The sequence below is a fragment of the Halomonas sp. KG2 genome, assembly GCA_030440445.1.
GTDB lineage: Bacteria > Pseudomonadota > Gammaproteobacteria > Pseudomonadales > Halomonadaceae > Vreelandella.
Genome location: CP098528.1, coordinates 1,781,945 through 1,838,313, shown reverse-complemented (window position 1 = coordinate 1,838,313; position 56,369 = coordinate 1,781,945). Strand labels below are relative to the sequence as shown.

Here is a 56,369-nt window from a genome sequence, read left to right as displayed (position 1 = left end):
TTTCAAATCGAGTATGGAAGATAAAAACCATATAGTCGCCATCTGGCGCACCCGGCATAGATCGATAGTGAGAGGCTTGTACTTGTCGGCGTGATTCTACCGGCCCAAACTCATTACGTGCTAACTCAATAATGCGTCTAAGCATGCTAGGCGATAGCGGCGTTTTTAGTAGCGGCGATGAGCTCTCCCAGGCTTGTTCAACCTCACCATTATCAATTGACTCTAACCAAGCGAGCGCCGCTGATTCAGCCGTATTAGCAAACGCCTGAGCATAGGTGACTAGGCTAAGCAGGATCGCAGCGAGAAGGAAAGCAGGTGATTTGGGCATGGCAGACTCTGTGACGGCTTGGTGGCTTTTACCTGTTAAGTGATTATCGGACAATGACTGAATTTCTTTAGCACCGAACCACATAACAGCAAAACGAAGGGGGAAAATCCTTCTGGATTCTCCCCCAGTCACTACTGCGTCGACCGTCAGTTAGCCGCCTAACGACAGTACTTAATAACCCACGTAATAGCCTAATACCAGCGCTGCCCAGCACATAACGTAAACCAGCACTAACAAAGGAGTAATAACACGCAGCCACTGTGCATAAGAGACCCTACCTAGCGCCAGCATGGCAAGGGTGCCACCAGACGTTGGAACAATCAGGTTAGTCAAACCATCTCCCACCTGGAAGGACGTGATCATTAATTGACGGCTCATGCCAATTAAGTCTGCTAAGGGGATCAAAATCGGCATGGTAACCAGTGCTTGGCCCGATCCGCCCGGAATAAACAGGTTGATCACGCCTTGAATCACACTTGAAGCAACAGCCGCCACGGCGGTAGGCATATCACCCACCAGAGAGCTAAGCGAGTTAACAATCGTATCGATAATCTGGGCATCTTTAAGGATGACCTGAATAGAGGCTGCAACGCCAATCACTAAGGCACCAGCGGTTACCGATGAGGCGCCTTCCATCATCTGTCTTACCAGTGCATTAGCACCCAGGCCGTTAGCGAGTCCAATAACAATCGCCATCAGCAAGAACATGGCGGCAATCTCATTGATGTACCAACCGCGGGTAAACACACCGATTAGCATGATAATCAGACCAGCAATAAAAATAGCTAATGTAATGATGTTCTGGCGGGTCAACGTATAGTCTTCGAGACGCTTGGTTAGTTCGGCCGGGTTGTCATCGTGGTAGTCCATTTTGACAACGTAACGACAGATAAAAAGCGTCAAGGTAGCCAGACACGCAACCACCATCAACGTGCGTAACCACCAGCCTGAAAACGTAGGTAATTCACCAATACCCTGCGCAACGCCAACGGTGTATGGATTGATCGGCGACAAAGCGAAGCCAATGCCGATACCACCCACGGCCATCACAACACCGACTAAACGAGAGCAGCCAATGGCAGAAGCTATCAGTACACCAATGGGTACGAGCGCAATATTATTTTCGAAACCAACCGCAACGCCAAAGAAGCCATAGATAAAGGTACCAGCAGCAATAATTAGGTTGCGGCTTTTAATGCTATTTTCAGCACCGACGCGATGAACGGCGACACCAATGGCGTTTTCCAGCGCACCTGTCTTCTGCAGAATATGAAATAGGCCGCCAGCAATAAACACGATAAACAGATATTGCGACGCATTAATCAGACCTTGCGGTATGGCGACGAAAATCTTGAAAAAATGCAGATTCGCAACATCTGACAAGTACATGAAAGATTCAGGAATAACTGTCGTACGACCATCGACAGTCTGACGTTCAAACTCGCCTGCGGGCACAATAAACGTCATTAGGTAGGCGGCGACCAAAATGAAGAAAATCAACACCATCGGGTCCGGTATTTGTTTGTACCACTTACCTGATGCAGGGGCTTTTGTGTCTGAGACTTGCTGTTGTTGGCTCATAATCAACCCTTATGATTTTTGTGGCTTTATGTTGAGCTAGTTGGACAAACGTCGCGATACAAGACTGCCAGCTATTGCTGTTGGGCGAGTCGCTGGCAGGTGTTTAAGAGAACCTCAATGGCAACGCCGAGATCCTCAGGCTTGATAGCTTCGCTGGGGTGGTGGCTAATACCGCCGCGACAACGCACAAACAGCATGCCGATGTCACACAGGTCGGCCATGGCTAACCCATCATGGCCAGCACCACTGAACAATACCCGTGGCTCAATTCGCGCATCCTTGAGCGCACTGCGCATGGTGTCGATAAGGTGCGGAGCACATTGAACCGCAGGTTGTTCATAGGTGTGACGATGCTCCACGCCAAGATTCAAGGCCTTAAGAGACGCGTCAATTTGGCTTAACAGCTGAGTTCTTGCTTGGCGGCGAAGTGCATCATCCGGCGAGCGCAATTCAATGCTCAAGGTGGTGGTCTGAGGGATAACATTGACGCCGTTAGGTGCGTTCTCAATCTTACCCACGACACCGACGAGTTCATCGGTGCTTTTGCATAACGTATCGACCAGTTGAATAACATGGGCAGCCCCCACCAGTGCATCTTGGCGCATGTGCATAGGCACAGTTCCGGCGTGACCTGCCATGCCCTTGATCGTTATCTCGTGGCGCTCGATCCCAGTAATTGCACTTACCACCCCTACCGGTACATCAGCCTGTTCAAGCTGAGGCCCCTGCTCGATATGCGTTTCGATAAAAGCAATCACGTCTTCCGGTAGATAGCGATCTGCATCGATTCGTTGAGTGTCACAACCAAAGTCAGCCAGCGCCTGCCCAAGCGTTATGTCCTGACTATCGCGGGCTTTAAGCATCTCTGGTTTAAAGGTGCCTGCCAGCACTTTAGAGCCAAGCAAAGTAGAACTGAAGCGTGTCCCCTCTTCGTCGCTAAACGCCACCACATCAATGTGAAAGGGCATTTCGATCGCGTTTTCATACAAGTAGCTAACCAAGGCAAGCGGCAAAATAACGCCCATCATGCCATCGTACTTGCCTCCATTAGGAACTGTGTCCTGATGCGAGCCGAGCAACAGCGTACGGGCATCGGTTTGTGGACTGGCATAACGGCCGATCAGATTCGCGGCGTTATCCATGCGCACAGACATACCCAGGCTTTTCATCCACGTTGCAAGTTCATCGAGCACAGCGCGGTGTTCGGGGGTGGCGCAGCGGCGGGTAACGCCATCGCGTTCAACATTGTCGGTTTCACTGAACTTAGCGGCATCTTCGAGCCACTTCCACGCCTGTTCTCCGGCCTGGGTTAAAGAAAACGTCATGGTTGCCTCAAAAGGTGGTTGTTTGGCTAGCTGCTCAGCACGGCTATTTATCATGATAAATAGCCTATGAGAGCGTCAAACATGCTGTCAAACCCTTAAAGAGATGGACGAGCAAGCATTCCAACTGGGCAAACAAAAAACTCAGTTAGAATAAAAGGTTAAAATGTTAGAGGTTCTCGACTTTAAGACTTATGTCTAAATCACGTGGTAATGATTAATAACGATGCGGATTGTCAGCGGTGGGCAGACGAGCAAGAAATGACTGAAAATCACCATCCTGCTCGATACGTAAATGGAGTTCGCTCAGTGCCGTAATCGCGTTGGGGGCATAATCGATACGCAAGTCGTAGGGCAAGCCGCCTGGGGCGCGTACTTTTAGAGCCGCTGAGAGCGTGCCACGATGATCCCCGCCCTGCTGCTGAGCAGCACTCAGTGCGGCTATCAAAGCGCTGGCCATGTCTTTACGCCGACGAGTGTCAAGATAGGCCGCCTCCATGGCGGGAATAACCTCTCGACTGGCCAGCATATTGCCTGCAATCAACAGACCATCGCTGATGCGCATCTCAGCAACCGGGACGTTTTCATCGCCTGTCCAGCCTGCGGCAACACCGTGCCGATCCATTAATGCCACCTGTCGCCACGCAGCGCCTTTGTCCTGCTGTTGCAGGCTGCTGATAATATCCGCCACCTTTTCGCCGTTGGCTAAGCGATACAGCCCTTGCTCTGCACTGAATACATTGGTGCTAAAGCCCTGGGTAATAGCGGCACCAATACCCGGTAGCAAATGGGGAACAAAACCGCCCAGTGCGGGGCCGCCCGTGGCACATGCGATACCGAAAGTGTCAGATTGTTTATCCAGTGCGATCAAACTGTAGGTCATGGTGGGTTACTCAATTAGCAAATTTAAGAAGCCTAAAATTTATCATTATAAATTATTCTCGCTTCTCTTCTAGCGGCTTAACGCAGCTCTACATGAGGCGACATTTGCTAGACATCACGCCACTTCAAGGGGATGATTCTCACTAAAACAGCCTCTTTCAATGTTAGCTGAGACAACCATGAAGCAAGCACGCCAACCTGCTAAACCTAAGCGTACCGACGTAATCAGTGAGGCGATAAAGGAATACATTGCGCAACATCAATTAAAGCCCGGCGATCGACTTCCGCAGGAACAAGAACTGATCCAGGCGCTAGATGCATCCAAAGGCACGGTACGTGAAGCTCTCAAGGGGCTTGAAGCCCAGGGGCTGGTTCAAACGCGAACAGGCCCAGGTGGCGGTGCCTTTATCAGCGAAGTCAGTGATGATCGAGCGATGACCTTGTTGGGTAACTATTTTTTCTTTCACTCACCCACCATTCACGACATCTATGAAGCGCGTAAAGCGCTCTGGCCAGCCCTGGTAAAGAGTCTTGAAGGTGTGCTCGACACGGATGCCTTTGATCGACTGGCGTCAGTAATGACCTTTTATGACCACCCGCCAGCATCGCTAGAAGAAGAGCGCGAGCAGCGATTGAAGGAGTTAGAGTTTCATTTAGTCCTGATTGATTATTGCCCTAACCCTCTGTTGGCTTTGATGTGCCGATTTCCAGTGCGTTTGCTGATGAATATGACCGTCTGTCAGCGAATCTACGCACAGCCCAACCCTGAGTTACGCCGCCAAGGCTATGATTATCAACGTCAATTATTAGAGGCGTTGCGCAAAGGAGACATTGAGCGCGGCTGCAAGATTGTCAGCGAACATATGCAGATGGCACAAACACTTATGGAAGCCAGAGAAGCAATGCTGGAAAAAACCTTCTTTAAAGCTGGCAATGACGGCGAGATCGATAGCAATCGTGACTATCTAGCGCTAACAGGGTACACGCAAGCTAAGCAATTAGCTGAGCAAAATGGCGGCAGCAACCCAATAAAATAAATACAATTTACCTACGACATCTCCCGCTTTATGAAAAAAAGCGGGTCTGACCTTGCCCTCGCTTCTAAAACCTTGCGCGCTCGTTTACTATGCGCCACCCCAATATTTTAGCGCCCACCATTAGGCTACTATGTCCGCCAATCTGTCCGCCAACGCACTCTATACCGACCTATCTGGTTACTACGATTTGATGTGCGTCGATATCGACTACCAAGCGCAAAGCAACGCCATTCGTCGACTCCATCAGATTTTCGGCAACGGCGGGCATACGCACCTTGATTTAGCCTGTGGCACGGGCCCTCATGTCCGCCATTTTATTGATTTTGGTTATCTCAGCAGTGGTCTTGATATTAACCAACCCATGCTGGATATCGCCGCCAAGCGTTGCCCAGAAGCGCTTTTTTCGCAGCAAGATATGAGTGCATTCGAAGCCAGCGAACCCCTCGATTTGATCACCTGCTTTTTGTACTCGATCCACTACAACGATGGGATTGAAAAGCTAAAAGGGTGTATTTCCAGCGCCCATCGCGCATTAACACAGGGCGGCGTTTTCTATTTTAACGTGGTGGATAAAAACAAAATCAATAACGACTTATGCGTTAAACACAGTGCCAGACAAGATGACAATGTCTTCACGTTCCGCTCGGGTTGGCACTACGGCGGGCACGGCGAAAAGCAATCGCTTAGGCTGAGTATTGAAAAAACCAACGCAGGCGCCACGCAAGTCTGGAACGACGAACATCCGATGGTAGCGGTCAGCTTTACGGAATTAACCGCCCTACTGACGCCTTATTTTGAGGTGCATGTATTTGAGCACAACTACCAGACCATTACCCCTTGGGATAACCTTTCAGGCAATGCGATTTTCGTCTGCGTGAAGCATTAGCATCGGTAAAGCAGAGAGGCTGACAAGGTTGCCCCTCTTGCTTTTACCTCACAGCAGATAGCGCGCAGAAACCCAGGGGTTAAGGTGTTGCGTCTGAATCGTTCGAGCCAGGCCGTAGCTGGCGTTGAATACCGAGTAAGAAATTACGCAGCATTTGATCTTTACACTCACGGTAATTTTTATGGCTTGGCTTACGGAAAAAGGCGCTGAGTTCATGGTGGCTCAGCGGTAAGCCCACCTGTTCAAACACTGCCAAGATATCGTCTGCTTTTAAATTCAGTGCAATGCGCAGCTTCTGGAACACCATATTATTGTTGAGTTGTGCTTCAGGCACCGGCTGCGGGCCTTCACGCTTGCCACGTTTAAAGCTGATAAAGCCATTCAGAAACGCCGCCAACTCTCTATTTTTCATCGTGACAAAAGCATCATCTTCGTCTTTTTTCAGCCAAGCCGTCACCTGCGCTTGACTCACACTGACGTCAGCCAGTGAGAAGATATCCACGATGGTGCCGTCTTTTAAATCAAAGGTGTAGCGGATGCGGCGAAAAATATCATTATTCGTCAAAATAGGCTTCCTAGTGGGTCGTTAGCGTTTCAAGCAGCTGATCGATTTCCGCTTTCAGCTCGTCATCTTCAATGCCATCGGCGCTGGCTTTGGCATGTTGCAATCTTTCGATGGCGTCATCCGTTTGACCTAACTGTACTTGCAACGTCGCCATGGAAAAACCGATAGAGGCCATATGGTCTTTCGAGTTCTTAGCAATGGCTTTCTCAAGCGCCTTTTGGTAAATCGGCAGTGCATCCTCTAACTCTTCGGTAAAGTCAGCCAAGGTTTCCCACTGCTCTGGGTGATCTTTATCGGTGTTTTCGTTGTCGGTGCAAATCGCCTGCAACTCGGCATAGAGCGGCTCAAATGCTTATCTGTCATCTTTAGCCGCGGCTTTCATTAGCCGTTCAGCTAGTTCATAAACCGCTTTATATATTTTGGTGTTAATCATTACCAACCACCTTCCTTTCATTAAAACAAACAACAAAATCAACCAACAAGCCGACTTATCTAGATATTTTCGATAAAAACTTTAAAAGTCAGCCCGACAGATAAAAGTCACGATAGCGGTATTCCACCATAATCACGCTATTATAGCCTTTGATAGCGCATCATCGGGTGATCATTTTACAGCTTTCGATATCAGCAAGGTGGCTTTTCACTTCCTTGTGACGTTTTCCGAGAGGTACACCCCCCTAGTTGCTATCTACTGCGGATCTTCACTCGACAACAGCTCTTTCAACCCAGGATTTCGCCAATGAACTTTCTGATACAGAAAGGCTTTAGTCTTGAGAAAGCAGGACCTGTCGCGAGGCTTTACGAGGAAGCGTTCGGCGCTAAATTTACTAGCGCAATACCTGACAAGGCACAACGCATCAAGTTGCTCTCCCACTGTTTTGTCCCTGAGTTCTCTTTTACTGCCATCTGTGAAGATGAGGTCATTGGGCTAGCAGGGTTTCAGCAGCCGAATGGTTCGCTAACGGGCGGCATCGGTATGAAACAGCTGATAGACGAACTTGGCTTAACAAAAGGGCTTTGGGCATGCTTGGTGTTCAGCCTGTTCGAGCGCCAGCCAAAATCTCAAGAACTGGTCATGGATGGGATTGCTGTCGATAGCCGGTTCCGAGGGCAAGGCATAGGCTCCAGACTCCTGGATAGCATTATTGCACACGCGATGGATAACGGTTTCAAGACGGTTCGCTTAGACGTAATCGATAGCAACCCAAGAGCAAAAAAACTGTACGAATCCAAGGGGTTTGTGGCCGCAAAACACGACGACTTTCCCTACTTGAAATGGCTAGTCGGCTTTAGCGGGTCAACCACCATGGTGTTAAAAATCGCAGATTTAGCCTAGCCAGCGATTTACGATACCCTTCGGCTGCATTCGGCTAGCTACCTTCGGATGTGGGCTGGGCGTCCGCCTTGGGGAATCTATCCAGCCAGTTGGCTAGGCAGTCGAGCACACCGTCGGCGAAAATAGCGTCACCAAGAAACCAGATTTTGGACAGCTTCAGCCAAGCATCCATGCCTTGATGGTCAGGTTTCACCTGATCTGACTTCATCAGGCTATGGTCAGCGTCGTCGACGCGGCGAACTTCGAAGAACGGCGTGGCTGAACGCTCAAGCAGTTGACGATAGGTAGTCGCGCTGGAAATCGGATCGACATAGGCATCATGCGAGCCAAAGAGCGCCAACATAGGCACGTTGATAGCCTGCAGGTCGCTACGCACATCGGCTTGCCAGTTGCGTTTCGCGAAGCCCCAGAAAGCTTCACTCATTGGCTTAACGTCTACCTCACCTTCGATATGCTCCAAATAGGTTGCATAAGGTGCATTGCGCTGTATTAATGCGTTGACCTGGTCAGCGGCATACTCTTCCGCCTTGATCTCCTGTTCCGTCAGGCCTTTTGCGATCATGCGTTGACGTCCAGAATAACGCGATTGATCCATCCAATTGACCGCGCCCGACACCGAGATCAGGAAGGTAATATCATCGCGCAAGTTAGCGACCTTGGGCAGCACCCAGCCCGCCTGACTAAAACCAATCAAGCCAGTTTGCCTCTCCCCCAGGCCAACGTGTGTATGCAGAAATTCAATAGCCGCAGCAACTTCATCGGCCCGATCTGCCATTGACTGCAGTCGCCAATCGCCTTCGGACTCACCCACCCCGGGTTTGTCCCAGGACAGCGAGCACCATCCTTGCTCCGCAAACAGACGCCAAAGAGGTTCGTAGTAGCCATAAGCATCGCGCGGCATATCGCCGGAGCCGTGAACAAAAACTACGCATGAATCAGGCATAGCCGTCGAGCTTGGCAGTACCAATACGCCTTTCAGGGTATGACCAGCGTGAACGAAACTGATCTCCCTACGCACCAAGGGATCATCATCAGCGATAATAAAAATCGCGCCTAAGCCCAGGCATAACAGCAGCAAGACAACAGCAATACGCCTAGCACTTGTGCTCTTAGCACTTACTGAGAAGAGTGGCATTGGGGGTCCTTGGGCGGTTTGTTTGACGGAGCGACCTGGAGGATTCGTTTCAGATCCTGGGTAATAGCCATTAGCACAGGTACCAGGAATAGCATTAGAACGGTGGAGAATAGCTCGCCAAAGGCTAGCGAGGCCGCAGCAGGCTTCAGGTATTGGGCCTGTTCAGAGGTTTCTGAGAGCAGCGGTAGCAACCCAATCACCGTGGTGGTTGTGGTGAGAAAAATCGCCCGAAACCGGCTCGTGGCCGCAGCCTGAATAGCGTCATAGGGAGCCATGCCGTCGGCCACAAGCTCGTTGTGGCGGCTCAGCATCACCAGACTATCGTTCACGACCACGCCGGCCAGGGCTAACATGCCGAACATCGATAGCAACGACAGGGCTAGGTCGAGATACAGGTGGCCGAGAATGGCGCCAACAAAACCGAACGGGATAATTGCCAGGATAATAAAGGGTTGCCAGTAGGATTTTAGCGGCACCGCCATGAGCACATAGATCAGTACCATAGCGATTAATAGCGCTTTCTTTAGACCACCCTGCAGTTCACCCATTTCTTCCAGCTCGCCTCCAGGACGAACCGCCAAGTCCGGGTACTGCTGCTGGAGCTGTGGCACAAGTTGGCTCAACACGGCCCGTGCCACCTCCTCAGGGGCAACCACGTTACGATCAATGGTTGCCGAGACCAGATTGACCCAGTTGTTGTTTTCCCTGTACAGCGCCTTGGGCTTGAGAACCCGCTCAACGTCGGCAATGTCAGCGAGCAAAAACCACTGGCCCTGGTGGTTGCGGACGTGGGATTGCAATAGGTCATCCATTGTATTGCGTTGCTCAATAACATATTGCACCAGGACCGTTAGCTCAGTGTTATCACGCTGAACTTTCTGCACCTCAGCGCCGCCGAAAGCAGACCCCACCTGCATCGCGAGGGTCTGTTGATCAAATCCCAGGCTCTCGGCGGTGGGTTTAAGCGTGACCATAAGTTCGCTCTGTGCCCCAGCCATCGAGTCACGAGGGTTATGCACCCCATCAATACTACCCAGGTAATCCTTGAGCACGTCGCCAGCCGCAACCAACGTCGCTTGGTCGCCACTGGTCAATTTAATCTGAAAACCGCCACCCACCTCTTCAGAGCCCGTAAAGTGTAATTCAAGGCTTCCTTCAAGCAGGCCAACCTGCTGGCGCCAGCGTTGAATAACGTCTTGGACATCGATGCCTGGACGCTCTGCCACCGGCGTTAGCTCCGCATAAATACTGGCGGATTCAGCACTGCTAATCGCTTCAAAGATAGTTCGCACAGGGAGTTGATCCAGACCATATTGCTGTTGCAATAGCGCATTGACAGCGTCCCCCTCGCGGCGGATACGCTCAACATTGGCGCGGGTCAGCTCAAACGGCGCCCCAGGGTCCATCTCCAGCGTTATGCTGACAACCTGGCCGGGCACCTCTGGGAAGAACACGCTTTTCACCAACCCTTTCATGGTTAGTCCCAAGACGAATATCGCGACGCTGATAAAAAGGATAAGCACGGCATAGCGGTGACGGACAGTCAACCTGAGCAGGGGCACGTAGCAGCGGTCGCGCAGGAAAAACAACACAGTTTGGGCGCTCAGTTGCACCGACTGCCAGAGACGAGCAATTATCCACCGAGGGGGCTTGCCAATATCAATGCTGGCAAGATGGACAGGTAAAATGAACTTACTTTCCAACAGTGAAAACAGCAGCGCGAGAATGACCACCCCCGAAAAGCTCGCTAGCACTTTACCTAAGGGATTATCGAGGATCAGCAGCGGGAAAAAAGCGGCAATGGTGGTCAGCACACCGAAAACGGTGGCCACCGAAACCCTGGCCACTCCAGCCTCAGTGGCGGCGATGGGATTATGATTGAGACGGCGCTGCTCGAACACGCTTTCCCCGACGACCACAGCGTCATCAACCAGGATACCCAACGCCAGAATGAAACCGAACGTGGTGATATCATTCAGCGAGTAATCCACCCAACCAGTGCCGGACACGGCGATAGCGCCCAATACCGACACGGGAATCCCCATCGCCACCCAAAAAGCGAGTTTCACATCAAGAAACAGGGCTAGGATTAGCACAACCAGCACTAAACCTTGCAGACCATTTTTGGTTAGCAGGGCCAGACGGTCGGCGATGTAGTCAGCGCTATCGCCCCAGGCGACCACCTCAACTCCCTGGGGCAATTGGCGGCGAAAGTCACGCAGCACATCATGAGTAACGTCGGAAATACGCAGCAGATTTTCACGCTGACCCACTAATATTTCCATGCCCGAAGTGGGCTGACCATTAAACCGAAACCGATAGTCACCCTCGACTGTTGTATCCTGGATAGCGGCGATGTCCCGTAGCAATACTTGATCGCCGTTATGCTCCTTGACGATGGAAATGGTCCCGAATTCGGGCGCATACTCAGACTCACCATCGGTTCTGATATAGATTCGACCCGCGCTAGTTCTCAGGGAACCAGCCTGAAATTCCAGCGAACTGGCACGAATACGTTCCATCACATCGGGCACGGTCAGGTTTAGCTGGCGTAACTTCCGGCTGTCGACTTCAATGCGCAGCTCCTGTTTATGCAGTCCCCAGACATTCAATCTGGATAGTTCAGGCTGGGCCAGGAGCGCCCGCCTTAACCGCTTGGCAAGCTCATGTAGGGTAGCCTGCTCAGCATCACCGTAAACGTTGATATAGAGCGCCGGATAGTCAAAGGCGCTGGCGTCGATTTGCGGCCTTTCGGCCCTGGCGGGTAACTCGATCCCGCTATCCATTCGCAACCGCACCTTATCCAGCAGCCTATCAAGGCTTTGCCCACTGGCTCGTCTAAGCGTAATTGTAGAAAGGCCATCGCTGGAGACCGCTGAAAGGCTGCGAACCCCTTCCAAGCCCTCTAAAGCCGTTTCAATTTTCTGGCTGACCAGGGCATCGACCTTGTTGGGAGGTGCGCCTGGAAACACGGTAGTAATAGTAATGCTATCCGGCTCGACGCGGGGAAAGCCCTCTATACGCATGTTGTTCAGTGTGACTAGGCCCACTATCAGGATAAAGGCCATCAGTAGATTAGCGGCAACCGGATTACGGATAAACCAAGCGGTCAGTACGTGCATCACCAAGCCTCACCGATGGTTGTCCGTACACGCTGCCCCGGTAGATAGGAGGACAGCGGGACAGCAACGATTTGCCATTGATCGTTATCGGTCGGCGCTCTTACCAGCACGCGGTCATCGCGGTGGGACAACACATCGACTACGCTGCGAGCTAAGGTACTGCTGCCCTCTTCAACCCACCAGATCGAGCCATCGACCGTCAGTGCCGATGCAGGGATGCTGAGGGTATTTTCCTCTATGCGGCCTTGAAAGCTAGCTTTAACGAAGTCGCCTGCCAGAACAGCAGTCTCGGCACTTTGGAGATCGAGATGCACAATATAGTGGCGTGTTGTAGCATCAAGATAGCCACCGCCCTCACGTATGTCTGCCTCGCCAATGGGCTGGCCCAGGTCGTTGTAGAGCACTACTTTTTGTCCCTGGATTGGATGATTAAGCCGTTGCCAGTCGCTCTTGCTGATACTGGCTGCCAGCTCATAGTGAGCATCACCTATCAGCCGAGCGACCGGATCCCCTGCCATTAGCATTTGCCCCGGGCTGACATAGCGCTCGACAATAAAGCCGCTATAGGGCGCTCTTATCACCGTTTGGTCGAGTTCCCGCTGCGCCATATCAACACGGGCTCTGGCAGCTTCAACCGCAGCATCGGCAATATGGCGTTGAGGAAGGTGCAGAGCCAAATCATTGGGCGGTTGTTCTCTGGCACTTGCAAACTGCCGCCTGGCCACCTGGGTAGCGTATCCCGCCCGCTCCTGCTCCAGCTCCGCCTCACGGAACAAGCGCTCGGCATCAGCCCGTTCTGCCTGATAGCGGGTATCGTCAATGACCACCAGTGGCTCTCCCTCACTAACGCGACTGCCAGCCAAGGCGCGGTCATGCACCCTAACAACAGCACCACTGACTTGCGCTTTCAGTTCGACTGCCCAACGTGACGTCACCTCGGCATAGGCTTCAACCTGCACAGGCTGCTCACCACGGCTGACTTGCTCTACGCTGACGAGGGGCGGAAGCGGTGCCTGGTTGCGTTGCTCAACCTCGCTAGGGCTCTCAACTTCAGCAAGCAGCCCAGTGACGGCTAACAGGATGCCAATTGCCAGAAGCAAGGCCAGAACGCGGCTGTTGAGCAGCCTTCTAAAATGCATAGAGATAGCCTGCGCTGATAGACCACAGATGATCATTATCGACGATAGGACTATCGTGAACCTCGTCGGAAAAACGGCGCTGGCTGAAGTCAATCAACAGCCGGTGCGATTCGCCAAACGAACGGGATAGGCTAATACCGGCCTGATATTGATAGGCACCTTCAGGACGGTATGCAGGACGCCCTACCTTCACATCATCGGCATCGACTCCAACGTAGTAGCGTGCTACCTGACTGCCCGCGTAGGTCAGTGAAACATGCGGCTCAATACGCCATTGCTGAAACTCAAGGGGATAACCGTAGCCAATTACGGCCGAGCCTCCATTATGGTTGCCGGAGATATCCTGCCGGTAGCCTAATGTCAGGTAACCCAGTGAACCAAACCAGTCGACACTCACTGCGGCAGTGTAGATGTCGTCGAGTTTCTTCATATCCTTGAGCTCAGGACTGTTACCCCGCTCAACATCGCCGAAGGCGTCATAACTAATCGCCGCGGACAAGGCCCAATTGTCTCCTCCCGCTAGATAGCTACCCAGTGAATAGTCACGAAAGAACCAGTTGTCCGACTCCCACTCGATATAGGGCAGCAGATCTGCATTGTCCTTACCGCCTACGTAAAGGGACGGTTCCGTGTAGGCAATAAGCCCGATAGCAAAGGTGTCGGCGCTTTCTTGCTCCTGGCTGAAGGACCAGGGTGAATAGGTGGCCAGAATGGCCGTCGCCAGGGGAATGAGAGAACGAATCTTCATTGGGTTGACTCCGTTTTGAATCAGTAACTCAAGGTGAAGTGAGAGGCTGATGTTTGCGGAGTCGATTGTCAGACAGAGGGTATTAAGCGGGTCTTAAGATAGTTAGGTGGTAATGGCGATAATTACCAGCGTAGGGTTACGCAAGCCCTCGGGTAGTCAAGGACGAACTCAAACTGCCAATCAAGCCGGTTGGCTATACGCTCAACCAACTGCAGGCCTAATCCGAAGCTGACCGTTTCAGATTTGCCAGCGGCATCTACGGGGTTTGAAATAACCAACGAGTTATCTGTAATCGCTAGGGTAATCGTCCCACTACTGGTGTGCTGGAAAGCATTACGGATCAAGTTGGCTAGTACAATGCGAAACAGATCATGTTCAATGTTGATACTGCTGACCTGATCGTTAAGCGACACCTGAATATTTTTATTCTCAACCAAGTACTGCATATCCACCAACAGTTCGCTACACAATGCGCCTGGCCAGACGATGGACTTTCCAATAGGTCTGGAGGATGGGCGTGCCAGCCACAAAAGGGCTTCCGACAACAAAATCATATTGGCGCAGGCGCGACTAGCCCGCAACAGAGAAGGGAAATTAGGATCCTCAGGGGCAGTTCTCACTCCTAACGTATCCAGGGAGGCCTGAATAATCGCGAGGGGGGTTCTCAACTCGTGGCTAGCATGGCGCAAAAACTGCTGCTCACGTTCGTTGTATTCTCTTACCTGTTGTAGTGTCGACAGCAGTTGATTGGCAATTTGGTTGAGCTCACTGATTGAGAACTGAACATCAATCTCACTGCCGGGATGCTGCTTGACCCGGCTTGACCACTCCACGAGTAGCGATAGAGGCTTCACGGCGCTCTTAAATAGCCAGGAGATAACCAAAAATAGCACCAGACTAAATACTCCAGTCACTAGGCTAGCCTCGATCAATGCCTGCTTGAAAATAGCTTCGGCCAAGGCATCAATCTTGTCGGCCTCTTCAAACTCCAACAGGTAAAGGCCACCGGCCTGCTGTTCTTGAGACTGTTCTTGGGAACGCTCTTGAGACTGCTCTTGAGACCGCCCTTGTGACTGAACCTGCGAATAGAGCAAATAACCGTATTCACGAATACCCTGCTCATTAACCCGCTCTATTTCCAGCGGCTCCAGGGGTTGAGTTTTACTGCTAGAAAATAGCTGTCGAATCTCTAGGGGAATATCATCCCACTCCCGGTAGGCACTCACGTCACCCCGCTGCGGCAGTACATAGTCGGGGTTGTTATTGGCCGCCTGCTGCAGCTTAATCGCATCAAGATGCATATAATACTTAGCCGCCTGACCCACCTGATAAAAGCTGAAAATAGTGACCAGCGCAATCTGCCCAATAAAGATGGCAATGGCCAAATACAGCAAGTGCTGTCGAGACTGGGCGGCTAAACCACGAACCGGATTGGAAGACATCAGCGCGTCTCCACAAACAGCGACAACCCAACCCCGACATGGGTATGAATGAGAAGCTGTTCAAAAGGTTTATCAACCACTTTACGCAGTTGGTGTAAGTGCACGTTGACGGTTCCCTCCTCCACCTCCTCGCCTGGCCAGACATGCTCCACAATTTCGTTTCTCGAAACCACAGCGGGCGATCGACGGGCAAGCAATAACAGAATTTTCCAGCTGGTCGGCGTCAGCTTCAGCGCCTGCTCAGCACGAATGGCCCGGTGCTCTTTTGGGTAGATCCTGAGATCAGCAATCCGTATACATTCACGCTCGGGGTGACGACGGCGGTACAGCGCATTCAGTCGGGCCAAGAGTAGCGGCATCGTGCAAGGCTTGATGACATAGTCATCGACACCGGCATTAAACCCCTCCATTTGATCGCCTTCCATATCGCAAGCGGTCAGCATCAGTATCGGCGTATCAACACCATTAGCCCTCAATTGCCGACAAACATCGATGCCCTGCACCTTCGGCAGCATGTTATCCAGGATTAAACTGTCATAAGGCTGCTGGGACGCCAGGGTGATACCGCTGGCCCCAGTATAGGCAAAGTCGCATTCGACACGGTGCAATTCCAGGTACTCGGAAATAGCCAGTGCCAAGTCCCGGTCATCTTCAATGATTAATATTTTCATGGCGGCCGACTACGGAAAAAGAATAGTTAGCTTAAATGGAGATGCCTTAATATTACATTAAGCCTGCCGTTTTTTAGGCGTGTGCATAATCGCTGCACCGCCTTAGTTTGCCGCCACCCATTAATCCTATGTGGCCGAAATTGACCGCTTTTGGACCGCTCAAGGTATCGTTGGCTGAAATGGAAATAGCTAATCTGTAGCCTCACTTCAACACGATGAGATTAGCCATGACTCAGTCTAAAACTGCACTGCTATTAATTGACGTTCAAGCGTCCTTTCCCGCCCGCGATTATTGGGTAGAATCACTGGCGCAAGCATGGCGCCCCAAGCAGCGGGCGATGCTAGACGCGGCGCAGTCAAATAACATACCTGTTGTGCGCGTTTTTCATGAAGAACCTGGTAGCCAAGGCGCTTTTGACCCCGCTAATGGCCTAATTCGCCCGCTTGATGGTTTTGACGATGAAGCGGCAGTGACCTTCCATAAACGTGTTCATAATGCATTCAGCGATACTGAGCTTGAAAATTGGTTACGCGAACGCGACATTACGCAACTTGCGATTAGCGGTATTCGTACAGAGCAATGCTGCGAGACAACCACCCGGGTAGCGTCAGATTTAGGTTTTAGCGTTGATTTTGTCAGCGATGCAACGCTAACGTTCCCTATGACGCGTAACGGCATTACATGGTCAGCCGATGATATTAAGGCACGTACCGAACTGGTACTTGAAGACCGTTTTGCGCGTATTATCAGCACACAAGACTTGATCGATGAGTGGCAAAACACGCGTGAGTGAAACACAACACAAGAGTCAACTGCTCTCCAAAAGAGCCAACACTCTGCGGATTGCGGTATTGATGATGCCTGGCCAAGTGCCGCTTGACTTGGTCGGGCCTCTTCAGGTTTTACAGTGTGCCGACCGGCTATCAATCGATGTTGAGGTTTGCTATGTCGGCCCAAAAACCGCTATGCCGTGGTTAGGGCCGCTGACGCTTAGTGGCATTGACCCGTTACCCGAACAGCTGCCGCCTCAACAGCTACTGCTAATTCCAGGACAGTATCGCAATAGTGTTGAGCCATTGGCGCAGCAAGAGTGTGTTAGTTGGCTTAAGGCAAACGCATGCTATGCGGACACGTTGATGACGGTTTGCTCCGGCACGCTATTACTGGCTGACGCAGGCTTACTGGAGGGGCGACGCTGCACGACGCATCACACATTAATCGAGCAATTACAGGCCAAAGCGCCTAAGGCCAAGGTACAAAGCGATTGTATTTTTATTGAAGATGGCCGCTATTTAACCAGCGCTGGAATTTCAACCGGTATAGATACCATGCTGTACTGGCTTACTCGCGCTTGCGGTCATTCATTGGCGCTAGCGGTAGCGCGAGAGATGGTGCTATATCTTCGCCGCAGTGGACAAGAACCCCAGCTGGGAGCCTGGCTTGAGGGCCGCAATCATGTGGATGAACGGCTGCATCGCGTTCAAGATGCAATATGTGCCGCCCCCTCGCAAACCTGGCGTATTGAGACATTAGCCACTCATGCAGCCATGAGTGAGCGCCATTTTCGGCGCCGATTCAAAAGCCTCACCGGTATGCTGGTGGGAGACTACATTATCGGGTTGCGCCTGCAACGCGCTAAAACATTAATGACCGAGACGCCATGGACGCTAGCAAGGGTGGCCGAAGCATCCGGTTTCGGTGATGAACGGCAACTAAGGCGTATCTGGGCTCGCCACGAGAAAGTACCACCGAGTGTATGGCGCCGCGCCAGTTCTCAAAAGCTGCTGGATTAAGCCAATACGAGCTATCATTAGGAAAACATATCGCGGGTTGCCCCCCATGACCGATCTTATCCTGCCAAGCCACGCTAACTACCTCAATTTTCGACATTGCCTACCTGATAAGCGTTTAGCCCCGTGGGTACAGTGCCTTTGGTCAATGGGTGGCTCAGGGGATATTACTGAACCCAGAACCGAAAAATTTTATCCCGATGCCGGCGCTAGTCTCAGTATCAAGCTAGCTAGTTCTCACCCCATCATTACGCTCTGTTTTAACAGGCGTACGCTAATAGAAACACTCGACGCCCACACTCCCTGTCTGGGGATTCGCTTTAAAGCAACAGGCGTTCACTGCCTGTTAGGCTTGCTACCCGAAGCATTCGCAGATAAACCGCAGCGCTTAGATAACGAGCTTGAAACACCGGCGTTACAAGGGTTAATGCCCGTAGCGGAGCACCTCTACCGCCTGGACGCACAGCAGGGTTTACGCCTGTTAGAAACATGGTTGTTACACCGGCTAAAGAGCCAGTCACTGGTCAATAGCCGCACCCTCAGGATTGTTCAAGCGATTGGGGAACTAAAGCATCCTCCTCAACAGTTAGGCGCCACACTAGGGGTGACCAGGCGAACCCTGGAACGCAAATTAAAGCGCGAGGTGGGCGTTACGCCAGGCCAATTAGTCGCCTATGCCCGACTAGACCGCGCCCGTCATAGGCTACTTGAAACCACGCTGCCCCTAGCGGAAATAGCGCTGCAATGCGGCTACTATGACCAAGCTCACTTCACTCATGCCTTTCAATCACTCGCCTATGAAACGCCCGCCGCCTATCGCAAGCGTAAACTGTCGCAAATTTACAAGGCGTAAAAAAGCCTCGACGTTAAGCTGAGCCCTCAACTTACGCATTGAGGTCATCCATATGTCGACCCGTCTCTCTCAGCAGTCTGTGTATCGCCTTGTCCCACGCCTAGCTAAAAACCTGATTGCATTAGGCAACGTTGCGGAAGATTCAACGCTTAATCGCACCATCGTTCACTTAGTCAACCTGCGTGTTTCGCAAATAAACCACTGTTGCTTTTGCCAGCACATGCATTCTCAAGAGGCCAGAGACGACGGCGAGCATCAAGTTCGCCTAGACGTGTTACCGGCCTGGCGGGAAGCCTCCTGCTTTAGCACACAAGAACGTGCCGCACTCGCCTGGGCTGAAGCACTCACACTCATCAGCCAACAGCCCTCCATCAGCGACGACACCTATCAAAACGCGTTAACTGCCTTTGGTGAGCAGGGGCTAGTTGACCTAACTGCGATTATTGTTCAAATCAACAGCTGGAATCGGATATCGGTGGGCTTTCAGTTTGCACCGGACATTCGTATCTAAGCCATCTTAGATACCTGACAATAAAACTTCAGATGGGTGAATGGAATGAACAGTGTGACGAAGCAGCGTCAACGGCTCCCCAACTTTCTGGGTCTCTTATCCAGTCTATGTTTTTTCTTTGGCAGTCTTTTATTCCTACCGTCAGGCGCTATTTATGCAACCGTAGGCGTATGGTGTTTTGTGATGGGCTCGCTGATCATGTTTATTATTTACGCAATGAGTATTAGAAGTATGGGTAAAAAGCACGTCTAGTTGAACCAACAGCTAACCTTGATATAGCCGCTGGGTTGTCAACTACCTAGCGGCTCTAGAAGGCAATGCCCTCTACGCAATACCAATGGCGCTAGCGCTTTAGCTTTCAGCATCCAGTAGAGCCATCAAGCACTTATCGAGTTCGCAATATTGCAGTGTAACGAGCACCACTGCTGCAGCGTTAGTCGGTACAACCTCACTGGTCGAGCGTAGAACTCGATCGTATCAAACTGACTAAACCCGGCCTTCTCTGCGACCTTGAGTGATGCACCATTGTCAGGCTCAATAACAGCGACCACGGAAGCAAGTTGCTTTTGACTAAATGCCACACTGAGCACCGCTTGCACTGCTTCAGTCGCCAAGCCCATGCCCCAGTATTGTTTAGCCAGCCGATAACCTAGCCCAATTTCTTCTACACCATTAACCTCTTCGGGGCTAACACCGCAAAAGCCAACAAGCTTATCGGTTCCCTTCTCAACCAAAGCCCACGGCCCAATACGATGAGACGCATAGCACTCCAAACACCAGTCGATAAATCGCCGCGTTGCGGCTTCATCACAAACGCCTCGGATCGAGTGCTTCATGACGTCAGGATCACTGAGGATCTTGGTCAATTCGGGAACATCGTTTAAGGACAACGTTCGTATAACCAGACGCTGCGTTTCACAAATTTGCACCATTTTCTCCTTGTGCACGATGCCCAAAGCCGCTGTTGCTGCGGTACTGCTTAGGCAGCCTTGAAAATCAGCTTACCTTGTACTTCGTTTGAATAAAATTGTTTGGGAATGCGATCGCTTCGGCCTCTTCAAGCCTAATCTGTTGGTTAAGGCTTCCAAACAGAGCGATACCGCCACCTAAAAGAATAGGTGCTTTTGTGATGGTCATTTCATCAATTAGCCCAAGATTGAGAAACGAAGTTATGGTTGAACCGCCATCTATATAGGCATGTTTAAATCCTTTACTTGCCAGCTCAGCCATTAAGTCTTGAATCTCACCAGCGTACATTTCCACTTTGCCTTGCAAGTTTTCAGGAGGTTCGCTGACTGAATGACTAAGCACGACGATGTGAAGGTCACCATAGGGCCATTGGTCAGGCGCTAAATTCATCCCCGAGATAACGTCCATGCACTTACGCCCCATCACCATACAATCAACGGAGTCAATAAAGCTCTGAAAGCCCATATCGGGATTCTCACGCATATCTGCCTCTAAGTTGCCAGCGGTATGAAGCCAGTCAACGCCACCGTCTGGGGTCGCAATATATCCGTCAGCACTTGTTGCTATATAGACAGAACACTTCATAAACATCTCCGTAATTTACAAACCATGACCAAGTGCCAACTTAATGTGCGTAGAGAACTTTTCGGGACTTTCTTGGGGCAACATATGCCCCTCGCCAGCAACTTCATTAATCACAGAGTTGGCTAACAAATGAGCGGTTTGTTGAGCAATAAGTCTAAACATATCACGCGTTTCCGCCCCATAACCTATAACGATTGGAGCACTGATTTTGGAGACCAACTCAGCGTTTATGGCTGGCTGCTCTTGTTGATTCAGTTGATGGGTTAACGTGTACGCTTTAGATCCTGGATTCATAGAATAACCGCAGCACTTTGGACACCACGGTGGAGGCAGGAGGGTCAGCGCCGGTACCCTTCTCGGCTCACCGACCAAAGTGAAGCAGAGCATGGGATACCGACAGCTGACCCAGACCCAACGATACCAGATCCACGCCCGCTATGACTTGGGCGTGAGCCAGCGTCAAATCGGCAGAGAGCTAGGAATCCACAGCAGCACGGTCAGCCGTGAGCTGCGTCGTAACGCCACTTCTGGTGGCTACGACCCCGAGCAGGCCCAGTCCCTCAGTGATCACCGCCGCCGCACCGCCTGGAAGTGGACGAAGCGCTTGCCCAGCCTGATCACCGCCGTTGCCGACCGGCTGCGAGAGGAGTGGAGTCCGGAGCAGATCAGCGGCTTCATGGCACCGTTGGCCGGCATAGGCGTCAGTCACCAGTGGATCTACTCCTTGATCTGGGATGACAGAGCGCAAGGTGGCGATCTATGGCGGCACCTCCGCCAACCGAAGCGTCGCAGCAAGCATCGGGCTCAGGCCAAGAGCGCTGGGCTTGGCAAGATCCCCAGCCGCGTGGGCATTGAGCATCGCCCGGCAGAGGTCGATGCCAGGCTCGTCATCGGGCACTGGGAAGGCGACACCGTCATTCAGGGGCATAAGCAATCGGGGCTGGTGACGCTGGTAGAGCGCCGTAGCGGCTATCTGCTGGCGGCGAGGTTGCCCAGGGTCTCAGCGGAGCTGACGCAAGCGGCCATGATCCGGCTGTTGAAGCCTCGCCGGGGTGCTGTGAAGACCATCACCCTAGACAACGGCTCGGAGTTCGCCGGCCACATAGCCGTAGGCAAGGCGGTGACCGCAAAGACCTACTTTTGCGATCCCTACTGCTCTGGCCAGCGTGGGAGCAACGAGAATACCAATGGCTTGATACGGCAGTACTTCCCCAAGGGAACAGACTTCCGCCAGGTCACCGATGCCGAGCTGCGCAAGGTGGTCGAGAAACTAAACGACCGCCCTCGAAAGCGACTCGGTTACCGGACACCGGCACAGGTGTTTCTGGGGGAGTACTCAGGAGCCCTGGACACAGCAGGTGCTGCACTTATTGCTTGAATTCAGGGATATCTGCAGCGCTTGGATACTTTCGTCCTGAGTAGAAAAATACCCTTCTCTATTACCTGAACCGTCAATTAAGCGCTCAACCGCTAATTCAATATTTCCAGCATGAAAATTTTCAAAAACCGGACTGAACATGGCGTTGGCATCCGACTGCCAAGCCTCCATTTTCTCTCCTTGTAAACAGCCTGGATAGCCAGGCTCGTACAGGAACACGTTGGACAACGCTAAGTCATGTGTCACCAACATATTAATGATGACATCCGCCCCGTAAGACCAACCAACAATATTAATGGGTTTATCTTTAGGCAAGTTCGACAGCAGTTCAGCTAAATCATTGGCATGCGTATTTAGACCAAAACCACCTGAACAAGGCTCGCCAAAGTGCCTCAAAGTAACAGAAATCACCTCATAGCCAGCTTTCAGGTATTCAATATGAGGAAGCCACATAGCGCCATCGGTGAGCGCCCCATGAACCAGTACTAAGTAGTCACCGGTTCCCTCTTGAAAAGAGTCCATTACAGTCATTCCTAAATCGGTTGCAAGCTTTTTCCATGCTCTAACTAGCACGGGATTGAGCAAAAAATAGCACCACCACACGTTGCAATAATATTCAGCTGGCAATCACTTTGACCTGCACGCAGGAAGGTGTAACCCTAGCGATTCCAGCGATACTCCATTTGTCGTGCTGTTTTCTCCGCAAGCTCGGTGCTGCGTAACTTGGCAACCAAGTGTAAGCACATATCAATCCCCGCAGAGATGCCACCTGAACTAATGACACCGCCATCGTCTACCCAACGCACGTCCTCCACCACATCAAGCTGCGGAAACTGAGCTTTTAAATCACCTTGGTCATCCCAGTGAGTAGTTACTCTGCCTTTCAGGCTACAACTAAGAAGATGCCGGTACACACTGTGGCTACCTGCTGCACTATGGCTGCTTGATGTGCAATCCAGGCCTTTACCTTTTCGTTTGCCATCTCCCCCGTGTGCACACCACCGACAATAATCAATACATCAATGGGCGGATGATTATCGATGGTGGCGTTTGGCAGCACCTGGTAGCCCGCCCGGGCAGTTACTGGGCCGTCTTTTTCAGCAATTAAAAATACTGAAAACGGCTCGTCTTCATCACTAACGCGACTGGCCGTGGTAAAAACTTCAAAGGGACCCGAGAAGTCGAGTACTTCTGCTTGGTCATAGATATAGATGCCAATGTTCATTTGAGGACGTCCTTAAAATCTAAGCCTGCTATTTACCAGCAGTTAACAATAAAGCCACCACCCCTCGCCATGCGTTACACCGCGCACAGTTCAACACTCATTAAATTAGCTGGTGTTGTAGTGCGTGGTAAGCGAAGCGCACCCGCAAAAGCAGTGCGCAGCAGTGCCGGGTTAGGTTTGTAGGCCACTGCCGACGGCTACCATTAAGCATTGACTAGCAACTTTGGCCACGTTTGAAGCCACCGCTTATTGTATACCCGAGCGTCAAAGTCTGTTCGCTTTGGCCGTTTTGGATTTAATGTAATGGTATAGTTAAACAGTGGCTTAACGCCAAAAGGAGCCATAATTATTAGCTCTCCGCGATCATCCAACGCAGCGCCTACAGCAGTTTCTACTTCTACCCAGAAACTCATGGCATCTTCGGTTGACGTATACGGATAATCGCCATTGCGCGCGTGCATTCTTGCTTGGTTCTTTACTGACCAGGGTAAGGTTGAAACGCCCATTAACCTTCGCTCAATCTCACGATCACGAGAATCGCCTACATCGTCAGAGTCGAAGTAAATTAAATCAATGTCGTTCAATGGCGTACTCGCTACAAAGCCATGCAGCTTGTCCCACACTAAGTTTCTAACGAACCCTGCAGCGAGACACCAACCCGGCAGCTTCTGCGCAGCTGCGGTAGTCAGCGCCGCCATGCGATCAGGATCACTCATTATCCATTGCTTGATCAGCGCTTCATGATCCATCGCAACACCTTACCATGGCGTTTTATTCTGATTATCGAAAATAAAACAGTGTATTCATCAACTTGAACGCTGTAATGCTGCGTGAAGCGACTGTAAGCTATCAGGACCATCATCTAACCGAACACTGCTGCACGACACTCGCTCCCATGTCGCCGATGAGGTCAAATGTAGATGCACTGCGACGCATGATCCCGTCTCGTCATCGAGCAATCCAGCGGGGATCCAAACAAGCTTCGTGTCTCTTAGTTTATTGGGCACTGAGCTGCCACAGGCGGCGCAAAAGTCATTCCGATAACCCGTTGGCTTTTGAAAAGAGCGAATATTGGCTTGACCAGAAATCCACTCGAAGCACTCCTCGCTTACAAACGTAGCGGCATTCGCTGAAGAACCAGTCGTTTTCCGACACAAAGAGCAGTGGCATTGATAAAAGTTTGGTAGCTCTCCTTTAACGCTGAACTTAACCTCTCCGCAGAGACACTCACCTTTCATTCAACACTCCTATAATACTCTGCATCCAGCGGCCCAGACCGACGCCACCGCGCTAGCAATAATATTCCATGACTAACTCTGGGTGGCCAGTTTGTTCATCAACTTGCTCACCTAATGAAATAAATCCCTGCTTTTTATAAAAGTTGATACTGGGAGTATTTTCTCGGTAAACCGTTAGTTGCAAGCACTCCCTTCGGCTCTTGGCATCATCAAGCATAGCGGCTCCTACACCTCGCCCCTGCAAGCTTGGCGACACAAAAACGGCAGCCAGTGTATTTCCGTATAAACTGTAGAAACCAGCTATCTGGTTCTCAGATTCAAACACAAAAGTTTCCGAGGCAGGGATATAAACATCGCGCATTTCGGTAACCTTTGACGCCCAAAACTCCGCTTCAACAAAAGCGTGCGCTTTAATCGATGCTGAAAGCCAGATCTCCAGAATCTGGTCAATATCCGTCTCTCGGTATTTGCGAATCATCTAAACGTTCCTAATTGATGGTCAGATGAGCATACAATAGCTTGTTTTTATTCGCTATTCTTGGGCTCTTTATGAATCATTCCTCCTCCTGCGCTACCCCGCGCTTCGATTTAGCTATTGATTGAATTAGCCAGTGTTTTATTGCGTGGTAAGCGTAACTCATCCGCAAGGGCGGTCTGGCGCAATAACGCCGTCTGCTGAATGGGCGATAAGTCCAGATTGCGCCCCCAGCCGGTTACGCATTTCTGGATCGTAGTTGCCTGGGATATCCAATCCTCCCCATAGCATGCCATGCTGGTTCGCAAACACTTGCATGTACTGAAGGGTATTCAACTGATCACCGCTTAAGTTAGCCCCAATAGTAAAACCAGCGGCAATATTTTAAGTACTGATCTGATTTACGAAGCCAGTCTCATCCCTTATACCAACCCGGTTGCCATCGGGGTCAGCGATGTTGATAGTTCTACCCCAAGTATTCTCGATAATGGTGGTTTGAATACCCCAAGACCTGATTCTTCTTAGCGCCTCTTCCAAATTTTCAACGTTGAACCGCAACTTAAAACTACTTTCTTCTGGCGATTTGATACCTTTCTTTGCCTTACCGCCCTGTTCCACCATCAAATAACCATGACCAAATTCTAAACAGGTGAGCTTAAAGCCGCCTTCGTCTCTCTCAAACAGCTGATGCAAGCCAAATAGATCCCGATAGAAAGCGACACACTCCAAGTAGTGTTCAGTATTAAGAATTACTCCGTAACGGACTACATTTGCCTTCATAAACCCTCCTATTATACAGCACTAGGCTGTGCTGCCGCTCCAGCAGCGACAGCCTGGGCGAGTTGCTTAGTACTGCCCAAAGCAGAATGAAACACAACGGCAACGTTCATTACACTGACCCTTTCCGTTACTGTACTACTGGTTACTGAGCATCGCGGTTTAGATTTCGCTCGGCAGGTATATCGCTTAGGTACTCGACAAACTCCACTTCAAAACCCGCCGGATCGACAAAATAGACATTTTTCCGAAACGGCTCTATAGCGCCAGGTTTGGCGATGGCGTAGCCCACTTTATTGAGCCTAGCGACAACGGCATCAAGGTTATCGACCACATATGCAAAATGAGCCAGCCCAACGGAGTGACCTTTCAAATCGCGGTTCTCCCCTTCGCCGTGATCGCTTAACGCCAAGTAATTTTCATCGTCACCAAAGTGCACCCATTTACGCGGTTTGCCATACCACTCGCCATGACCTTCGTCCCGCACCCGCCAATGTGGAAAAACTGCCCGGTAAAAATCCAGCATGGCACCTATATCAGTAACCACCAGATTAACGTGCTCTAAGTACATACGAGACTCCTTGCGCTATGTGAGATGCCAGGGTAAAACCTCAACTTAAGTTGAGGTAAAGTGGTTTGTGGAAAAAAAAATGGCAAAAATATGAGGTGAGTAATGGCAGAAGCAATTTGGAGTGTTGGTAAGGTTGCCAAGCGCTGCGGCATTAAAGTAAGCACCCTGCACTTTTACGAGCAGCAAGGGCTGATCCACAGCTGGCGTAATGCAGGCAATCAGCGGCGTTATAAACCAGAAGTGCTAAGGCGAATTTCGGTGATAAAAGCAGCGCAGAGAGTTGGCGTCAGCCTGGAGGAAATAAAGCAGGCCTTTGAATCATTACCGAATAACCGCACGCCAACGGTTGAAGACTGGCAGCAGCTTTCAAAAAACTGGCAGCAGATGCTGGATGGACGAATTGCTTACCTGCAAAAATTGCGCGATAACCTAGCGGGATGTATCGGCTGTGGCTGCCTCAGCATGACTAGCTGCCCACTCTATAACCCCGACGACAAACTGGCTAACTCAGGTAGCGGCCCTGTGCTGCTCGATCAGGCAGAGCAGAATGCCAGAACCCAGCAAGAGCCAAACGCTGGTTCATAGCTCTTAAAGTAGCCCTTAAAATAGTTCTTAAAATAGCCCTCAATAGCAGCTCTTACATCTTAATCTACACCAATGAACCACTTGGGTTTGATACGCCCAAAGTCTCGACGGATATTGGTTTTCAAGGCTTTCTTGGAATCCAGAACGACAGTATCCCGCTCAGTTCTAACAAACACCACCCAATGCCAGAAAGGCCGGCCCTGCTCCGTGCGCCACTTGATGGCCAACAACGCCTTATCTGGAAGCGTCACCCAAGCCTCGAATGGCGTCTCTGTTGGCGCAGCCGTGATACCCAAAGTACACAACAACCTACGGACATACTCGGTATCTGACCAAAGCGCGGTGTCTTCGGCATAAATACCCAAAGCATTGGCTGTCGCTTTGGCCTGCGCATAAGTAATGCCCGCAAGCGCGGCGCATGCTGCGGTAATCCCCCCATTTTTAGAGGGCTTCAAAAGTAGGCCTCAGGCCATCATGGCCAACTTCTGTTGAGGAGTGATTCCTCCGAGTCCCATATTGGGTCGTTCGTGATTGTAGTGCCAGAGCCAGCGAGTAGCATAACCTTGGACTTCTTCGGTGCTGTCGAACAGATACTGGGCCAGCCAATCGTAACGCACCGTTCGGTTGTAGCGTTCGATATAGGCATTCTGCTGGGGCTTGCCGGGCTGGATAAACGCCAACACAATGCCTTGGTTTTTCGCCCAGTTCGCCAGCTTGCCGCTGATGTATTCAGGGCCGTTGTCACAGCGAATAGAGCGCGGTTTGCCCCGCCACTCAATGATCTGCTCCAGTGACCGTATAACACGCTCTGTCGGAAGCGAGAAGTCTACTTCGATGCAAAGGCCTTCGCGGTTGAAGTCATCAATCACATTCAGCAGCCGGTATCTGCGACCATCGTTGAGCTGGTCGTGCATGAAGTCCATCGACCAACTGTCATTGATCATTTCCGGCACGGCCAATGGCTCCGGCTTTTCACGAACCAGGCGTTTCTTGGGTTTTATCCGCAGGTTCAGTTCCAGCTCCCGATAAATTCGGTAAACCCGTTTGTGATTCCAGCCAAACCCTTTGACGTTTCTCAGGTGCAAAAAGCACAGGCCGAAGCCCCAATTGCGCTGGTTATGGGTCAACCGGATTAGCCAGTCGGCGATCTCGGTATTCTCGCTGCTGAGCTTGGCCCGGTAGCGATAGCAGGTCTCGCTGATGCTGAACATCCAGCAAGCCAGTCGAATGCTGATGCGCTTCTCATTGACGGCTTTCTGCGCCATCTCACGGCGTCGAGACGGCTTCACCACTTTTTTTCGATGGCTTCCTTGAGGATGTCCGCTTTCAATCGTTCCTCAGCGTACATCTTCTTGAGCCGTCGGTTTTCATCCTCTAGCTCTTTCAACCGGGCCATCATGGACGCATCCATGCCGCCGAATTTAGCTCGCCACTTGTAGAAAGTCGCACTGCTCATGCCATGCTCACGACACAGCTCTGGAACCGGAGCGCCGCCTTCGGCTTGCTTGAGAATTGACAGTATTTGGCTGTCAGAAAAACGTGATTTTTTCATGCAGAATCTCCCTGCGTTTAGCTTACGGAAAATTCTACTTTTGAACACCCTGGTTTTTCGGGGGGATTACCCTGCAATCCCACAGCCGGATATTTCTTCTTGAACAACAGGGTTCATTGAGTCTTCCAGTTAGTAAAGAACTATATGAAGTGGTACGGGGAAAACTAGCGGATAGTCGCTACCCTCGAACTGCCGAGCATGCACGTCACAGCCATTAAGATTATAATCACTGGCTAAGCCAGACCCATCCTACTATCGAACTCTAAGCCTCGGGCGTATTACTGTGAACATCCCCCATCGAAGTGAAAAAAGCCAAGCTAGACCTGTTCGCAAAGGCCTGCACCCGAGAAATCAACATAACCAAGGCTATGACTTCCCGGCTCTCGTAACAAGCCACCCAGCATTAGCCTCCCATGTAAAACCAAACACACATGGCGACCTTTCCATCGATTTCGCAGATCCATTGGCAGTAAAAACGCTCAACGCTGCGTTATTAAACCGGTACTACAACATTGTCGATTGGGGTATTCCAGAGGGCGCGCTTTGCCCGCCAATCCCAGGCAGAGCTGACTATATCCATTACATGGCTGACTTGCTGGAAATTGGGCCTGGGCTAGAACAGCGCAGTATTAAGCTGCTCGATATCGGCACGGGAGCAAATGGAATCTACCCAATACTGGCCTGCCAAATTTACGGCTGGCAGTGTGTCGGTAGCGACATTAATCCTCAGTCGCTTGAGAACGTAGCCACGATTATCGCCAACAACCCCACACTCAAAGAACGCTTCACGCTGCGCACGCAGCACGATAAAAACCACATTTTTGAGGGGATCATTCAAGCTGGGGAATTCTTTGACGTCAGCGTATGCAACCCACCTTTCCATGCCTCGCTTGATGAAGCTCTTAAAGGTAGTCGGCTTAAACTCAATAACCTCGCTCGTAGTCGCGGTGAGCAAAAAGTAAAAAACCAATCACCCACTCTGAATTTTGGCGGATTGGGAGCAGAGCTTTGGTGTAAGGGGGGCGAACAGCTGTTTCTTAAAAAGCTCATCAGAGAAAGCAAGGTGTATTCAACTCAATGCCGCTGGTTTACTAGCCTGGTATCAAAAACGGACAATGTTAAGCCTGCCAAGAAGTTGATTGGTAAGCTCGGTGCCGTTGATATACGAGAAATAGAGATGAAGCAGGGAAACAAGATTACGAGAGTATTGGCCTGGACATTCACCTGAGCCGCGCAGAAGGTTTACGATGGCAGGCAACCACGGTAATCGGCAATAAACACCAAACCAATATGAACTTAATGGTTTGGTGTCGTATGGGCGATTCAAGTCAGGATACGTTAGCGACCCAGGAGACTCTGTGACTTAGCACCCCGAACTCATCCTGGCAAATCTCCTTAAAGGTGCACGACAATTAAGCCACCATCGCCGTGCTTCCTCAGGCCTATGCTACTAATCAACGACAAACAATTTAGCTCCTTGCTTTGTCGAAGAGCGATGAAGTTCGGCATTATCGGCAACTTGGTAGCTAGAACCAGGCGTGAGAACAAAGCAGCGTCCATCGTCGAGCTCAGTATGAAGTTCACCTTCAAGGCAGAGCAATATGTGGCCTTTAGCACACCAATGATCCGCCAAATAACCAGGACTATATTCAACCATTCGCACCCGGATATCCCCAAAATTTCGGGTCTTCCAATAAGCAACGCCACTTTCTCCGGAATGCTCCGTCTGCTTAACTTCAGACCAATCTGTGACCCCAAAAGGTAAATCTGTAATGTTCAAACGGTATCTCCATAAGTAGATAACAGCAATTATTCCAGCGTGGGCCTAGTTTGGTATCAAACTACAGCAAAGCGGCTCTCTGCGATTAACTCAGATCACCGCTCTATCAGCCAAGGAATTTTTCTTAGCCAATCCTTCGGTGCCTCACTATTGATGTATTTTTTGGCTCCAGCTATTGATGCACATTTGTGATTTCCAATTTTATGCATTGCCTACGAATCATCAGTCGCGCCAGCGGTCAGATGTATTGATCAGCCATCCACGTATGGACTCAGCGACGTCTTGAGTCATGGGTCGGCCATCTGAGTCAGATAAACCATGATCCATCTCGGGGTAGGCCATCAGCTCGATATTGAATTTACCTAAGTCGTGAAGGTTTTCGATTAACTCAGCGACTGCCTCAGGTGAAACAGACTTATCGCTCCCGCCCTGCACAATTAAGGCGGGTATCTCTACACGGCTCAAAACAGATTCTTGATCAATCGAAAGCATGCTTCGCCACCATGCGTATCCATGGTTACTGAAAATCCGCCGACGGCCAAGCAGCGTGAGACAACTCTCTGATAAGGTTGTTATGCTTGACACTATTACAGTCAGACCCTTGGAAAGATACTAGAAGCGTATCTGATGAAAGGTTATCGGATGCAACTTCTAGGTAATAGTCAATGATGCTGCCATCCGCTCTTTTGAGTGATGAGACAGCATCGTTTTCATTTGCCACAGCTTGTAAGCCCGAATAAGAAACAACCTACGACACATGTAGCCTTAAAATACTTCTTTCTTTTTTCTAATACCCGATGCATCCGCTGGTTATGTATTTTTACAAGATTGACCATTTCAAAACCACGCCAACTAAGTGAATTGAACCAACAACTAAGCAAATAGCCGAGCTCCATAGCCAAAAAGCGGTGCTGTTTTGCTTTATCTGAGGGTGATCAGTGACAAATGGAGCAATTAAGCCGCCTAAGCCTCGAAGTAAGTAAATGGTTGTTATTGCGCACAAGGCTAATTTTAAAAAAGGCATGCTAGGTAACAGTCCCGCACCAGACCACGCATAACAGCCCCAAATAATTAAAACTGAGGCAATCCCAAGTGTTATGACTGTTGGCCGCAAAGAGCGCTTCTCAGCCATTAGTGCCATTGCTTCCCCTGCACCGAAAAAACGATACCAGTCTGGGCCTCCAATCACGACACCGACATGCAGCGCCGCTGCTAAAAAGCTCAATGAGCCAGCAACGATTAATAGTTCAAAACTCACAAAATATGTCTCCATTCTTCATGACTACTGCCCATACGCCCTAGTCCCATGTTCCGTTAGACTCTGCACTTCACATGTTTTCTCTAAGCTAAACAACGCGCGACACTGCCTCCCAAGCCAGTTCTTATCGACCATCAGCGATACAGTTTATGGTAAATTTTGCGCACCTTTCCAGAATAATTAGTTTTTAATTCTATTTCCTCTCTGCACACTCGATCTTGTCTATACACTCGATATTAGTTGACTCATAACACTGCACTGCTAACCAACATCGGCTTTTTCTAGCCTAGCCAGAGAACAGCGCAAGGACCCCCTACGGTTTTCTCTAGCCAAGCTAACCCCTTCATAGTACGAATTAAAACCTAAACTGATAAGTGCCACTACGAGTCGACGTCGCGGTTGATCCTAGCAACTATCAGTAAGATAAGAATCGTACTTCAGTATTATTAGACAAGGGAATTAAAAAGTTACATTACGCAAAGAAAAAAAACATCAAATTTTAAGGTTGTTGCTATGTTAAATAAAGTGAACCTTCAGGTGTCCATGCGTAGGGAGTAGATAAATGTCACAACAATTTGACGAGCTTGCCGCCTTATATGAAAAAATGGCCGAATGGCCATTTCGAAAGTACTGCGAGATACCCTCCACTATTGAAGCTCTAGGAGATATTAGCGGGCTTTCTATTCTTGATTTCGGCTGTGGAAGTGGCTTCTATACCCGGCTGTTAAAAAAACATGGCGCCAAGGAAGTTGTCGGCTACGATATATCTTCGGGGATGATAAGTTACGCGCGTCGTCGCGAAGAGAAAGAGCAACATGGCATCTCATATATTGATAATAAAGACAGTATCCCAGAGAAACACTTTGATATCGTTCTTTCTGTATATACTTTACCCTACGCGAAAAACCTAGCGGGCCTTATGGAATTGTGCGGTGATATGGTGCGCCCCATAATACCAGGCGGTCGTCTCGTAACACTTCCTCTTCACCCGAACTACGCGCTACAAACATCTTACTATCGCCCCTACGGTTTCGACCTTATTAGTAGCACTACCACTCCTAGAACTGACGAAACGCCGCTGAAACTTCACTTGTGTCAGCCCCCCTATGATGACTTTGTAACTGCTTACTACTGGTCGAGTGAGGCATTAACTAACGCCTTGGAACACGCCGGGGTAAAAAATATTGAATGGCAAAACTTTCATGTAACCGATGAGGGCAACGAGGTTCACAAGAGTAGTTTCTGGGAGGCTTATCAAACATGCCCACACTCAATCATTCTCTCAGGACACAAAGGAGTGTGAACGTGCTGACACCTCCCGTGTCCACCACCACCTCCCTGCCTCCCTTCGGAGCCGTTTGGGTCCGCTGGTTCAATTCGATCAGTTCTCTTGACCATCACGAGTGGGACTCACTGGTCGAAGACAGCAATTTTTTTAATAGCTACAGATGGTTACAGTCTCTCGAATACTTCAGTCGACCACGCTCTGTGTTGGCGGCTTTCGGCCCTGGGGGGCTTTTGGCAGGCTGCCCAATATGGGAAGGACAGCCTGACGACCCTCTGTTCGCCCCCTCACACTGGTTTACAGAGTTGCCAGGGCCATGGAAGGAAAAATTTCTGTGGGTGGGGGCATATCGCTCCACGCATAATGAGCTGATTTGCGGACATGGAGCTCGTCATCAAGAAGCGCTGGCACTGCTGCTTCATGAGCTCCAAAACAAAGCCAATCATGATGGGCTGGCTGGCGTTCTACTGCCCTATATGCCGTTGAAAAGAGCCCTGTATGTAGCCTCGCACCACCCTGATGCACAAGTGCTGCTTCATGATGCCGAAGCTTCCCAGCACATCTCACCAGGAGGCTTAGACGACACCATCTCGTCCTGGAAGAAACACTATCGAACACGCACACGAGCCGAAATAAATGCCTTCCACAATCAGGGCAATCAAATAGAGTGGTCACCTATTACGCCAGTACTAGAGGAAATACTGGTCAATCTTGTTGCCATGAATCGATCCAAACACGGTGCGACCACTGGAGCATCATGGATGCGCAAGGTTTTCATGAGTCAGCACCAGTCCAACGTCATTGATCACTCGATCGTCGCCCTTTCCCGAAACAAGGGGAAGATAAATGCTGCCACCATATTTTATCGTTTCGGAAACTCGCTTCACGCCCGATATTTCGGTTCCGACTACACAGAGGAGAAGGACGACTTCCGTTACTTCGTTCTCAGCTACTACGCACCTTTAAGGTATGCGCCCAAGCATGGCTTAAAGACATCCCACCTCTCAGTTTCAGCCTTGGATGCGAAAGCAAAACGTGGAGGATGCATCGAGCCACTCGCCACCGTCGCAATTCTTAGAAAAGAAAAATTAGCGGACGACCTTGTGAAGAAGCACAACTTCGCAGTCGTTGATAGCCACCAGAACAGGTTTCGCAAACACCTGGCCTCGGAATGGTTCAACGATGGAATCATCTGATAATAGGAGAGATTCATGCTTCATCTAGTCTATATTCTTCAGCCTACCGAGCATGCACGAACCCACACAAAAGAGTTCTGGGAGTGGATACGCTCACGTCAATCCTGGTTTTACGATGGCTTGGACATGGTTCATGAGCCACGTTGGTTCAACTACGTTATCGGTAATAACGTGCACTGCCTGGAGCACTCGGTAGCTTTCGAAGACGAAGCGGCCTGGGGTGCCTACCGCAAGGCAGTTTCACAGCGCTGCAAAGATCCAGAGTGGGAGGCAAGGCGGATCGAACAGGAAAAATGGTGGGAAATCATTGACTCCCGACTCATGAACGATATTCAACTGGAGAGTTAAGAATGACGGAGCATACAACAACAACACTACACACACGTGCGAACCGACTTCTGGATACAGCTTCTTTCATCACATTGGCCACCTGCAATGATACTGGAACGCCCTGGGCATCCACCGTCAATTATGTAGTCCTTCGCTCTCCACTGCGCCTTATCTGGTACTCCATGACCCAGGCTCAACATTCGATTAATATCGATCGACAACCCATGCTGTCGGGTTCAATCTTTCGCACCGATCTCGGCGAGTTATCACCTCCCGCAGGCTTAGATGGTTTGCAGCTCCTTGGAGATGGCCGCGCCGTGCCCGATGAAGAAGCAGCCGCTATCCATACCTTGTACTATCGCTTGAACTTTCCCGATCCAGAGTTAAGAAAATCCTGGGAACTGCCACTAACAGATTTTCTCACAGGAGGGCGAAGACGATTCTATGAAATGCGCCCACATAGTCTATGGTTGCTCGATCTGGATCAGTGGCGAGAGGACAAGGTGGACCAACGAATTGCGGTCGATATTTCGCAGTTAGCTTGACCCGAACAATGCGCTTCGTGGCGGCTAAGAGCGTTGCTCAACAAGATAGCCAAGCCACTCAGCGTATCCATGAAGAACCGTATTTATGAAGAGCTAGCCAGCGGACGGCAAAAGCCCCTCAAACCTGTAGCCTACGGCTAACGCCCATATTTAGCTGCCGACACGAGCCAAATACGCTTTTGCGCATTCACCTACAAAGCGTCGGCCGGGATTATCACCCGCGATCCAGTCCTCAATAGGAAAAAGGTCAAACAGACCAACCTTCACAAGCGTTGGAACGGCAAGCTCAAGCTCTTTTTCTACTTGGCCTCGCTCGCCAGCGTTATAAAGATTAATGTTATAGAGCATCGTGGCAACCGTTCCTGTCTGAACCTTACTGCCATCTTTGAGATGAACGGAAGGTAGGACTTCCCCACCGCTAACGACTTTCTGATTTACAGCGGCCAACTGCTCCGTATGCTCAACGCTTTTTTTCATTAGCACTCTCCTTCTTTCAAGCGGCTTTACTTTTAAACAGCTAGAGCCACGTTACGGTGTGAACAACGCCACTATTTCACTAGATCATTGTGCCGTAACCACTTAAGCCAACTCAAACCTAAAATGCCAAGCGTTGCGAATCTACCTCGAACACGCTGTTCTGAGGTTTTCTTACCCCATACGGAAACGCCCAAGGTTATTAGCCTCGGGCGTTTCTTCTAGCAAATTTGGTTACCACAAACCGAACCTTAAAGTGTCATATGCAGAATTGGAAAGGGTTTTCCCATATCATCAAGGGGTGAGCGTGAAACTACCTTGAACCCCATATGCTCGTAAAAGCCAACAGCCTGTGGGTTTTGTTCATTGACGTCCACGTTGGTTGCACCTAACAGCTCAATCGCGTATTGCAGTAGTGCCTTACCTATGCCTTGCCCTCGCGCTTCATTCAGGATGAATAGCATTTCAATCTTTGAGTTTTGGGCACCCAAAAAACCTAGAATTGAACCACGTTCATCTTTAACGCACCTCAATGTAACAGCGGGAAAAGCCTGCTCAATGATAATTGGTTTAAAAAACTCAATATCTTCTTCTGATATAAAGTCATGCGTTGCTCGAACTGACTCTTCCCAAACATTAAGCATCTCTGCATAATTTTCAGGAAGCACACTTTCTACCATCATCGTACTTCTCTACAGTTGACTGAAATTCATATGCAGACGCACTTCCCTAGTGACTATTTTCATCACTACCTCTCCTCGAATACCTAACACACGCCGCTCGGCGAATTATCTGGCTCCTCGTTATCCCGGATGGCGCAGATATCTTCGATATCCACCGGCCGTGCGAGTGTAGATTTATACCGAACCAGATCGTCTTTCAGCATCAGAGGAAGCTCAAGACCCAACAAATGCACGGTGACATAGCGAGAAAAATCTATGTTGAGTGGCACCCAGGTTTCGTGACTTGCATCGAAAATTTGCGAGCCGTCAGCGTTACCTACCTCCACTTTAATACCTTCATACTTGAACTGGACGTAGGTTAGATCCCAGCCTTCCTCCTGGCGGTGAGCGGCAGCTTTGGATACAAACTGCTGACCGGCCTGAACCACTGACGCAAAGTGCTCGCCGGGGACAAACAGGTCGATGTCATTAAGCTCACGCTCAGAGCCATACCCCTTTGCTGCGAGCCCCCCGCAGATCAAAAAAGGAATACTCCTTTCTCTCAGTAATCCCACTATCCATTGGGCTGCTAAATGATGCACGCTTCCTCCTTTTGCGCATTCCCGCTCTGAAACGCTTTGTTAGGGCGATGCTAATCAATAAAACTGAAACCAACAGGATAAGAGTGTAAACCGTCGAAATCCCCTTTACTAAGGGCTACACCGGCTTTTCTCGCTATCGCATATACCATGCTCATATGAAACATGTAGTTAGGGACTATGTACCTAAACACGTAACTGCTTTGCGGAAGACTAATCTCTGTAAAACCTGCTGTATCTGATATCAACTGACTATCGTCCAACTCCTCAGTATCAGGAAGTTTCTCAAGCTGAATTTGCACCTCGTGCATCAACCTAAGGGACGCATTTTTACCTGGCGCTGAAAGCTCATACGAAACAACTTCACCACCAACTAACGGACAGTACCCCCTTAAAAGAAAGTTGGCAGCTATTTGTGCATTCATTTCCAGAGAAAACATCCCTTCGTGTAGGGTGTCTGAAAACAGCTCTTCCGGCACTTTCTCAATAATGGCAGTCAATTGGGACAGGTAATTGAGAAAAAGTTTTCTAATCGAAGTCGTCATTATTAATCCCTTAAATCTTAACAGTGGATAGACTACACGATCTGATATTAACTGAATGCGCTGCGCTGCCATCGCGGGTGCCTTATGGCTCGTTCCTCGCCAAGCGTTACGCCGCGCACAAACGTGCCATCGTTTGATTTTGTAGTGCGTGGTAAGCGCGGCGCACCCGCAATTGTGGCTCGAAAATATGCGTGGCTTAAAGCGACTCCGCTGCAGTGGCCAGCTATTTAGTAAAAGCTAATCTACTTAGTTAAAGCTAATAATGATTCAAACACACAGCGTTCGAAATTAAAAAAATCATAAAAAACAATACGTATTACAAAACATCACTTACCATTCATTTAATTAATGCCTGTCATTTCATCATAAACTTTGCCATTCGGCACTATGAAGCTAATTGCTCTATTCGAGCAATGAACGGCTACTTTTCCGTTATACTGCAGCATCTTTAATTTTCGACACACCTTACGACCATCTGTCTGAGCACCTCATGCCATTTTCAAAACTAGGCTTATCCCGTCCTCTTGTGCAAGCGATTACCGAACTCGGTTACAAAACGCCAACGCCCATCCAGGAACAAGCAATTCCGACCATTCTTTCGGGCAAAGACTTAATCGCCACTGCACAAACAGGCACAGGCAAAACCGCGGCCTTTGTTCTGCCACTGCTAGAACGATTCAGCCAAGCGGAAGCATTGCGCGGCAAGCGCATACGCGCGCTGATTCTGGTGCCGACCCGTGAGTTAGCGGTTCAGGTCGAAGCCAATGTGGCTCAATACGCTAAACACACGCAGTTAACCTCTATGGCCGTGTATGGCGGTGTGGATACCGCGCCTCAAAAAGAGCGGCTAATCGAAGGAGTGGATATTCTGGTCGCCACGCCGGGCAGGTTGCTTGATTTAGCGCATCAGCGTGCGCTGCACTTTGATGAACTTGAAGTCATGGTGTTGGACGAAGCGGACAGAATGGTCGACATGGGGTTTGTCGATGATATCCACAAAATCTTAGTACGCCTGCCTGAAAACCGACAGAACCTACTGTTTTCAGCCACCATGACCGGCGACGTTCGCGCCCTCGCCTACGGTTTTTCAGATAGCAAGATGACCGACCTGGCGGCTGACATCTCCATCTCTCCCAATATCCGCGCCGCCGCCAATATCAAACAGTGGCTAATCACGGTAGACAAAGACACCAAGTCCGCCCTGTTGAGCCACTTGATCAACGAGCAAGCGTGGGATCAGGCGCTGATTTTTGTCGAGAAAAAACACAGTGCAGCCAAGCTGGTTGCTCAACTGGAAAAACGCGGTATTCAAGCGGATTCCATTCATGGCGGCAGAAGCCAGGCCATGCGCGAAAAGATTTTGGCGCAGTTCAAAACAGGCGAACTGAAGTACCTAGTGGCTACGGGCGTCGCCGCTCGAGGGTTGGATATTGGTGAGCTGAGCCGAGTGGTGAATTACGATTTACCTTTTCAGCCAGAAGAGTACATCCACCGCATTGGCCGCACCGGCCGCGCGGGTGCCTCAGGTGAAGCTATCTCTCTTGTCGACATCAGTGACTTTAAAAACCTTTGTGCGATTGAAAAACGCTTAAACAATATTATTGAGCGCAAAGAAGTTGAGGGCTTCCCGGTTAAAAAAGCCGTCCCCGCTTCCAACTTGAACCATGCTAAAAAAAGCAATCGCTAAGAATTAGCAAAGAAGCTCACCTCTTACAAAAGTGAGCTTCTTGATCGCCTACATTTACGAGGCGGGTAAAAACGCATCTAATAGCTCGGCATTGGTTGGATATTTATCCAATAACGCCAACAGTTTCTGCGCCCCTTCTACTGGCTTAAGATGTGTCAACGCTCGACGCAATGCGCGTACTTTTTCAATATCTTTCGCATCAATCAATAGCTCTTCTCGGCGGGTACTGCTTTTGGCAATATCTATCGCCGGGAAAATCCGTTGATTCGCCACTTCCCGTGACAGCACGATTTCCATATTGCCCGTGCCCTTGAACTCCTCGAAAATCACCTGATCCATACGGCTTCCGGTATCCACCAGCACGGTAGCCAGAATGGTGAGCGATCCGCCGTTTTCGATCTTTCTCGCAGCGCCAAACAGTTTGCGTGGTATTTCCATCGCACGGCTATCCAACCCACCCGACATGGTACGACCACTGCCGCGTTGCTCGGCATTATGAACCCGCGAGAGTCTGGTAAGCGAATCGATCACAATCATCACATCATGCCCCTCGCCTGCTTGCTTACGCGCCGTCTCAAGGAGCTTATTTGCCAAATGCACATGGTGTGAGTAGCTTTCGTCTGAAGATGAGGCATGGACTTCTGCCGACACGCTGCGCTTAAAATCGGTCACTTCTTCAGGGCGTTCATCAATCAGCAAGGCATACAGCTTTATGTCAGGATACGCGCCTGCCACGGCCTGACAGATATGTTTTAACAGCGTCGTTTTGCCAGAGCCCGGCGGTGCAACAATCAACCCGCGCTGCCCCATCCCAATGGGCGTAATCAAATCCATCGCCCGCACACTACGCTGCGAAGAGCCAAGCTCTAAAACAATGCGTGGGCTAGGATGAATCGCCACGCCATTTAAAAAACGCTTTTCGGGATCATCAGGAAATGGACTTTCAATTTCATCGGCAGGCTTGGCATCTAGCTGCCTTTTCGTTTTCAAACTGAGTGTTTTTCTCGCCATAATATTGATGGATCGCCTTGAATAGCCTGGATTAATAGAATAATTGCATCTGAGCGCTTCTTCGCTGAATAGCGCATTGGGTGGTGGGTACGATAAGGCTCTTAGACGGCTTGTAGCTCTTTGGCGACGACATCATCACCGCGTGTCCAATGCGCGCCGCTAATACAAAATTTAGCTGCAAACCCCATATGGGTCATGCCCAATTTCTTACGCAAAGCAGCGACATCAACCAGCTCCGGCCGATGCGCTTTAGCCGCGACGTTGCGACCGTGATTAAGGTCAATGGCTTCTTGCAAACCCCGAGCAATACTTCCTAGGAACTAGCCATGATGCTTCTCCAATGCGGCATTAACAAGCATATTGACCAACTTGGAAAACGCATTTCAATCTACTTTTGAGAGATTTTCGCGCTCGAACGCTCGCTCCGAGGAGTATGAACCGGCTCCCCTCATTCCTATTATTTCCGCCCCACCTCAGCTCCGTCATTCCAGAGCCACCTAAGCCCCGTCATTCCCGAGAGGGGTTATCGGGAATCCAATTTGACCTTTGTCAGACGAAGCTAGAGCACTTAAATCAAAATAGATTCCCGCTAAAGGCATGCGGGAATGACAGCTGGAGAGAAGCAGTCATTCCCGTCGCCTTATTAGGCACCGTGCCTCATCAGGCAACATTGAAAGCCCAGTGTTAGCAGCGGGCTGTTACTGATCCTATCTGCTCGTTGCCTTTTAAATCTTCCATGATTCCTCTCAGTAGCTGAGTATGTGCGGTAGACGCGATACTTATATCCGGACGTATGTTGTAGCCGCCGATTAATGACTATCTGTCTGTTATCCGACTATGCCAAAACTAAGCATCAGCGGCTTTTAATACAGCTACAATGCCCGTAGTACCGGGCAATTTTTGGCACGAACCGACGAAAAATAGCCCCGCGTGCTTACGCTTATTAAGGCGTATTCTTGAATTTATGAATATACCGATTAATTTCCTCACCTTGGCCTATCGCTTCATTAAATTCGTATTCGCATTCTCTCTCCGACAGCAAAGAAATGAGCTGTTTGAGTAAATCGACATTTGGTCCCTTATTCTTACGCAACCCTGACAGGCCAACCTTTGTGGTTGATATAAATTCCACTTTACAAGGTTCCTTCAGTTTTTCTAGGGCGGCAATAAAACCTAATATGATACATCGATTAGCAGTTGTATCCTCGATACTTTTAGTCAAGTATTTCCTATGCTCGCCATACTCCAAGAGAACCTCATACAGTCCAGATCCAGACTCAGAATTACAGCTTCCTATCGAATATATTTTCACTTCCTTCATTACTCTAAACCTCAGGAGTTACGCAGCCTTAACGCCTGCTTAAACCGCAGACAACGCACAAAACAAGCCGCTGTATTACACCTTAAACACCAAACTCACCGCAAACCAAAGATGCCACGCATCTGTTTTTCGGTTTGAAATTTTTGTTAGGTTTATTTACTTATATTTCGAGCAATCATCAACACTTCATCTGCCGAATATAAGTTGGAAATTGTCGTCTCAACTTCAGCACCCAAAGTGCTTTTGTATAACTCTTGAGCATAGTTATCAGCTCGTGTAGTTACCAAAATATGCTTTAAAAAAGAATGCTTAAGTGCAAGCTGACTTTTCACCTTAGGCAATGACTTGATGATTAGCTTACGACCAATGCCCTTTCCTTGATAACTCGGCATGACTGCCAGTTGCTCTAATTCCAAAACGGCTTCTGGGCGAAAACCGCTCTTTTGTACCCAAATAATATAGCCAACAATTTCTTTTTCAATTTCAGCCACATAGATCAAACAACGAGAAAAGGCATTCAGATTACATTCTAGCCATTCATTTGAATAGTTTTGTCTAACAAACGCTAATTTATGAACTAAAGCTGTACTTGGCAAATCTTCTTTCATCATCAAACGAATAACCAAACTGACCTCCTAAAGCTGACAAGAAACCTAACGCCCGCAGCACGGAAAAATCTGGAGCGCAGCGGAAAATTTTTCCCAGTGACTGCGCTTGTTAACTGGCACTTTCGATCTCTTCACTATGAAAATTTGCCCCCAGCGCTGGTGCTTCGATGGCCCAAGTCGAGAAAACGCATGCATAGGAATTAGCAACGTCGGCCATGAACTCTACCCAGCCGAGGTGCTGCTCTTCCGTCATTTCGATTCCGTAAGGACGAGTGGTACCCTTAACAAGCCAGCACCCGTCTCTCTCGAACTCTACAACTTCCATTTCATAGTTCTCAGAAAGCTGATTGGCGAGCGCTTCGGCGTCGTGCTGGGACTGTCCAAAATGAACAAAGTCCAGCGCCAAAACTGTGTTGGATGCTACTCCGGCTGACTCCAGTTGACGCCACACCTCTGTAGCCTCCTGAAGACGCTGCGCTTTTTTGCGACCGTAGTAGTCTTCTCATACCTGCTGCGGATCCTCGGTTGGCACGAGATCCTCCTTTGCCAGTTAACGCCGCGCTCACCGGAAAATTAGGAGCGAAGCGAGTAATTTTTCCGTGTGTAGCGCTTTGTTATGCTGAGATTCCATCTAACCTATCTCAACTTTTCAAGTAGCCGCTGAAACACATCTCTAACAGTCAGCTGCCTCAAATCAAGATATCCAACGGTATCCTCAATACCAGGTATTGAGGTGTCATCTAATCGCAAAGGCAATATGTACTCGCTACTGTCTTTAAATGCCCGTGCTTGGGCAGATTCGCGCTCTCTTTTCGTCCAGAGTTTTTTTGCATAATGCTCACTTAGGAACATAACACAGTATCGAGCTTTGTTTTGATATACATCCGATAGATGCGTATAAAGGTTTCGTCCCCATAGTGATGATTGCTCATATTCATCATAGAAGACCGTAAATTCCGCATCTCGTAATAACTCAGCAAGCTCCTTCGCATATGATCGATCTTCGCCAGCAAAAGATAACGCCACATCATAGTTCGTCACACCCTGAGCTTCTTGGATAGCAGGAATTAGTTCTCTAGCTTCTCCAGCCGCCGAGTCCATTCCAACCAAAAAATCAATAAACGTTCTAGACCTTTCAACCCAAATCAGTGACCATCGAAAATATTCATGTTGCTGTTCCCAGTATTCACCTTTCTTACCTTCATTTTTCGTGCAAAATGAATGCATAGGCTCCCAGACATCAATATCCGGATTTGCACCCGTTATTCGATTCGCAAGAGATTTTATAAGCTTTTCTACTACTTCTACTTCTGCTTCAGTCGGACAGATAGCTTCCCACTCCGCCATGCTATGTATGCCTGGATCTTGATTGTGAACCTTCTTATGAAGAAACTCCCTATAAATTGTAATTCGATTCACAAGTCGATCTAACGAAGACTCTATACCTGCTATAGCTTGAACTGTACTAAAAGCCATATTTTATCCTCTTCATCGAATTCCATACTATTTTTCAATCAATGAACGGTGCCAAGATTGTTATAGCAACATCACAGTGATTATACAGCCTGCTGCATAACACCCTTGAACATGCCAGCACGTTTATTGGCGTTATCTAGCCACCCCAAAAATCATAAGCCACTGTTTTTATAGTTTTATTTATCTCATAAGGCAACATATTCAAAATTCGCGTGCCGGCTCGTTTTTACGATTTAATCATACTTTATTGATAAATTTTTCTTAGGTCACGTGGCTTTGAAGAAAAATTGAGCTGGAGCAGACTTTGGGCAGCAGCTGCCATCGCGGGTGCCTTTTGGCTCGTTCCTCGCCAAGCGTTACGCCGCGCTACGGGGTGGCTAGATTGCTTATGTGGCGTGATCATCGCGCGCTGAAGCGCCTTCCCACAACATCACTAATGTAGTAACGGATTGCATTGCGGGAGGTGTTTGGGCTTGGGCATCGACTTCTTTCAGCGGGTGATGTCGGGGCTTGGCGAATGCAGAGGAGTATGAACCAATCTTCTCAGCCCTGTCACTCCAGAACCACCTCAGCCCCGTCATTCCCGAGCGGGGTTATCGGGAATCCAAGTTGACCTTTTCAGCCGAAGCTAAGGTACTTAAATCAAAATAGATTCCCGCTAACGGCATGCGGGAATGACAGCTGGAGAGAAGTATTCATTCCCGTCACCTTATCAGGCACCGTGCCTCACCAGGCAACATTAAAAGCCCAGTATTAGTAGCGGGCTGTTACTGAGTTGCCTATTAAATCTACCATGACTCATCTCAGTAGCTGAGTGTGTGCGGTAGACGCGATACTTATATCAGGACGTATGTTGTAGCCGCCGATTAATGACTATCTGTCTGTTTTCTGACTATGCCAAAACTAGGTATCAGCGGCTTTTACTACAGCCACAACGCTTGCATTTGCGGCTTGGTTGAAATTGCAGCTGTTTTGCAAAACAGGTGACAGTTTACCCAAACCCGGCAAGAAGCGCTTTTTAGCGTCATGCGCTGGCACCCAATATTTGCAAGTAAGTACCTAATACGAACACAGCTAGACCAATGTAACCTTGAACATGGCCTCTTTTTTTAGAGTTTGTATCTTGCAATAAAATTGACAGATGATCATCAGCTTTTTTAAATTTACTATTAATACTTTGCGTGTGTTCCTCTGACGACAACTCAGCAGTAGCTAGCTCTACTTTATTTGCCATTTTCAAACGCTCAATTTCTCTTTTTATTTCAAGTGCTTTTGCTTCAACTCTTTTGCCATATAACAAATCGTATGCAGCTAAGAGACCACCTATCATTGCTAGATAAAGCCCAACCTGGGACACTAATATTTTATACGGCTCTAACTCCGGAATTTCCAGCCGCATGGCAACTAAAGCCAAAGTAACAACAACGGCGATAAACAACGAAATAAACGCCTCTTTTTTCGTTGACTGAAGAGGCTTTACTAAAATTAAATCTTTAAACTCTTCAGACTCCATAGTCATTAAATTTCACTCCTTTGATTATTTAATTCACCACCGGTCTTTAAAAGCTAATAATGAGCAACTGTTTTTATAGCTTTATTAATCTCGCATGGCAGCATATCCAAAATTCGCGTGCCGGCTCATATTTCTGATCTAATCATACTTTATTTAAAAATTAAGCTTAGGTCACGTGATTTTGAAGATAAATTGAGCTGGAGCAGGCTTTGGGCAGCAGTGCTGCCATCGCGCCGGGCCGCCGCTGCGGGTGCCTTTTGGCTCGTTCCTCGCCAAGCGTTACGCCGCGCTACGGGGTGGCTAGCTTGCTTATGTGGCGTGATCATCGCGCTCTAAAGCGCCCTCCCACAACATCATTAATGTAGTAACGGATTGCATTGCGGAAGGTATTTGGGCTTGGGCATCGACTTCTTTCAGCGGGTGATGTCGGGGCTTGGCGAATGCAGAGGAGTATGAACCAATCTCCTCAGCTCCATCATTCCCGAGTGGGGTTATCGGGAATCCAATTTGACCTTTTCAGCCGAAGCTAGGGTACTTAAATCGAAATGGATTCCCGCTAAAAGCATGCGGGAATGACAGCTAGAGAGAAGCAGTCATTCCCGTCGCCTTATTAGGCACCGTGCCTCATCAGTCAACGTTAAAAGCCCAGTGTTAACAGCGGGCAGTTACAAACAGGGCACTCATCTCTACTGGTGTTCGGAAGTGTCACCCCTTGGACTCAGCGGCTCCAGAGACTTCAGTTGCTACCTGTGTAGAGTTCTGGTGAGGCGATGCAATGGTCGGCGAAAACCACTGCACAGTCACCATACCCACCAGCACCAGCGTGACACCTGCCAAACGCCCAATGCTGACCTCCCTCACGGGCAGATTCAGCCAGCCATGATAATCCAACAACAGTGAAGTAATCAGTTGCCCGGCAATGACACATACAATGAAGTTGGTCGCCCCGACGCGTGGTACTAGAACCAATGCTGACGAAATATAGATGACTCCTGCTACACCGCCCAGCCAAGCCCAAGCCGGTATGTATCTGATGGTCCCCAGAGCAGGAGGAGACACTTGCATGACAATCATTATGGGTATTACGACAAGCATACTGACAACCAGAGAGACCAGTGTCGCCCAAAGGGGGTGGCCTAGCGCTCGGCCCAATTCAGCGTTGCTGCCAGCTTGAAAAGGCACCAAGGCACCCGCGATAACCGCCACAGCCGCAAGCGCCACTAAAGTGAAAGGTGAATTCATGACAAGACTCCTGAGATATTGCAAAAGGTCTTTTATCTTTTATGATTCACCCTATGAATTGAAATTCAATTTTTTATTTTACTGTATTCGCCTCATGAATAACTTAAGACGCATCGATCTCAACTTGCTGGTTACCCTGCACGCGCTATTAGTGGAAAAGCACGTGTCACGTGCGGCACGACGCTTACATAGAAGCCAACCGGCCGTCAGCCATGCTCTCGCCAATCTGCGAGCCATCTTTGACGACCCGCTGTTGGTGAGACGAGCAGGCAAGCTGGAGCTCACCTCACGTGCCAATGAATTGCTACCGAAATTAACAGAAGCACTACATCAGCTCGGCGCGCTGATTGAACAGCCCGCCTTTGACTCCGCCCATGAGAAACGAGTGTTTCGGCTTGCCATGTCAGACTATGGAGCTCGCGTAGTGCTTCCTGGTTTGGTTCAGCGATTGCGTTCAGAAGCTCCAGGGGTTGATCTGCAAGTTTCTCAAGGCAGCCGCGCCGCGATGCTGGCAGGTGTCCATGATGGGGAGGTCGATATAGCTTTTGGCGTGTTTCAGCCGCCTCTTTCAGATGAGTTACGTACCCATAAGCTATTCATTGAGCACTTCGTTTGTGCTGCGGATAAAAACACGCTGCCCAAAACGGGCGATCTTGATAAAACACAGTGGCTCTCGCGACCGCATGTCCTAGTCGCCATGCAAAGTAGTGAAAGCAATGAGATAGAAAACGCATTGCATAGAGAAGGCGTCAGCCGTCGGGTTGCGATGACCCTACCCCACTGGGGAGTGGCCAGCCATGTGGTGCCAAATACGGATTTGATCTTGACGGCCGCTCGGCGCAGCTTTGATCTATTTCTGAAGGACTCACCACTGCAGCTCTTCACGCCGCCTTACCCCATTGATCCTTTTGAGTTCAGCATAGTATGGCACTCACGGCGGGAGAGCGATGCCGGGCACAACTGGCTGAAGCAGGCGATCATTGAGATGCTTCAAGAAGATGAGGCAAAGGAACCGGATGAGTCAGCAATTGCCGTGCCGACCTTGACCATTCCCCCGACATCAACACCATAAAAGTGGCTAACATCTCAAACACTGGCGGCGCGTAGCGATGTTCGAGTGTTTTAACTTGATACTTATTGAGTCTTCCCCCCAGCTCAGCCCGTTTGGCTAAGCGCAAAGGCGACCAAACCTAACAGGAGAAGGCTCGGTAAATTACCACGTTAAAGAGCCTTAATAGGTGTTTGCTGTAAGCCATTCACCTGATTGTGGCACCACGATGCTCTCCTTTCATATAACGCCGCGTTAAGTAGTGAGCAACGCTAACCACCCAACCTAAACTACTGTGCTGTAAACACTTAAGCTGAATCAAACCGAAAATGCCACGCGGTGCGAATCTGCCTTAAACGCTTTGTTATGGCGATTTACTTTAGACTTGCTTGGATTATTAGTAACTCAATTTCATTGTCCGATGTATTAACCAAACCATGGGTGCCAAAGCGTTTATTAACTATCATATCTCCCGAAGCCACCTTTCTGTCCTCACCTTCAATGGTCATAGTGCCTTCACCTTTCAAAATGATATACATTTCTTCATCGTCTCCGTGAGTATGCTCACCCATAGAACTTCCCGGTGGCATAACGACACGGATGGCAAAGTCCCAAGCACCATCGAAATCTTTACGTCTGAATGCACGATAGATATCTATTGAACCTTCTCCATCATGGCTATTTTCGTCGACTTCTTTATCACAAGTGTAAAAATTACGTATCATCTTTTCCGAATTCCTTTCTGATTATTTTCCGCAGATCTACTGAGCGCCATAACGCTTCACATAAACGGCGCGAGGAACGAGCGTCCGGCGACCGCAGGGAGCGAATTTAATGTGATTGTTATATGCCATTTGGCACCTTCTCTAAGAATTTCCTCAGCAAGGAGGCTGAGTGCGTGAAGTTTTCAAGCTGGTCTTGCAGACCGTATGCCCACTTGATGCCATGGAAGAAATTATTCCTGAAACGATAAACTATGATCAGGCAGCCAATAAGCTGGGAAGCTGGATCTACATTCTCCCCGGTTAGCACAGTACGAACCAAATCAGGGTTGTCATTGTTACGCAGGTGGAGATTTTCGAAGCGATGATTCGTATTCCCCCCATCAATATACCGATTGGAAAAGTAGTCTAAATGCTCCGTGAACCAACCGTCGTTAATGATTTCCGGCTCAATGCCTTCGACTTTCTCTGAAATCTTCCTGACAGATGCATTGCTCCCCAACATCTGGGCCTCGAACAAAGTCCAGAGCAACGTAAACCTTTGAAGCGCTTCATGCTCTGCAGTTGAGAGATTTTCAACACCGGGAGCTACCCTTTCAATATCAGTTAGCTGAACCACTGAATCTCCTTTGGCATATAACAGTGATTATATAGCCTTCTGCATAACACCCTTGAACATGCCAGCACGTTTATTGGTGTTATCTAGCCACCCAAAAAATCATAAACCACTGTTTTATAATCTTATTTACCCAGCATGGCTGGCATATCCAAAATTCCCGTGCCAGCTCGTTTTCACGATTTAATCATACTTTATTGATAAATTTGGCTTAGGTCACGTGGCTTTGATGAGAAACTGAGCTGGAGCAGGCTTTGGGCAGCTGACGCTGCCTTCGCGCCGGGCCGCCACCGTGGGTACCTTTTGGCTCGTTCCTCGCCAAGCGTTACACCGCGCTACGGGGTGGCTAGATTGCTTATGTGGCGTGATCATCGCGCGCTGAAGCGCCCTCCTACAACACTGCTAATACAGTGACGATGTTGCGGGAGACGCATGAGCTTAGGCTTTGAGGACGTAACGTAGGGTTTCAACGACTTGATCTGTCGTGGTGCACCAGGCTTGGGCATCAACTTATTTCAGCGGGTGATGTAGGGCTTGGCGAATGCAGAGGAGCATGAACCAAGCTACTCAATCCCGTCATTCCAGAACTACCACAGCCCGTCATTCCCGAGTGGGGTTATCGGGAATCCAATTTGACCTTTTCAGCCGAAGCTAGGGTACCTAAATCGAAATGGATTCCCGCTAACGGCATGCGGGAATGACAGCTGGAGAGAAGCAGTCATTCCCGTCGCCTCATCAGGCAACATTGAACGCCCAGCGTTAGCAGCGGGCAGTTTGATCTTAGTTGCTTGGCCTTGTTATAGGGCGTGTTTGTCGCTATTCCAATCCCTGATTTGATCAATCGTGGACGTAGCGCCGCCACATACTACGACCAATATATTGCTGAAACCATCGAGTTCTGAGGCACTCTCATATGCCATTGCCAGGCTCGCACCACAGGCAGGCTCTACCACGATGCGATGATCGTCAAGGAAACGTTCGCAGGCAGTCAGTGCGCTTTGGTCTGATACCACGACGCTGTGGATAGGGTGAGTTTTTGACCATTGGAAAGCATTCTCGCAAACACGCTTGGCACCAAGTGAGGTGGCGATGCTTGTTACCTTTTCCAACTCGACCGTATGACCGGCGTTTACGGCTGCATGAAATGAGGCGGCCCCCGTAGTTTCTACGGCGAAAACGGGGATATCACTCCATCCGTTACGATGAAGCCCTTCTACCACACCTGAAAGCAGACCACCTCCGCCAACGGAAAGTACGACAGCATCGGGCTTAAGACCGGAACGAAAAACTTCATCAACCAGTGTAGCGTGGCCCTGCCAAAGCAGCGGATCATCAAAGGGGTGGAGAAATGCATCCGATGCGCCGATCAACGATTGGGCAAAGGCGTTGGCTTCTTGCCAGGAGGCGCCATGCACGATGACCTCCGCTTTCTCCAATCGCAGCAGTTCTTTTGCCCTTTCAGTGGTGGTTTCCGGCACTACAACCGTAACCGGAACACCTAGCCGACGACCGGCGTAGGCGACAGCCAAGCCAGCATTTCCTCCAGATGACGAAATGAACCTTCGAGCACCTCGAGCCAGATAGGTTTCGCACGCATGGCCAATGCCCCGTATCTTGAATGAACCGGGCGGCTGCAGCGCATCAAGCTTAATCCAGACCGAACGTCCGGTGGTAACGCTCATTGTGCGGAATTCGATCAGAGGAGTTTCAATGTGTAGTGTCATGAGTACCTATCACAAGGCTGAAGAAAAGCCCGATTTCGAGCCGTTTCCGCCACCTGTTTTCCTTATTCATTTACTCAGCCAGTCATCCAGCTGAATCATCTTAATATCGACATTCAGCCACTTGAGCGCTCAGCTCAAGTGAGTTGAAAACTGTATTTGCCCTAATAAAGTAACTTATTCCGCTCTGCATTAGCACACCAGCAGCACTTGTTCAGATAGTGCTTCAATTTCATCGACATGCCGACTGACGAAGCTGGCCAGTGTGGTGAGGTGGGGAATGGTCAGCAGCACCACTGTATCCCGCGGCTGGAGGTGATGCCTTTGGAGTAGGCAAGCAGGATGATCTTCGACAAACAAGAGGAAGAGCCTGTCAGGCCCCCCACCTTTACATTCTGTGTTTTCACGAAATTGGCGAAGCCGGATAGCTGGTTCAGCCTTGGAGATCGCCCTCTTTGGGTTCCGACATCACAGCTATTACTTCTGCATCTTCATCACCCTCGGCCAGATAAATATGCCCGATGGAGCTGTTGAAGTAAGCCGTTTCTCGTTCACCCAGGCTGATGCTTTCACCATTTTCAAAGTGAATGCAGACGCGCCCCGATAGCACCATGGCAAACTCCTCTCCGGGGTGGCGGATGAAGTCTTCAAACTCACCCAGATCACGCGCCTGAATCCGAGCATAAACCGGCATCATACTCCGACCGGGAAACTCACCCGCAATAGGATGATATTCATAGCTGCCAGTAGCATACCCAGTCGCCTCAGAAATTTTGCTGGTGACCACCGTTGGCTGATCTGACCTGTCTGCACCCGATTCAGGGTTGAACAGCTGGGGCAGGCTGACATTCAGAACACGTGCGGCAGCAGCAAGCTTGTCATAGCTGACAGTTGCCTGCCCCAACTCCATTTTCGACAGCGTTGAAAGCGCAACACCACTTTTCTCAGACACCTGTTTCAGGGTGAATTTCTGCTGTTTACGGTGAGCCCTTAGGCGAGAGCCGACCAGTACTCGGTCGATCAATGTATCGGACGGCTGGGATTGTGAGTCTGTTGGCATGAAAGCTTCGCGGCTCGACCTGGCTATGAATACGAAGTCCTAGTGTATCCCGAAAACAGCTTGACTTTAAGGTTCTCACATTTGATATTCCCTTTTATGAGAATTATCATTTAAGAGAAATCGTGATTCTATCGTGCTGCGCGTGCGGCTCGGTCACTCAATAGCCATCAACGAGATATAACCCCATGTCCAATTCAATCGAACGTATCCCCAGCGACTTGCCCTTCCCATTCTCCCGTGCCGTTCGCGTGGGAGGTTTCCTGATGCTTTCAGGCCAGATTCCCATGACTGCTGAAGGCGAAGTCGTCAAAGGCAGTATCGAAGAGCAAACCGAAGCGGTCATGACCCGTATCGGCGAGTCCCTTGAGCACTGTGGAGCAAGCTTTGCGCAGGTCGTTAAAGCGACCGTCTGGCTGTCGGACATGAAGCACTTTGCGGGCTTCAACGAAGTCTACAAACGCTATTTCGAAGCAGGTCTGCCGGTTCGCTCCACCGTGACAGCAGGCCTAGCACTGGGCGTTGATGTCGAAGTGGAAGTGCAAGCCTGGGTCGGTGAAGCCTGATTCAGCCAGCTAACTGGCACAGAAAAATAAGAAACTGAGGATTTGGCACCATGAAAGATGTATTGAAAATCGCGGGCGCTTTTGTCGGATTTCTGGTTGGAGCAGGCTTTGCTTCAGGCCAGGAGCTGCTTCAATTCTTCGTTAGCTTCGGCGTTTGGGGGCTGGCAGGTGTCGCGCTGAGTACTGCCGCTTTTATCTTCCTGGGCATGACGCTGGCGAATCTGGGTAGCGAGCTTCAAGCGACTTCTCACAAGGAAGTTGTGCGGGCTATCTGTGGCCCCTGGCTTAGCAAACCCATCGATTTGCTGATGACATTTTTCATGTTTGCCATAGCCGTAGTGATGCTGGCCGGTGCCGGCGCACTGCTGGAACAAAAGCTGGGCCTGCCTGCAGCCTTGGGCAGCGCGCTGGTGACTCTGCTGGTAATTGCAGCCACCTTTCTCAAACTGAAAAAAGTGCTCACGCTGATCAGCAGCATCACTCCTCTGCTGATTCTGGTGGCACTGGGCATCGCGATCTACGCACTGGCAACCCGAGAAACCGACCTGACGACACTGAACCAGTTGGCACTCGACCAAAACGCAGCCACCAGCCATTGGGCACTTGGCGCCATGCTGTACGTTTCGTATAACATCTTCGGCTGCGTCGCGATTCTTGCCATCTCCAGTGGTGCTGCAAAAGACCGCCGCAAAGCAACCTGGGGCGGTATTCTTGGCGGCATTACCCTGGGCGCGCTGATGATGACGATCAGCCTGGCCATGCTGTCGCGCCTAGACAGCCTAGTCGATACGCCTATGCCGATGCTGGCTTTGGCACTAGAGGTTTCCCCTGCGCTTTCCTCGCTGGTGTCGGTCGTCATTCTGCTGATGATTTTCAATACCGCAGTGGGCTGCCTCTACTCTTTTTCATCCCGATTTTTGCCGGCCGATACCACGTCTTTCCGCGTTGGATCCTTAATAGCGGGCATCATTGCCTATGCCTGTAGCATGTTTGGATTTGTCAGCTTGGTCGGCATGGTGTATCCCGTGTTCGGCTACATCGGGTTCATCCTGATTACCGCAATAACCGTTGCCTGGGTGCGCCAACGCATGAAGCACAGTCACAAAGCACAAACTGCACGAGCCCAATAAGAAATTAATGGATTTATGGCACGTGAGATTCTGGTTCTGGGTGCTGGCATGGTCGGAGTATCCGTTGCCTAGCACCTGCAGCAGAGAGGCCATAAGGTCACACTTGTGGATCGCAAAGCACCAGGGTGCGAGGCCTCCTTTGGCAATGCCGGGCTGATTCAACAAGAAGCCGTCTTTCCTTGCTCCTAACGCTAAAGCTGTGGGGCGCGCAGCGAAGCAAGCGTCCCACACGCGCGCCTTGTTAGGCCAAAAGTGCAAGGCGAAAACAAAAAATTAATACTTTGAGTATACATTGAGCATTAATACTTCTATGTGGGCAGCGGCTAAATGGTAACCAATGGCTAGTGAATTAGGGTGGCCGCACCCATTTCTGAGTTTAAGACACTTTTCTAGCTCTCCTTTTACGTTTTTGCCAATAACGGAAATCGCAGAGCATATTTGAAGAAAATCATATTCTTTAATTAGCGAGAGATCGTCAGTCGTTTTAATAGAGCGCGCTTTTGAATTTCTCTTCAATAGCTCCGCGTTAAATGCAGACAAATGATTAGATGTAACGTGCTCATACAGCACTGAGACAGCACCAACCCAACTCAATACAACCGCAGACCGAAATAGGCTAGATTCAAAAGCGGAAATGGATTCTTCCACGAAAGAGCGGGTTAAGGGGTCTGTAATTCCACCAAAATGTTGACGAAGTTGCGAAGATACTGGACTGGCTATCCCGGTGGCGACTGGCCCTACCGTCTCAGCGATATGCTTCCTACCATCTAGTGAAATACTATAGCCATCAGGAAACCTAGCAGTATAGCTGCCCGCAGAGGAAAGTATGGAGGAAATGTTCCACTTTTTTGCCGCAGGAAGCCCGTGATCTGTAATTGTTGTACGCACGTCAGTGGGTCTCCAGTGGCGTTCTACGTCCGTAGCCATTGCGATGAGACACTTTTGAAGCCTTGTGAAGTCGTTTGATACAAGAAGATTTGGCAGTTGTTCAATTGGAATCATTATTCAGAGTGCCTGCAATCATACTGTTCACGCGGTTGATTCCTTCACGCGTCAATTTATAAGTTTTCCGAGCTTGCTGTGAGCTTCCAGATCTTCGAGTTTGTATTGCTAGCTGAGGCTTTGAACTTATCAGAGATGAAAACGCATCATTCATTCGCTTGATGCCATGGCCAAGGTGCTTAAGTTCCTGATTGACCTTGGCGCTGGTGAGCGACTCATCACCACAAATTACTTGGTGCCAGTAACCAACAACTAGGACTTTATCTGCATTAGTAGATGGAGAGCAGGCTGTATAAAGATCAGCAACATCTTCAGGTTCATCCCTTTCGACAACCGGCTCTTCACTAGGAGCACTATCTGGACTTTGTTGCTGTTGAGGAGTGGCTACGACTCTAGTGTCCGCACTGACTGGTGCCGATGAGGGTGACAATCCAAATTTTGCTGTCACCCATGCCAGGACTCTTGTTCGCTCTTCATCAGAGAGGTCGCTCAGTGCAGTATATACTGCTTGCATGGCCTCTAGTTCTTGATCCATGTAAATGCTCCTTATCTTATTCAGGCATAACGCCCGAGCTCAGGTGCATTTGAGGAGACGCCCGTTTTTGCGATAGCAAAAATGGGGGGCGGGTCAAATGCCACCTGCAGCGATTTGTTAGACGCAAACTCACCCGGCGCCATCGATTTCTCCAAGCAAAGCAAATTCAAGCTGTTCGGGTTCCTTAGATGCTTCTAAATGCCCTTTCATCTCTGACCAAACATCATCCATTTTGGAAAGATCGTCGTCGGTATAGATGATGTAGGAGACGCCATACTTCCTCCAATAGCGCTTGTGCTTCTTCATCTCCTTTTCGAAATTCTCCTTCGCGTCCTTGTCATATTCAGCCATCTTGCGGCCAGCTCCTTTCAGCTTGCCGTGCGTCGACCAAGGAGAAAATTCGAACCCATACTTTTCGTGAGTCCAGGGGTTCACAATGAGATAGTCGAGCCTGTGCTGATGCTTTTTCTTATAAGGATCGTATCTAAGCTCGGGGATGAGCAGCGGAACGGACAAAGAATCCGCGCTCGTTTTGACGAAGTCAATGTACCGGTCTGCGATTTCCAACTGATACTTTGATTTTGTCCGGCGAACCATGTCGCGGAAGAACTGCAGATAGTCGTCTATGATTGTGAACGATCGAACACGCTCTTCGCCCATGTAGCAAAGACCTGTCTCCATAACGTGAGCAATTGTCCAGTAAGGCTTTTTAAAATGCCGGATTTCAGAATTGTCATTTTCCCACTGATCTCCGGCATAGCGGGGCGTCACGAGCACCCCGAACTCATCATCGTTGTTCCCAAACCAATATTCGCTCTCATCAAGCTTCGGTTTCTGCTTGTAATGCTCCTCGTAGTGCTTCAAGAAGGAGCTTTCAAGGAATAGGGAAACGTATTTCTTAAAGTTTGGGTGGTCTCCGGTAATGAGGTCGTACATCACAATATGACGATTGTTCGTTCCAGTCCTTAATGCCCGCGAACGGCAGAGCTTCAAGCCAGAAAGCCACTTGCTTTTGTACTCGAGAGGGGTATGAATCACCTCATCGTGCAGTTTGATGTAATCATCTGTCTTACTGCCTATAAAGGCGTTGAGGGAAGCTTCTGCGGTGTACTTCCCGCCGCAAGCCGCCTTCATCTCGTCGAACACCAGGGGCTGAAGAGTTCTCCGTTGAGCCTTGATTTCGGCAACTCGCTTATTTCGGGCAGTCTTATTTGGGTCTCGTTTAGCCACCAATCCTTCCCTTTGCGTCTAACAGTGATTATATAGCCTGCTGCATAACACCCTTGAACATGTCAGCACGTTTATTGGTGTTATCTAGCCACCTCAAAAATCATAAATCACTGTTTTTATAGCTTTATTTACCCAGCATGGCTATATATCCAAAATTCGCGTGCCGGCTCTTATTTCTGATCTAATCATACTTTATTGATAAATTTGGCTTAGGTCACGTGGTTTTGAAGAGAACTTGAGCTGGAGCAGGCTTTGGGCAACTGTCTTCGCGGGTGCCTTTTGGCTCGTTCCTCGCCAAGCGTTACGCCGCGCTACGGGGTGGCTAGATTGCTTATGTGGGGTGATCATCGCGCGCTGAAGCGCCCTCCTACAACACTAGGGCAGAGTATCGGTTCAAAGGTGGGGTTGCTTATGTGGCTGAGACTTTGCGGGCTGAAGCGCCCTTCTACAACACTAGAGCAGAGTATCGATTCAGTGACGGAGGTTATTTATGTGGCGGGACGATC

General features: G+C 49.6%; 64 protein-coding genes and 3 pseudogenes (1 of these 67 cut by a window edge). 20 read left to right on the top strand and 47 right to left on the bottom strand.

What is annotated here, in order from left to right:
• From NDQ72_08520 to NDQ72_08505, 4 genes are all read right to left on the bottom strand, one after another.
• Nucleotides 1-328 carry the 5' portion of a DUF4019 domain-containing protein gene (locus NDQ72_08520; protein WKD29970.1) on the bottom strand. Its footprint begins 80 nt before the window's first position, so the window shows 328 of its 408 coding nt (coding positions 1-328); its start codon is at nt 326-328; its stop codon lies beyond the left edge, outside the window.
• Between the two features lie 171 nt (nt 329-499).
• Entirely contained in the window at nt 500-1,909 is a 1,410-nt protein-coding gene (locus NDQ72_08515) for an AbgT family transporter (GenBank protein ID WKD29969.1), read from the bottom strand.
• A 71-nt stretch (nt 1,910-1,980) separates the two neighbouring features.
• The gene (locus NDQ72_08510) at nt 1,981-3,234 is read right to left on the bottom strand and encodes an allantoate amidohydrolase (GenBank protein WKD29968.1); all 1,254 of its coding nucleotides are present in this window, start codon (nt 3,232-3,234) and stop codon (nt 1,981-1,983) included.
• 214 nt (nt 3,235-3,448) lie between these two features.
• Nucleotides 3,449-4,114 (bottom strand): DUF1028 domain-containing protein, encoded by a 666-nt coding sequence (locus NDQ72_08505; protein WKD29967.1) that lies wholly within the window; start codon nt 4,112-4,114, stop codon nt 3,449-3,451.
• 178 nt (nt 4,115-4,292) lie between these two features.
• On the opposite strand from NDQ72_08505, the gene NDQ72_08500 reads away from it, so the two are divergent.
• Both NDQ72_08500 and NDQ72_08495 read left to right on the top strand, forming a co-directional pair.
• Nucleotides 4,293-5,150 carry a GntR family transcriptional regulator gene (locus tag NDQ72_08500; protein WKD29966.1) on the top strand — a complete coding sequence of 286 codons (858 nt, stop codon included), beginning with the start codon at nt 4,293-4,295 and terminating at the stop codon, nt 5,148-5,150.
• 142 nt (nt 5,151-5,292) lie between these two features.
• Entirely contained in the window at nt 5,293-6,036 is a 744-nt protein-coding gene (locus NDQ72_08495) for a class I SAM-dependent methyltransferase (protein ID WKD30364.1), read from the top strand.
• Nucleotides 6,037-6,115: 79 nt separating this feature from the next.
• Here the strand turns inward: NDQ72_08495 and NDQ72_08490 are convergent, their stop codons facing one another.
• Complete coding sequence (locus tag NDQ72_08490; GenBank protein ID WKD29965.1) at nt 6,116-6,601, bottom strand: DUF1456 family protein; 486 nt, start codon at nt 6,599-6,601, stop codon at nt 6,116-6,118.
• Nucleotides 6,602-6,611: 10 nt separating this feature from the next.
• Nucleotides 6,612-7,034 (bottom strand): annotated as a pseudogene (locus NDQ72_08485) (tetratricopeptide repeat protein).
• Nucleotides 7,035-7,340: 306 nt separating this feature from the next.
• Here NDQ72_08485 and NDQ72_08480 point away from each other — a divergent pair.
• On the top strand, nt 7,341-7,937 hold the full coding sequence (locus tag NDQ72_08480; protein ID WKD29964.1) for a GNAT family N-acetyltransferase: 597 nt from the start codon (nt 7,341-7,343) through the stop codon (nt 7,935-7,937).
• A gap of 34 nt (nt 7,938-7,971) precedes the next feature.
• Here the strand turns inward: NDQ72_08480 and NDQ72_08475 are convergent, their stop codons facing one another.
• The 6 genes from NDQ72_08475 to NDQ72_08450 all read right to left on the bottom strand — a co-directional run bounded on the left by NDQ72_08475 (nt 7,972) and on the right by NDQ72_08450 (nt 16,194).
• Complete coding sequence (locus NDQ72_08475; GenBank protein WKD29963.1) at nt 7,972-9,072, bottom strand: alpha/beta hydrolase; 1,101 nt, start codon at nt 9,070-9,072, stop codon at nt 7,972-7,974.
• A complete protein-coding gene (locus tag NDQ72_08470; protein ID WKD29962.1) occupies nt 9,054-12,194 on the bottom strand; it encodes an efflux RND transporter permease subunit in 3,141 nt (1,046 codons plus the stop codon). Before NDQ72_08470 ends, NDQ72_08475 begins: the two co-directional genes overlap by 19 nt.
• The gene (locus NDQ72_08465; protein WKD29961.1) at nt 12,194-13,333 is read right to left on the bottom strand and encodes an efflux RND transporter periplasmic adaptor subunit; all 1,140 of its coding nucleotides are present in this window, start codon (nt 13,331-13,333) and stop codon (nt 12,194-12,196) included. Before NDQ72_08465 ends, NDQ72_08470 begins: the two co-directional genes overlap by 1 nt.
• A complete protein-coding gene (locus NDQ72_08460; protein WKD29960.1) occupies nt 13,323-14,081 on the bottom strand; it encodes a MipA/OmpV family protein in 759 nt (252 codons plus the stop codon). The genes NDQ72_08465 and NDQ72_08460 overlap by 11 nt, the downstream gene beginning before the upstream one ends.
• Before the next feature lie 122 nt (nt 14,082-14,203).
• Nucleotides 14,204-15,523, bottom strand: a complete 1,320-nt coding sequence (locus tag NDQ72_08455; GenBank protein WKD29959.1) for a HAMP domain-containing histidine kinase — start codon at nt 15,521-15,523, stop codon at nt 14,204-14,206.
• Nucleotides 15,523-16,194, bottom strand: a complete 672-nt coding sequence (locus NDQ72_08450) for a response regulator transcription factor (protein ID WKD29958.1) — start codon at nt 16,192-16,194, stop codon at nt 15,523-15,525. The genes NDQ72_08455 and NDQ72_08450 overlap by 1 nt, the downstream gene beginning before the upstream one ends.
• Before the next feature lie 227 nt (nt 16,195-16,421).
• Between NDQ72_08450 and NDQ72_08445 the strand changes: the two genes are divergently transcribed.
• Genes NDQ72_08445 through NDQ72_08425 form a run of 5 tightly spaced genes read left to right on the top strand, consistent with a single transcriptional unit; the run spans nt 16,422 to nt 19,601 of the window.
• Nucleotides 16,422-16,988 (top strand): isochorismatase family protein, encoded by a 567-nt coding sequence (locus NDQ72_08445; GenBank protein ID WKD29957.1) that lies wholly within the window; start codon nt 16,422-16,424, stop codon nt 16,986-16,988.
• Complete coding sequence (locus tag NDQ72_08440) at nt 16,963-17,988, top strand: helix-turn-helix domain-containing protein (protein ID WKD29956.1); 1,026 nt, start codon at nt 16,963-16,965, stop codon at nt 17,986-17,988. The genes NDQ72_08445 and NDQ72_08440 overlap by 26 nt, the downstream gene beginning before the upstream one ends.
• Nucleotides 17,989-18,034: 46 nt before the next feature.
• Nucleotides 18,035-18,838 carry a helix-turn-helix domain-containing protein gene (locus NDQ72_08435; GenBank protein ID WKD29955.1) on the top strand — a complete coding sequence of 268 codons (804 nt, stop codon included), beginning with the start codon at nt 18,035-18,037 and terminating at the stop codon, nt 18,836-18,838.
• Between the two features lie 52 nt (nt 18,839-18,890).
• The gene (locus tag NDQ72_08430; protein ID WKD29954.1) at nt 18,891-19,349 is read left to right on the top strand and encodes a carboxymuconolactone decarboxylase family protein; all 459 of its coding nucleotides are present in this window, start codon (nt 18,891-18,893) and stop codon (nt 19,347-19,349) included.
• Nucleotides 19,350-19,394: 45 nt separating this feature from the next.
• Nucleotides 19,395-19,601: a YrhK family protein gene (locus NDQ72_08425; GenBank protein WKD29953.1), complete on the top strand. Its 207-nt coding sequence runs from the start codon at nt 19,395-19,397 to the stop codon at nt 19,599-19,601.
• A 125-nt stretch (nt 19,602-19,726) separates the two neighbouring features.
• Here NDQ72_08425 and NDQ72_08420 read toward each other — a convergent pair whose 3' ends face one another.
• The 3 genes from NDQ72_08420 to NDQ72_08410 all read right to left on the bottom strand — a co-directional run bounded on the left by NDQ72_08420 (nt 19,727) and on the right by NDQ72_08410 (nt 21,197).
• Nucleotides 19,727-20,281, bottom strand: coding sequence for a GNAT family N-acetyltransferase (locus NDQ72_08420; GenBank protein WKD29952.1), 555 nt, complete (start codon nt 20,279-20,281; stop codon nt 19,727-19,729).
• A gap of 64 nt (nt 20,282-20,345) precedes the next feature.
• Complete coding sequence (locus NDQ72_08415; protein WKD29951.1) at nt 20,346-20,903, bottom strand: dihydrofolate reductase family protein; 558 nt, start codon at nt 20,901-20,903, stop codon at nt 20,346-20,348.
• A gap of 15 nt (nt 20,904-20,918) precedes the next feature.
• Nucleotides 20,919-21,197, bottom strand: a complete 279-nt coding sequence (locus NDQ72_08410; GenBank protein WKD29950.1) for an alpha/beta hydrolase — start codon at nt 21,195-21,197, stop codon at nt 20,919-20,921.
• Nucleotides 21,198-21,288: 91 nt separating this feature from the next.
• On the opposite strand from NDQ72_08410, the gene NDQ72_08405 reads away from it, so the two are divergent.
• Nucleotides 21,289-22,281: an IS30 family transposase gene (locus NDQ72_08405; GenBank protein WKD29949.1), complete on the top strand. Its 993-nt coding sequence runs from the start codon at nt 21,289-21,291 to the stop codon at nt 22,279-22,281.
• Here NDQ72_08405 and NDQ72_08400 read toward each other — a convergent pair.
• The 8 genes and pseudogenes from NDQ72_08400 to NDQ72_08365 form a co-directional block, all read right to left on the bottom strand.
• Complete coding sequence (locus NDQ72_08400) at nt 22,240-22,803, bottom strand: alpha/beta hydrolase (protein ID WKD29948.1); 564 nt, start codon at nt 22,801-22,803, stop codon at nt 22,240-22,242. The two genes, NDQ72_08405 and NDQ72_08400, sit on opposite strands and share 42 nt — an antisense overlap.
• Before the next feature lie 137 nt (nt 22,804-22,940).
• Nucleotides 22,941-23,506, bottom strand: a pseudogene (locus tag NDQ72_08395) (DJ-1/PfpI family protein).
• A gap of 203 nt (nt 23,507-23,709) precedes the next feature.
• Nucleotides 23,710-24,255, bottom strand: coding sequence for a nucleotidyltransferase family protein (locus tag NDQ72_08390; protein WKD29947.1), 546 nt, complete (start codon nt 24,253-24,255; stop codon nt 23,710-23,712).
• Nucleotides 24,256-24,312: 57 nt separating this feature from the next.
• Nucleotides 24,313-24,744: a GFA family protein gene (locus NDQ72_08385; GenBank protein WKD29946.1), complete on the bottom strand. Its 432-nt coding sequence runs from the start codon at nt 24,742-24,744 to the stop codon at nt 24,313-24,315.
• A gap of 52 nt (nt 24,745-24,796) precedes the next feature.
• Nucleotides 24,797-25,222 carry an N-acetyltransferase gene (locus tag NDQ72_08380; protein ID WKD29945.1) on the bottom strand — a complete coding sequence of 142 codons (426 nt, stop codon included), beginning with the start codon at nt 25,220-25,222 and terminating at the stop codon, nt 24,797-24,799.
• A 159-nt stretch (nt 25,223-25,381) separates the two neighbouring features.
• Complete coding sequence (locus NDQ72_08375) at nt 25,382-25,555, bottom strand: hypothetical protein (GenBank protein ID WKD29944.1); 174 nt, start codon at nt 25,553-25,555, stop codon at nt 25,382-25,384.
• Between the two features lie 48 nt (nt 25,556-25,603).
• Entirely contained in the window at nt 25,604-25,999 is a 396-nt protein-coding gene (locus tag NDQ72_08370) for a VOC family protein (GenBank protein WKD29943.1), read from the bottom strand.
• Between the two features lie 142 nt (nt 26,000-26,141).
• Nucleotides 26,142-26,567, bottom strand: coding sequence for a VOC family protein (locus NDQ72_08365; protein WKD29942.1), 426 nt, complete (start codon nt 26,565-26,567; stop codon nt 26,142-26,144).
• Nucleotides 26,568-26,669: 102 nt separating this feature from the next.
• On the opposite strand from NDQ72_08365, the gene soxR reads away from it, so the two are divergent.
• Entirely contained in the window at nt 26,670-27,152 is a 483-nt protein-coding gene (gene soxR / locus NDQ72_08360) for a redox-sensitive transcriptional activator SoxR (protein ID WKD29941.1), read from the top strand.
• 59 nt (nt 27,153-27,211) lie between these two features.
• On the opposite strand, the gene NDQ72_08355 is transcribed toward soxR, so the two are convergent.
• Nucleotides 27,212-27,607, bottom strand: coding sequence for a hypothetical protein (locus NDQ72_08355; GenBank protein WKD29940.1), 396 nt, complete (start codon nt 27,605-27,607; stop codon nt 27,212-27,214).
• Between the two features lie 9 nt (nt 27,608-27,616).
• A protein-coding gene (locus tag NDQ72_08350; GenBank protein ID WKD29939.1) for an IS3 family transposase occupies nt 27,617-28,704 on the bottom strand; the annotation gives its coding sequence in 2 pieces (ribosomal slippage) (nt 27,617-28,452 and nt 28,452-28,704; 1,089 coding nt in all).
• Nucleotides 28,705-28,987: 283 nt separating this feature from the next.
• Between NDQ72_08350 and rlmF the strand changes: the two genes are divergently transcribed.
• Entirely contained in the window at nt 28,988-29,932 is a 945-nt protein-coding gene (gene rlmF / locus NDQ72_08345) for a 23S rRNA (adenine(1618)-N(6))-methyltransferase RlmF (protein ID WKD29938.1), read from the top strand.
• A gap of 222 nt (nt 29,933-30,154) precedes the next feature.
• On the opposite strand, the gene NDQ72_08340 is transcribed toward rlmF, so the two are convergent.
• The 3 genes from NDQ72_08340 to NDQ72_08330 all read right to left on the bottom strand — a co-directional run bounded on the left by NDQ72_08340 (nt 30,155) and on the right by NDQ72_08330 (nt 31,742).
• Nucleotides 30,155-30,484: a DHCW motif cupin fold protein gene (locus NDQ72_08340; protein ID WKD29937.1), complete on the bottom strand. Its 330-nt coding sequence runs from the start codon at nt 30,482-30,484 to the stop codon at nt 30,155-30,157.
• Between the two features lie 222 nt (nt 30,485-30,706).
• The gene (locus tag NDQ72_08335) at nt 30,707-30,976 is read right to left on the bottom strand and encodes a lysophospholipase (GenBank protein ID WKD29936.1); all 270 of its coding nucleotides are present in this window, start codon (nt 30,974-30,976) and stop codon (nt 30,707-30,709) included.
• 328 nt (nt 30,977-31,304) lie between these two features.
• Entirely contained in the window at nt 31,305-31,742 is a 438-nt protein-coding gene (locus NDQ72_08330) for a hypothetical protein (GenBank protein WKD29935.1), read from the bottom strand.
• Nucleotides 31,743-32,304: 562 nt separating this feature from the next.
• On the opposite strand from NDQ72_08330, the gene NDQ72_08325 reads away from it, so the two are divergent.
• The 4 genes from NDQ72_08325 to NDQ72_08310 are packed head-to-tail and all read left to right on the top strand — an operon-like array spanning nt 32,305 to nt 35,098.
• Nucleotides 32,305-33,045 (top strand): class I SAM-dependent methyltransferase, encoded by a 741-nt coding sequence (locus tag NDQ72_08325; GenBank protein ID WKD29934.1) that lies wholly within the window; start codon nt 32,305-32,307, stop codon nt 33,043-33,045.
• Nucleotides 33,046-33,047: 2 nt separating this feature from the next.
• A complete protein-coding gene (locus tag NDQ72_08320; GenBank protein ID WKD29933.1) occupies nt 33,048-34,223 on the top strand; it encodes a peptidogalycan biosysnthesis protein in 1,176 nt (391 codons plus the stop codon).
• 15 nt (nt 34,224-34,238) lie between these two features.
• Entirely contained in the window at nt 34,239-34,571 is a 333-nt protein-coding gene (locus tag NDQ72_08315; GenBank protein ID WKD29932.1) for a hypothetical protein, read from the top strand.
• Between the two features lie 2 nt (nt 34,572-34,573).
• Nucleotides 34,574-35,098 carry a pyridoxamine 5'-phosphate oxidase family protein gene (locus tag NDQ72_08310; GenBank protein WKD29931.1) on the top strand — a complete coding sequence of 175 codons (525 nt, stop codon included), beginning with the start codon at nt 34,574-34,576 and terminating at the stop codon, nt 35,096-35,098.
• Between the two features lie 150 nt (nt 35,099-35,248).
• Here NDQ72_08310 and NDQ72_08305 read toward each other — a convergent pair whose 3' ends face one another.
• From NDQ72_08305 to NDQ72_08290, 4 genes are all read right to left on the bottom strand, one after another.
• On the bottom strand, nt 35,249-35,575 hold the full coding sequence (locus NDQ72_08305) for a hypothetical protein (protein ID WKD29930.1): 327 nt from the start codon (nt 35,573-35,575) through the stop codon (nt 35,249-35,251).
• A gap of 248 nt (nt 35,576-35,823) precedes the next feature.
• Complete coding sequence (locus tag NDQ72_08300) at nt 35,824-36,255, bottom strand: GNAT family N-acetyltransferase (GenBank protein WKD29929.1); 432 nt, start codon at nt 36,253-36,255, stop codon at nt 35,824-35,826.
• Nucleotides 36,256-36,338: 83 nt separating this feature from the next.
• Entirely contained in the window at nt 36,339-36,836 is a 498-nt protein-coding gene (locus tag NDQ72_08295; GenBank protein WKD29928.1) for a nucleotidyltransferase family protein, read from the bottom strand.
• 50 nt (nt 36,837-36,886) lie between these two features.
• Nucleotides 36,887-37,378, bottom strand: coding sequence for a DUF1993 domain-containing protein (locus NDQ72_08290; GenBank protein WKD29927.1), 492 nt, complete (start codon nt 37,376-37,378; stop codon nt 36,887-36,889).
• 490 nt (nt 37,379-37,868) lie between these two features.
• Here NDQ72_08290 and NDQ72_08285 point away from each other — a divergent pair, with 490 nt between their 5' ends.
• Nucleotides 37,869-39,065 carry a DEAD/DEAH box helicase gene (locus tag NDQ72_08285; GenBank protein ID WKD29926.1) on the top strand — a complete coding sequence of 399 codons (1,197 nt, stop codon included), beginning with the start codon at nt 37,869-37,871 and terminating at the stop codon, nt 39,063-39,065.
• Between the two features lie 54 nt (nt 39,066-39,119).
• Here the strand turns inward: NDQ72_08285 and rho are convergent, their stop codons facing one another.
• The 8 genes from rho to NDQ72_08245 all read right to left on the bottom strand — a co-directional run bounded on the left by rho (nt 39,120) and on the right by NDQ72_08245 (nt 46,236).
• On the bottom strand, nt 39,120-40,076 hold the full coding sequence (rho, locus tag NDQ72_08280; protein ID WKD29925.1) for a transcription termination factor Rho: 957 nt from the start codon (nt 40,074-40,076) through the stop codon (nt 39,120-39,122).
• A gap of 101 nt (nt 40,077-40,177) precedes the next feature.
• Nucleotides 40,178-40,372 carry a hypothetical protein gene (locus NDQ72_08275; protein ID WKD29924.1) on the bottom strand — a complete coding sequence of 65 codons (195 nt, stop codon included), beginning with the start codon at nt 40,370-40,372 and terminating at the stop codon, nt 40,178-40,180.
• Between the two features lie 647 nt (nt 40,373-41,019).
• Nucleotides 41,020-41,397 carry a hypothetical protein gene (locus NDQ72_08270; protein WKD29923.1) on the bottom strand — a complete coding sequence of 126 codons (378 nt, stop codon included), beginning with the start codon at nt 41,395-41,397 and terminating at the stop codon, nt 41,020-41,022.
• 152 nt (nt 41,398-41,549) lie between these two features.
• Nucleotides 41,550-42,023, bottom strand: a complete 474-nt coding sequence (locus tag NDQ72_08265) for a GNAT family N-acetyltransferase (GenBank protein ID WKD29922.1) — start codon at nt 42,021-42,023, stop codon at nt 41,550-41,552.
• A gap of 91 nt (nt 42,024-42,114) precedes the next feature.
• Nucleotides 42,115-42,456, bottom strand: coding sequence for a hypothetical protein (locus NDQ72_08260; GenBank protein WKD29921.1), 342 nt, complete (start codon nt 42,454-42,456; stop codon nt 42,115-42,117).
• A gap of 185 nt (nt 42,457-42,641) precedes the next feature.
• A complete protein-coding gene (locus NDQ72_08255) occupies nt 42,642-43,481 on the bottom strand; it encodes a TIR domain-containing protein (GenBank protein ID WKD29920.1) in 840 nt (279 codons plus the stop codon).
• 1,024 nt (nt 43,482-44,505) lie between these two features.
• Nucleotides 44,506-45,000 (bottom strand): hypothetical protein, encoded by a 495-nt coding sequence (locus NDQ72_08250; GenBank protein WKD29919.1) that lies wholly within the window; start codon nt 44,998-45,000, stop codon nt 44,506-44,508.
• Nucleotides 45,001-45,699: 699 nt separating this feature from the next.
• Nucleotides 45,700-46,236 (bottom strand): DMT family transporter, encoded by a 537-nt coding sequence (locus NDQ72_08245; GenBank protein WKD29918.1) that lies wholly within the window; start codon nt 46,234-46,236, stop codon nt 45,700-45,702.
• Between the two features lie 94 nt (nt 46,237-46,330).
• Here NDQ72_08245 and NDQ72_08240 point away from each other — a divergent pair, with 94 nt between their 5' ends.
• A complete protein-coding gene (locus NDQ72_08240; protein ID WKD29917.1) occupies nt 46,331-47,308 on the top strand; it encodes a LysR family transcriptional regulator in 978 nt (325 codons plus the stop codon).
• A 350-nt stretch (nt 47,309-47,658) separates the two neighbouring features.
• Here NDQ72_08240 and NDQ72_08235 read toward each other — a convergent pair whose 3' ends face one another.
• The 4 genes from NDQ72_08235 to NDQ72_08220 all read right to left on the bottom strand — a co-directional run bounded on the left by NDQ72_08235 (nt 47,659) and on the right by NDQ72_08220 (nt 51,403).
• The gene (locus NDQ72_08235; protein WKD29916.1) at nt 47,659-48,009 is read right to left on the bottom strand and encodes a cupin domain-containing protein; all 351 of its coding nucleotides are present in this window, start codon (nt 48,007-48,009) and stop codon (nt 47,659-47,661) included.
• 118 nt (nt 48,010-48,127) lie between these two features.
• Nucleotides 48,128-48,625, bottom strand: a complete 498-nt coding sequence (locus NDQ72_08230; protein ID WKD29915.1) for a hypothetical protein — start codon at nt 48,623-48,625, stop codon at nt 48,128-48,130.
• 794 nt (nt 48,626-49,419) lie between these two features.
• A complete protein-coding gene (locus NDQ72_08225; GenBank protein WKD29914.1) occupies nt 49,420-50,346 on the bottom strand; it encodes a pyridoxal-phosphate dependent enzyme in 927 nt (308 codons plus the stop codon).
• A gap of 430 nt (nt 50,347-50,776) precedes the next feature.
• Nucleotides 50,777-51,403 (bottom strand): XRE family transcriptional regulator, encoded by a 627-nt coding sequence (locus tag NDQ72_08220; protein ID WKD29913.1) that lies wholly within the window; start codon nt 51,401-51,403, stop codon nt 50,777-50,779.
• A gap of 185 nt (nt 51,404-51,588) precedes the next feature.
• Here NDQ72_08220 and NDQ72_08215 point away from each other — a divergent pair, with 185 nt between their 5' ends.
• The 3 genes and pseudogenes from NDQ72_08215 to NDQ72_08205 all read left to right on the top strand — a co-directional run bounded on the left by NDQ72_08215 (nt 51,589) and on the right by NDQ72_08205 (nt 53,276).
• Entirely contained in the window at nt 51,589-51,966 is a 378-nt protein-coding gene (locus tag NDQ72_08215; protein WKD29912.1) for a RidA family protein, read from the top strand.
• 50 nt (nt 51,967-52,016) lie between these two features.
• Nucleotides 52,017-53,096, top strand: coding sequence for a hypothetical protein (locus NDQ72_08210; GenBank protein ID WKD29911.1), 1,080 nt, complete (start codon nt 52,017-52,019; stop codon nt 53,094-53,096).
• A gap of 15 nt (nt 53,097-53,111) precedes the next feature.
• Nucleotides 53,112-53,276 (top strand): annotated as a pseudogene (locus NDQ72_08205) (FAD-dependent oxidoreductase).
• Nucleotides 53,277-53,369: 93 nt separating this feature from the next.
• Here NDQ72_08205 and NDQ72_08200 read toward each other — a convergent pair.
• From NDQ72_08200 to NDQ72_08190, 3 genes are all read right to left on the bottom strand, one after another.
• Nucleotides 53,370-54,098, bottom strand: coding sequence for a hypothetical protein (locus NDQ72_08200; GenBank protein ID WKD29910.1), 729 nt, complete (start codon nt 54,096-54,098; stop codon nt 53,370-53,372).
• Nucleotides 54,085-54,633 carry a hypothetical protein gene (locus NDQ72_08195; protein ID WKD29909.1) on the bottom strand — a complete coding sequence of 183 codons (549 nt, stop codon included), beginning with the start codon at nt 54,631-54,633 and terminating at the stop codon, nt 54,085-54,087. Before NDQ72_08195 ends, NDQ72_08200 begins: the two co-directional genes overlap by 14 nt.
• Nucleotides 54,634-54,762: 129 nt before the next feature.
• The gene (locus NDQ72_08190; GenBank protein ID WKD29908.1) at nt 54,763-55,863 is read right to left on the bottom strand and encodes a hypothetical protein; all 1,101 of its coding nucleotides are present in this window, start codon (nt 55,861-55,863) and stop codon (nt 54,763-54,765) included.
• Between the last annotated feature and the right edge of the window lie 506 nt (nt 55,864-56,369).

Bases quoted from the DNA above. Each gene is read 5' to 3' on its own strand.
- NDQ72_08400 (WKD29948.1), bottom strand. From the start codon at position 22,803: ATGGACTCTTTTCAAGAGGGAACCGGTGACTACTTAGTACTGGTTCAT.
- NDQ72_08245 (WKD29918.1), bottom strand. From the start codon at position 46,236: ATGAATTCACCTTTCACTTTAGTGGCGCTTGCGGCTGTGGCGGTTATC.
- NDQ72_08380 (WKD29945.1), bottom strand. From the start codon at position 25,222: ATGATTCGCAAATACCGAGAGACGGATATTGACCAGATTCTGGAGATC.
- NDQ72_08500 (WKD29966.1), top strand. From the start codon at position 4,293: ATGAAGCAAGCACGCCAACCTGCTAAACCTAAGCGTACCGACGTAATC.
- NDQ72_08390 (WKD29947.1), bottom strand. From the start codon at position 24,255: ATGGATCATGAAGCGCTGATCAAGCAATGGATAATGAGTGATCCTGAT.
- NDQ72_08235 (WKD29916.1), bottom strand. From the start codon at position 48,009: ATGATACGTAATTTTTACACTTGTGATAAAGAAGTCGACGAAAATAGC.
- NDQ72_08370 (WKD29943.1), bottom strand. From the start codon at position 25,999: ATGAAGGCAAATGTAGTCCGTTACGGAGTAATTCTTAATACTGAACAC.
- NDQ72_08470 (WKD29962.1), bottom strand. From the start codon at position 12,194: ATGCACGTACTGACCGCTTGGTTTATCCGTAATCCGGTTGCCGCTAAT.
- NDQ72_08250 (WKD29919.1), bottom strand. From the start codon at position 45,000: ATGACTATGGAGTCTGAAGAGTTTAAAGATTTAATTTTAGTAAAGCCT.
- NDQ72_08325 (WKD29934.1), top strand. From the start codon at position 32,305: ATGTCACAACAATTTGACGAGCTTGCCGCCTTATATGAAAAAATGGCC.
- NDQ72_08505 (WKD29967.1), bottom strand. From the start codon at position 4,114: ATGACCTACAGTTTGATCGCACTGGATAAACAATCTGACACTTTCGGT.
- NDQ72_08510 (WKD29968.1), bottom strand. From the start codon at position 3,234: ATGACGTTTTCTTTAACCCAGGCCGGAGAACAGGCGTGGAAGTGGCTC.
- NDQ72_08440 (WKD29956.1), top strand. From the start codon at position 16,963: ATGAGTGGCAAAACACGCGTGAGTGAAACACAACACAAGAGTCAACTG.
- rho (WKD29925.1), bottom strand. From the start codon at position 40,076: ATGGCGAGAAAAACACTCAGTTTGAAAACGAAAAGGCAGCTAGATGCC.
- NDQ72_08285 (WKD29926.1), top strand. From the start codon at position 37,869: ATGCCATTTTCAAAACTAGGCTTATCCCGTCCTCTTGTGCAAGCGATT.
- NDQ72_08270 (WKD29923.1), bottom strand. From the start codon at position 41,397: ATGAAGGAAGTGAAAATATATTCGATAGGAAGCTGTAATTCTGAGTCT.
- NDQ72_08365 (WKD29942.1), bottom strand. From the start codon at position 26,567: ATGTACTTAGAGCACGTTAATCTGGTGGTTACTGATATAGGTGCCATG.
- NDQ72_08315 (WKD29932.1), top strand. From the start codon at position 34,239: ATGCTTCATCTAGTCTATATTCTTCAGCCTACCGAGCATGCACGAACC.
- NDQ72_08435 (WKD29955.1), top strand. From the start codon at position 18,035: ATGACCGATCTTATCCTGCCAAGCCACGCTAACTACCTCAATTTTCGA.
- NDQ72_08480 (WKD29964.1), top strand. From the start codon at position 7,341: ATGAACTTTCTGATACAGAAAGGCTTTAGTCTTGAGAAAGCAGGACCT.
- NDQ72_08220 (WKD29913.1), bottom strand. From the start codon at position 51,403: ATGCCAACAGACTCACAATCCCAGCCGTCCGATACATTGATCGACCGA.
- NDQ72_08405 (WKD29949.1), top strand. From the start codon at position 21,289: ATGGGATACCGACAGCTGACCCAGACCCAACGATACCAGATCCACGCC.
- NDQ72_08385 (WKD29946.1), bottom strand. From the start codon at position 24,744: ATGAAAGGTGAGTGTCTCTGCGGAGAGGTTAAGTTCAGCGTTAAAGGA.
- NDQ72_08450 (WKD29958.1), bottom strand. From the start codon at position 16,194: ATGAAAATATTAATCATTGAAGATGACCGGGACTTGGCACTGGCTATT.
- NDQ72_08475 (WKD29963.1), bottom strand. From the start codon at position 9,072: ATGCCACTCTTCTCAGTAAGTGCTAAGAGCACAAGTGCTAGGCGTATT.
- NDQ72_08310 (WKD29931.1), top strand. From the start codon at position 34,574: ATGACGGAGCATACAACAACAACACTACACACACGTGCGAACCGACTT.
- NDQ72_08465 (WKD29961.1), bottom strand. From the start codon at position 13,333: ATGCATTTTAGAAGGCTGCTCAACAGCCGCGTTCTGGCCTTGCTTCTG.
- NDQ72_08425 (WKD29953.1), top strand. From the start codon at position 19,395: ATGAACAGTGTGACGAAGCAGCGTCAACGGCTCCCCAACTTTCTGGGT.
- NDQ72_08290 (WKD29927.1), bottom strand. From the start codon at position 37,378: ATGACGACTTCGATTAGAAAACTTTTTCTCAATTACCTGTCCCAATTG.
- NDQ72_08200 (WKD29910.1), bottom strand. From the start codon at position 54,098: ATGATTCCAATTGAACAACTGCCAAATCTTCTTGTATCAAACGACTTC.
- NDQ72_08415 (WKD29951.1), bottom strand. From the start codon at position 20,903: ATGAAGTGTTCTGTCTATATAGCAACAAGTGCTGACGGATATATTGCG.
- NDQ72_08455 (WKD29959.1), bottom strand. From the start codon at position 15,523: ATGTCTTCCAATCCGGTTCGTGGTTTAGCCGCCCAGTCTCGACAGCAC.
- NDQ72_08335 (WKD29936.1), bottom strand. From the start codon at position 30,976: ATGCTTTCGATTGATCAAGAATCTGTTTTGAGCCGTGTAGAGATACCC.
- NDQ72_08420 (WKD29952.1), bottom strand. From the start codon at position 20,281: ATGGTGCAAATTTGTGAAACGCAGCGTCTGGTTATACGAACGTTGTCC.
- NDQ72_08445 (WKD29957.1), top strand. From the start codon at position 16,422: ATGACTCAGTCTAAAACTGCACTGCTATTAATTGACGTTCAAGCGTCC.
- NDQ72_08225 (WKD29914.1), bottom strand. From the start codon at position 50,346: ATGACACTACACATTGAAACTCCTCTGATCGAATTCCGCACAATGAGC.
- NDQ72_08410 (WKD29950.1), bottom strand. From the start codon at position 21,197: ATGAATCCAGGATCTAAAGCGTACACGTTAACCCATCAACTGAATCAA.
- NDQ72_08215 (WKD29912.1), top strand. From the start codon at position 51,589: ATGTCCAATTCAATCGAACGTATCCCCAGCGACTTGCCCTTCCCATTC.
- soxR (WKD29941.1), top strand. From the start codon at position 26,670: ATGGCAGAAGCAATTTGGAGTGTTGGTAAGGTTGCCAAGCGCTGCGGC.
- NDQ72_08255 (WKD29920.1), bottom strand. From the start codon at position 43,481: ATGGCTTTTAGTACAGTTCAAGCTATAGCAGGTATAGAGTCTTCGTTA.
- NDQ72_08210 (WKD29911.1), top strand. From the start codon at position 52,017: ATGAAAGATGTATTGAAAATCGCGGGCGCTTTTGTCGGATTTCTGGTT.
- NDQ72_08195 (WKD29909.1), bottom strand. From the start codon at position 54,633: ATGGATCAAGAACTAGAGGCCATGCAAGCAGTATATACTGCACTGAGC.
- NDQ72_08305 (WKD29930.1), bottom strand. From the start codon at position 35,575: ATGAAAAAAAGCGTTGAGCATACGGAGCAGTTGGCCGCTGTAAATCAG.
- NDQ72_08430 (WKD29954.1), top strand. From the start codon at position 18,891: ATGTCGACCCGTCTCTCTCAGCAGTCTGTGTATCGCCTTGTCCCACGC.
- NDQ72_08460 (WKD29960.1), bottom strand. From the start codon at position 14,081: ATGAAGATTCGTTCTCTCATTCCCCTGGCGACGGCCATTCTGGCCACC.
- NDQ72_08240 (WKD29917.1), top strand. From the start codon at position 46,331: ATGAATAACTTAAGACGCATCGATCTCAACTTGCTGGTTACCCTGCAC.
- NDQ72_08300 (WKD29929.1), bottom strand. From the start codon at position 36,255: ATGATGGTAGAAAGTGTGCTTCCTGAAAATTATGCAGAGATGCTTAAT.
- NDQ72_08515 (WKD29969.1), bottom strand. From the start codon at position 1,909: ATGAGCCAACAACAGCAAGTCTCAGACACAAAAGCCCCTGCATCAGGT.